The sequence below is a fragment of the Enterococcus sp. AZ089 genome (genome assembly GCF_050547225.1).
In the GTDB taxonomy this organism is placed as follows: domain Bacteria; phylum Bacillota; class Bacilli; order Lactobacillales; family Enterococcaceae; genus Enterococcus_D; species Enterococcus_D entomosocium.
Genome location: NZ_CP172954.1, coordinates 1,448,358 through 1,506,028, shown reverse-complemented (window position 1 = coordinate 1,506,028; position 57,671 = coordinate 1,448,358). Strand labels below are relative to the sequence as shown.

Annotated in this window: 52 protein-coding genes, 1 riboswitch and 1 other annotated feature (2 of these 54 cut by a window edge); of the genes, 14 read left to right on the top strand and 38 right to left on the bottom strand. The window is 43.0% G+C overall.

Translation table 11 applies throughout. The features are described 5' to 3' along the window. The 15 genes from IGJ01_RS07050 to recQ form a co-directional block, all read right to left on the bottom strand. Positions 1-158 carry the beginning of a gluconokinase gene (locus tag IGJ01_RS07050; protein ID WP_244733498.1) on the bottom strand. It extends 1,216 nt beyond the left edge of the window, so 158 of the gene's 1,374 nt are visible here — the first part of the coding sequence; the start codon lies at positions 156-158; its stop codon lies beyond the left edge, outside the window. Between the two features lie 221 nt (positions 159-379). Beyond that, positions 380-1,711: a 6-phospho-alpha-glucosidase gene (locus IGJ01_RS07045; RefSeq protein WP_035007167.1), complete on the bottom strand. Its 1,332-nt coding sequence runs from the start codon at positions 1,709-1,711 to the stop codon at positions 380-382. Next, the gene (locus IGJ01_RS07040; protein WP_008381549.1) at positions 1,711-3,339 is read right to left on the bottom strand and encodes a PTS transporter subunit EIIC; all 1,629 of its coding nucleotides are present in this window, start codon (positions 3,337-3,339) and stop codon (positions 1,711-1,713) included. The genes IGJ01_RS07045 and IGJ01_RS07040 overlap by 1 nt, the downstream gene beginning before the upstream one ends. A 164-nt stretch (positions 3,340-3,503) precedes the next feature. Further along, positions 3,504-4,082 (bottom strand): hypothetical protein, encoded by a 579-nt coding sequence (locus IGJ01_RS07035; RefSeq protein WP_008381551.1) that lies wholly within the window; start codon positions 4,080-4,082, stop codon positions 3,504-3,506. 15 nt (positions 4,083-4,097) lie between these two features. Further along, positions 4,098-5,741, bottom strand: a complete 1,644-nt coding sequence (locus IGJ01_RS07030; RefSeq protein WP_005236527.1) for a hypothetical protein — start codon at positions 5,739-5,741, stop codon at positions 4,098-4,100. 18 nt (positions 5,742-5,759) lie between these two features. Beyond that, entirely contained in the window at positions 5,760-6,635 is an 876-nt protein-coding gene (locus IGJ01_RS07025; protein ID WP_005236529.1) for a carbohydrate ABC transporter permease, read from the bottom strand. 12 nt (positions 6,636-6,647) lie between these two features. Continuing rightward, positions 6,648-7,595 carry an ABC transporter permease gene (locus tag IGJ01_RS07020; protein ID WP_005236531.1) on the bottom strand — a complete coding sequence of 316 codons (948 nt, stop codon included), beginning with the start codon at positions 7,593-7,595 and terminating at the stop codon, positions 6,648-6,650. 57 nt (positions 7,596-7,652) lie between these two features. Then, positions 7,653-8,570: an ROK family protein gene (locus tag IGJ01_RS07015; protein WP_430601555.1), complete on the bottom strand. Its 918-nt coding sequence runs from the start codon at positions 8,568-8,570 to the stop codon at positions 7,653-7,655. Positions 8,571-8,583: 13 nt separating this feature from the next. Further along, the gene (locus IGJ01_RS07010) at positions 8,584-9,585 is read right to left on the bottom strand and encodes a LacI family DNA-binding transcriptional regulator (protein WP_042890402.1); all 1,002 of its coding nucleotides are present in this window, start codon (positions 9,583-9,585) and stop codon (positions 8,584-8,586) included. A 223-nt stretch (positions 9,586-9,808) separates the two neighbouring features. Then, the gene (locus tag IGJ01_RS07005; protein WP_430601554.1) at positions 9,809-11,953 is read right to left on the bottom strand and encodes a glycoside hydrolase family 3 N-terminal domain-containing protein; all 2,145 of its coding nucleotides are present in this window, start codon (positions 11,951-11,953) and stop codon (positions 9,809-9,811) included. A gap of 303 nt (positions 11,954-12,256) precedes the next feature. Beyond that, the gene (locus IGJ01_RS07000; RefSeq protein WP_430601553.1) at positions 12,257-14,581 is read right to left on the bottom strand and encodes a WxL domain-containing protein; all 2,325 of its coding nucleotides are present in this window, start codon (positions 14,579-14,581) and stop codon (positions 12,257-12,259) included. A gap of 45 nt (positions 14,582-14,626) precedes the next feature. Continuing rightward, complete coding sequence (locus IGJ01_RS06995; protein ID WP_008381556.1) at positions 14,627-14,992, bottom strand: hypothetical protein; 366 nt, start codon at positions 14,990-14,992, stop codon at positions 14,627-14,629. Between the two features lie 544 nt (positions 14,993-15,536). Next, entirely contained in the window at positions 15,537-16,277 is a 741-nt protein-coding gene (locus tag IGJ01_RS06990; RefSeq protein ID WP_005236546.1) for a MurR/RpiR family transcriptional regulator, read from the bottom strand. 57 nt (positions 16,278-16,334) lie between these two features. Then, a complete protein-coding gene (locus IGJ01_RS06985) occupies positions 16,335-16,754 on the bottom strand; it encodes a GNAT family N-acetyltransferase (RefSeq protein WP_005236549.1) in 420 nt (139 codons plus the stop codon). Positions 16,755-16,811: 57 nt separating this feature from the next. Further along, positions 16,812-18,578: a DNA helicase RecQ gene (gene recQ, locus IGJ01_RS06980; protein WP_005236551.1), complete on the bottom strand. Its 1,767-nt coding sequence runs from the start codon at positions 18,576-18,578 to the stop codon at positions 16,812-16,814. A gap of 118 nt (positions 18,579-18,696) precedes the next feature. Between recQ and IGJ01_RS06975 the strand changes: the two genes are divergently transcribed. Further along, positions 18,697-19,812, top strand: a complete 1,116-nt coding sequence (locus tag IGJ01_RS06975) for an NAD(P)/FAD-dependent oxidoreductase (protein ID WP_420657384.1) — start codon at positions 18,697-18,699, stop codon at positions 19,810-19,812. Between the two features lie 93 nt (positions 19,813-19,905). Here IGJ01_RS06975 and IGJ01_RS06970 read toward each other — a convergent pair whose 3' ends face one another. Beyond that, complete coding sequence (locus IGJ01_RS06970; RefSeq protein WP_008381564.1) at positions 19,906-20,916, bottom strand: plasmid pRiA4b ORF-3 family protein; 1,011 nt, start codon at positions 20,914-20,916, stop codon at positions 19,906-19,908. Positions 20,917-20,981: 65 nt separating this feature from the next. Next, entirely contained in the window at positions 20,982-22,526 is a 1,545-nt protein-coding gene (locus IGJ01_RS06965) for a zinc ABC transporter substrate-binding protein AdcA (protein WP_144330963.1), read from the bottom strand. Between the two features lie 323 nt (positions 22,527-22,849). Next, a riboswitch (TPP riboswitch) is annotated at positions 22,850-22,949 on the top strand. A 94-nt stretch (positions 22,950-23,043) separates the two neighbouring features. Here IGJ01_RS06965 and IGJ01_RS06960 point away from each other — a divergent pair. From IGJ01_RS06960 to IGJ01_RS06945, 4 genes are read left to right on the top strand one after another with little or no spacing between them, the layout of a single operon-like run. Next, complete coding sequence (locus tag IGJ01_RS06960) at positions 23,044-23,667, top strand: YkoF family thiamine/hydroxymethylpyrimidine-binding protein (protein WP_086299558.1); 624 nt, start codon at positions 23,044-23,046, stop codon at positions 23,665-23,667. Then, positions 23,660-24,262: an ECF transporter S component gene (locus tag IGJ01_RS06955; protein WP_430601552.1), complete on the top strand. Its 603-nt coding sequence runs from the start codon at positions 23,660-23,662 to the stop codon at positions 24,260-24,262. Before IGJ01_RS06960 ends, IGJ01_RS06955 begins: the two co-directional genes overlap by 8 nt. After that, a complete protein-coding gene (locus IGJ01_RS06950; protein ID WP_086299560.1) occupies positions 24,259-25,671 on the top strand; it encodes an ABC transporter ATP-binding protein in 1,413 nt (470 codons plus the stop codon). Before IGJ01_RS06955 ends, IGJ01_RS06950 begins: the two co-directional genes overlap by 4 nt. Then, positions 25,598-26,278, top strand: coding sequence for an energy-coupling factor transporter transmembrane component T (locus tag IGJ01_RS06945; RefSeq protein ID WP_086372801.1), 681 nt, complete (start codon positions 25,598-25,600; stop codon positions 26,276-26,278). Before IGJ01_RS06950 ends, IGJ01_RS06945 begins: the two co-directional genes overlap by 74 nt. A 62-nt stretch (positions 26,279-26,340) precedes the next feature. Here IGJ01_RS06945 and IGJ01_RS06940 read toward each other — a convergent pair whose 3' ends face one another. Beyond that, positions 26,341-26,859: a signal peptidase I gene (locus tag IGJ01_RS06940; protein WP_016613282.1), complete on the bottom strand. Its 519-nt coding sequence runs from the start codon at positions 26,857-26,859 to the stop codon at positions 26,341-26,343. Positions 26,860-27,037: 178 nt separating this feature from the next. Here IGJ01_RS06940 and IGJ01_RS06935 point away from each other — a divergent pair, with 178 nt between their 5' ends. Next, positions 27,038-28,879 (top strand): hypothetical protein, encoded by a 1,842-nt coding sequence (locus IGJ01_RS06935; RefSeq protein ID WP_430601551.1) that lies wholly within the window; start codon positions 27,038-27,040, stop codon positions 28,877-28,879. Between the two features lie 96 nt (positions 28,880-28,975). Further along, positions 28,976-29,180, top strand: a binding site (T-box leader). Between the two features lie 41 nt (positions 29,181-29,221). Then, on the top strand, positions 29,222-30,655 hold the full coding sequence (gene proS, locus IGJ01_RS06930) for a proline--tRNA ligase (RefSeq protein ID WP_016621221.1): 1,434 nt from the start codon (positions 29,222-29,224) through the stop codon (positions 30,653-30,655). A 47-nt stretch (positions 30,656-30,702) separates the two neighbouring features. On the opposite strand, the gene IGJ01_RS06925 is transcribed toward proS, so the two are convergent. From IGJ01_RS06925 to IGJ01_RS06900, 6 genes are all read right to left on the bottom strand, one after another. After that, entirely contained in the window at positions 30,703-31,707 is a 1,005-nt protein-coding gene (locus IGJ01_RS06925) for a lipoate--protein ligase (RefSeq protein ID WP_005236575.1), read from the bottom strand. An 18-nt stretch (positions 31,708-31,725) separates the two neighbouring features. After that, positions 31,726-32,466 (bottom strand): MBL fold metallo-hydrolase, encoded by a 741-nt coding sequence (locus tag IGJ01_RS06920; protein WP_430601550.1) that lies wholly within the window; start codon positions 32,464-32,466, stop codon positions 31,726-31,728. 207 nt (positions 32,467-32,673) lie between these two features. Further along, positions 32,674-33,459, bottom strand: coding sequence for a DUF975 family protein (locus tag IGJ01_RS06915; RefSeq protein WP_253271647.1), 786 nt, complete (start codon positions 33,457-33,459; stop codon positions 32,674-32,676). Between the two features lie 9 nt (positions 33,460-33,468). Beyond that, on the bottom strand, positions 33,469-34,551 hold the full coding sequence (locus IGJ01_RS06910) for a M42 family metallopeptidase (RefSeq protein ID WP_005236602.1): 1,083 nt from the start codon (positions 34,549-34,551) through the stop codon (positions 33,469-33,471). 135 nt (positions 34,552-34,686) lie between these two features. Beyond that, positions 34,687-36,741: an FtsX-like permease family protein gene (locus IGJ01_RS06905; protein ID WP_400450161.1), complete on the bottom strand. Its 2,055-nt coding sequence runs from the start codon at positions 36,739-36,741 to the stop codon at positions 34,687-34,689. Then, on the bottom strand, positions 36,731-37,495 hold the full coding sequence (locus IGJ01_RS06900) for an ABC transporter ATP-binding protein (RefSeq protein WP_005236606.1): 765 nt from the start codon (positions 37,493-37,495) through the stop codon (positions 36,731-36,733). Before IGJ01_RS06900 ends, IGJ01_RS06905 begins: the two co-directional genes overlap by 11 nt. A 286-nt stretch (positions 37,496-37,781) precedes the next feature. Here IGJ01_RS06900 and nrdD point away from each other — a divergent pair, with 286 nt between their 5' ends. Then, positions 37,782-39,977, top strand: a complete 2,196-nt coding sequence (gene nrdD, locus IGJ01_RS06895) for an anaerobic ribonucleoside-triphosphate reductase (protein ID WP_005236607.1) — start codon at positions 37,782-37,784, stop codon at positions 39,975-39,977. 80 nt (positions 39,978-40,057) lie between these two features. Beyond that, positions 40,058-40,654, top strand: coding sequence for an anaerobic ribonucleoside-triphosphate reductase activating protein (nrdG, locus tag IGJ01_RS06890; RefSeq protein WP_005236608.1), 597 nt, complete (start codon positions 40,058-40,060; stop codon positions 40,652-40,654). A 135-nt stretch (positions 40,655-40,789) separates the two neighbouring features. On the opposite strand, the gene IGJ01_RS06885 is transcribed toward nrdG, so the two are convergent. The 13 genes from IGJ01_RS06885 to dnaX all read right to left on the bottom strand — a co-directional run bounded on the left by IGJ01_RS06885 (position 40,790) and on the right by dnaX (position 51,266). Beyond that, on the bottom strand, positions 40,790-41,446 hold the full coding sequence (locus IGJ01_RS06885) for a DNA alkylation repair protein (protein ID WP_008381592.1): 657 nt from the start codon (positions 41,444-41,446) through the stop codon (positions 40,790-40,792). A 20-nt stretch (positions 41,447-41,466) separates the two neighbouring features. Then, on the bottom strand, positions 41,467-42,591 hold the full coding sequence (gene dinB / locus IGJ01_RS06880; protein ID WP_016621225.1) for a DNA polymerase IV: 1,125 nt from the start codon (positions 42,589-42,591) through the stop codon (positions 41,467-41,469). 150 nt (positions 42,592-42,741) lie between these two features. Then, positions 42,742-43,083, bottom strand: coding sequence for a P-II family nitrogen regulator (locus IGJ01_RS06875; protein ID WP_005229830.1), 342 nt, complete (start codon positions 43,081-43,083; stop codon positions 42,742-42,744). A gap of 16 nt (positions 43,084-43,099) precedes the next feature. Beyond that, a complete protein-coding gene (locus tag IGJ01_RS06870) occupies positions 43,100-44,317 on the bottom strand; it encodes an ammonium transporter (RefSeq protein WP_005236611.1) in 1,218 nt (405 codons plus the stop codon). Positions 44,318-44,489: 172 nt separating this feature from the next. Next, entirely contained in the window at positions 44,490-45,350 is an 861-nt protein-coding gene (rsmI, locus tag IGJ01_RS06865; RefSeq protein ID WP_005236618.1) for a 16S rRNA (cytidine(1402)-2'-O)-methyltransferase, read from the bottom strand. A 74-nt stretch (positions 45,351-45,424) separates the two neighbouring features. Then, positions 45,425-45,772 carry a DNA replication initiation control protein YabA gene (locus IGJ01_RS06860; protein ID WP_077452675.1) on the bottom strand — a complete coding sequence of 116 codons (348 nt, stop codon included), beginning with the start codon at positions 45,770-45,772 and terminating at the stop codon, positions 45,425-45,427. A gap of 19 nt (positions 45,773-45,791) precedes the next feature. Then, entirely contained in the window at positions 45,792-46,592 is an 801-nt protein-coding gene (locus IGJ01_RS06855; protein ID WP_005236620.1) for a PSP1 domain-containing protein, read from the bottom strand. A gap of 29 nt (positions 46,593-46,621) precedes the next feature. Then, on the bottom strand, positions 46,622-47,554 hold the full coding sequence (gene holB, locus IGJ01_RS06850; RefSeq protein ID WP_005236622.1) for a DNA polymerase III subunit delta': 933 nt from the start codon (positions 47,552-47,554) through the stop codon (positions 46,622-46,624). A gap of 14 nt (positions 47,555-47,568) precedes the next feature. Continuing rightward, positions 47,569-47,898 carry a cyclic-di-AMP receptor gene (locus tag IGJ01_RS06845; protein ID WP_005229817.1) on the bottom strand — a complete coding sequence of 110 codons (330 nt, stop codon included), beginning with the start codon at positions 47,896-47,898 and terminating at the stop codon, positions 47,569-47,571. 32 nt (positions 47,899-47,930) lie between these two features. Further along, positions 47,931-48,578, bottom strand: coding sequence for a dTMP kinase (gene tmk, locus IGJ01_RS06840; protein WP_005229815.1), 648 nt, complete (start codon positions 48,576-48,578; stop codon positions 47,931-47,933). A gap of 20 nt (positions 48,579-48,598) precedes the next feature. Next, positions 48,599-49,195 carry a recombination mediator RecR gene (recR, locus tag IGJ01_RS06835; protein ID WP_005229813.1) on the bottom strand — a complete coding sequence of 199 codons (597 nt, stop codon included), beginning with the start codon at positions 49,193-49,195 and terminating at the stop codon, positions 48,599-48,601. Between the two features lie 14 nt (positions 49,196-49,209). Next, positions 49,210-49,524, bottom strand: a complete 315-nt coding sequence (locus IGJ01_RS06830) for a YbaB/EbfC family nucleoid-associated protein (RefSeq protein WP_005236633.1) — start codon at positions 49,522-49,524, stop codon at positions 49,210-49,212. 20 nt (positions 49,525-49,544) lie between these two features. Then, the gene (gene dnaX, locus IGJ01_RS06825; RefSeq protein WP_016621226.1) at positions 49,545-51,266 is read right to left on the bottom strand and encodes a DNA polymerase III subunit gamma/tau; all 1,722 of its coding nucleotides are present in this window, start codon (positions 51,264-51,266) and stop codon (positions 49,545-49,547) included. A 283-nt stretch (positions 51,267-51,549) separates the two neighbouring features. Between dnaX and IGJ01_RS06820 the strand changes: the two genes are divergently transcribed. The 5 genes from IGJ01_RS06820 (at position 51,550) to IGJ01_RS06800 (ending at position 56,830) form a co-directional block, all read left to right on the top strand. Further along, complete coding sequence (locus tag IGJ01_RS06820; protein ID WP_016621227.1) at positions 51,550-52,779, top strand: SPFH domain-containing protein; 1,230 nt, start codon at positions 51,550-51,552, stop codon at positions 52,777-52,779. 16 nt (positions 52,780-52,795) lie between these two features. After that, positions 52,796-53,917 carry a hypothetical protein gene (locus IGJ01_RS06815; protein ID WP_008381609.1) on the top strand — a complete coding sequence of 374 codons (1,122 nt, stop codon included), beginning with the start codon at positions 52,796-52,798 and terminating at the stop codon, positions 53,915-53,917. Continuing rightward, on the top strand, positions 53,914-54,735 hold the full coding sequence (locus tag IGJ01_RS06810; protein WP_005236637.1) for a TPM domain-containing protein: 822 nt from the start codon (positions 53,914-53,916) through the stop codon (positions 54,733-54,735). Before IGJ01_RS06815 ends, IGJ01_RS06810 begins: the two co-directional genes overlap by 4 nt. A 97-nt stretch (positions 54,736-54,832) precedes the next feature. Further along, positions 54,833-56,383 carry an ATP-binding cassette domain-containing protein gene (locus IGJ01_RS06805; protein ID WP_430601549.1) on the top strand — a complete coding sequence of 517 codons (1,551 nt, stop codon included), beginning with the start codon at positions 54,833-54,835 and terminating at the stop codon, positions 56,381-56,383. A gap of 9 nt (positions 56,384-56,392) precedes the next feature. Next, positions 56,393-56,830, top strand: coding sequence for a helix-turn-helix domain-containing protein (locus IGJ01_RS06800; RefSeq protein WP_008381614.1), 438 nt, complete (start codon positions 56,393-56,395; stop codon positions 56,828-56,830). A gap of 95 nt (positions 56,831-56,925) precedes the next feature. Here the strand turns inward: IGJ01_RS06800 and IGJ01_RS06795 are convergent, their stop codons facing one another. Next, a protein-coding gene (locus tag IGJ01_RS06795; RefSeq protein WP_086332249.1) for a pyridoxal-phosphate dependent enzyme crosses the window boundary here: on the bottom strand, positions 56,926-57,671 show its 3' portion. 223 nt of this gene lie beyond the right edge of the window; only the last 746 of its 969 coding nucleotides appear in the window; its start codon lies off the right edge, out of view — the gene reads right to left on this strand; it ends in the stop codon at positions 56,926-56,928.

Genomic DNA, 57,671 nt, shown 5'->3' with positions numbered 1-57,671 from the left:
CCACTGATTAATTGGCTACTGATCTGGGTCGCTGATTGGGTCTGTTTTAACCCATGGCTATGGGTTTTGATTGGTAATGACTGTGAGTAAATGATTTTCCGATCTTCAATGACCCCAAATTTTATGGCTGTTGTGCCGATATCAATCCCTAAAAACATCGCATTGCTCCCTCTCATCTGATTCAATTAGCTTTATTCTACCATAGTTAGTGGCATATTCTAGCATACCTGTCTGATCGTTTTGTTGAGAAGACGTTTAGTGATGATTTTCTTCAGAGAATTATCCTTCCACAGCAAAAATCAAAAAAAAGAAAGATTCTTGGAGAATCTTCCTCTTTCCAGTTAGCCAATCAGCAAATGTTTCGCAAATGTGAAACAAATCAAGACAATCCTGGCCAGTAATCACCATTTTCCGAGACCAAATCATCGAGTAACTCTTTGGCTACTTTTGCGCTAGGAATCGTTTTGGAAAGGCTTAACGCTTGCCACATTTTTTGATAGCTCTTTTCCACATATGCTTCGACCACTAATTTTTCCACAGTCACCTGTTGGAACATGAGCGCTTGTTGGAAGGCAGGAATTTTTCCTTGAGCGAGGGCTTCTGGTCCATCAGAACCGACGATACATGGCACTTCCACCATGGCATCATCCGGGAAGTTCGCAATCGCGCCGTTGTTTTCCACAATCATGACCATTCGCTCATGCGTATTAAAAGCGATGGCGCGTGCCAAATCAACGATAAAGGTTGCATGGGCATCAATCTCAAAAGCGATCCCTTCAGCAGATCCTTGTGCAGTGATCTTTTTGGCATGATCGAACACTCGTCTTTCCCGTCCTTCCATCACTTCATTGGAACGCGTATACTCCGGGTGTTCTTTCATGTGTTCGTAGACGTAATCTGGGTATAAATAATACTTCAAGTACGTATTTGGCAGATATTCTGGTGTGAGAGCCAAGAGGTCTTTGGCTTTTTTGTGGGTGTCTTGCCAACTTGGGTCTGTATGTTGAGTATCCACTTCGATCTGCGTCAAATAGCCATGTTCTGCAACATAGTCACGTATGGTTTGAATGTACTCCGTGCCTTCTTTGTCTTTGACACTAGTCCACCAGCCAAAATGATTCAAGCCAAAGTAGCGAACTTCTAGTTCCTCTGGCTGTTTGCCAATGATTTGCGACATGCGACGCAACGTGCCCACGGGCATGTCACAGATATTCAGAACTTTTGATTTAGGACGCAAGACTCGACATGCTTCAGCTACGATTGCAGCCGGATTGGAATAATTCAGCATCCAACAATCGGGGGAATACTTTTCCATGTAATCAATGATCTCCAGCATACCAGTGATGCTGCGCATCCCATAAGCGATCCCTCCTGGACCACAGGTTTCTTGACCAAAGACGCCATGACGCAAGGGAACTTTTTCATCTTTTTCCCGCATATCATACTTTCCTACTCGGATATGCGCCATACAGAAATCGATATCGCTGAAGGCTTCCTCAGGATCCGTCGTAAATGAAAATTCGATTTGCGGTGCTTGTTCTTTTAATAAGATCGCTAGGGCTTCACCGAGGATCGCTTGGCGTGCTTCATCATTGTCGTATAGTTTCAGCTTTCTTAAAGGAAAGCGTTCTTGATTATCAAGCAGCATCATAACGATTCCCGGGGTAAAGGTACTGCCGCCCCCTGCGATCACTACTGAAAAATTTTTCATCATTCAATCTCTCCTTCTCTTCCAAGATAATTTTCTAATTCTTCCCGCACTTTCGGCACAGTCAACCCGTAAACGACATGGACATTTTCACCATTTTTGATCACGCCTTTGGCTTGTGTTTCGTCTTTTAGTAGCGCTTCATCCACGAGTTCAGGATCCTTTAGTTTTAAACGTAAGCGGGTATAGCAGTTGTCGATGGTTTTGATATTGTCATCGCCACCTAGCGCTTTGGTGATGATTGCTGAGATACTTGTTTCACCAGTCGGACTAATGGCGGCTTGGTCACTCGCCATGACCCCGACACCTGCTCCAGCAAGTTGTTTTTCTTTGTACTCTTTCTTCGAATACAGTTTGGTCTCTGTCCCATCTTCTTCACGCCCGACCGTTTTCAAATTCAGTTTCGTGATCAAAAAGCGGAACAAGAAGTAATAAAGAAAGAAGAAGACGACTCCGACGATCAAGTACACTGGCCAGCGAGTTTTCTCGATCCCTAAGGGCAAGTTGTACAAAAGAAAGTCGATGAAGCCATTCGGTCCGATGGCGCGAGAACCAAAGAGATTTAACGCCACCATGCTCAAGCCGCTAAGTGCAGAATGAATGACGAACAAAACAGGTGCCACGAACATAAAAGAAAATTCGATTGGTTCAGTCACACCTGCAATAAAGGAAGTGACGACAGCTGGAATCAAAATGGCTTTGACTTTGACTTTATTTTCTGGTTTTGCCGTTTGATACATCGCCAAACAGGCACCGATCAGTCCAAACATTTTTGAGATCCCACGAGCGTCCCAAATGACACTTTGCGATAATACGCGGACTGCTGGGTCAGCAATTTCCGCAAAATAAATGTTTCGTGCCCCTTCAAAGACTTGACCGCCAACTTCTGCGACACCGCCTAATGAGGTATACAAAAACGGCGTGTAGATCAAGTGATGCAAGCCAGTTGGAATCAATAAGCGTTCCAACATACCGTACAAGAAGATGCCAAAGTTGCCCGTTTGTTGAATGATGCCGCCTAAACCGTCGATGCCAGTTTGTATTACTGGCCATATAAACGTGAAAACGATGGCTAATAACACGACGACCGGAATCAAGACAATAAAGACGAAGCGCGCGCCGCCATAAACTTGAAAGGCGTTGTTAAAGGTCGTATCGATAAAACGATTATGAATCAATGCTACGACGATCCCTAAAATGATCCCCAGAAAGACCCCCATATCCAACACTTGGATTCCTAAAACGATCGCTTGTCCTGAACCTTGAAGGGCATCGGCTGGAACCAACATCCCCCGAAGTTCCATGAATTTATTCATGGCATTCAAGAAGACGAAATAACCTAACAACGCGGTAAATCCCGCTTCAGCTTTTTTCTTATTAGCTAACCCTAGAGCAATCCCGACACAAAAAATAATGCCCAAATTGGTTAAAATCGGTAATAAGGAAGCGGATAAGATACTACCAAAACCGGTGGTTATCGGATTATCCAAAAAGGGAAACTGCTCAAGCAAGCGGACATTTGTAAACACATTCCCAACGGCAATCAATATCCCTGCGATCGGCAAAATCAAGACGGGCACAAACATTGCCTTGGAGAATTTCTGCATCGCATCCATCACTTTTTCTTTCATTGAGGAAACTCCTTTGTAATTGATTTGTAGGTTCATTATAGGAAACATTTGTTACTAATAGAATAGCAAACGTTTTCAATTCAATGCGTTTCAAAGATTGGAATGTGTTTCATCCTGTTTACTTCCTTGCTAGTGGTGAATACAAGCAACAAAAAAAGAGTGAATCAAGATTGATCCACTCTTTTTAGATGCAACACTTTTTGATAGAAATACAAGGGCCCAGACAGACAAAATAGATAGAAGATACCTGGTGCTGATTGCCATGTGAAGAAATAGCCGATCGCTGCTAGGACTAAGATTCCGATCCCTTTATGGTAGTGCATCATCGTAAAGAAAAAACTACTACGAAAAAGGTCAAACAAGTTTTGCCGATCTTGCATTTTTGATTGCATCACATACAGGTTAATGTTGTAAGACAACAAAAAAGTAAGAAAAATGATGGTCAAAAAAGAGAAAAACAATGAATTCGTCAAAGTAGCAGAACGCCACAAGCTGAGTCCGCATAAAAATGAGAAGAGATTGAAGACCCCTAGTGGCAGAGTCTTCAATAACGCGCTTTTGCTATTTTTCAAAAAGGGTTTTAGCAGTTTTGCTTCAGGATGTTCGTAAGCATCGACCACTGCTCGCAAAGCGGCTGGAAACGTGATGATCGGAAACGATACCACTAAAAACAAGAGATTCAATACCAGCATACGAAAAACGATTTCGCAAAGACGATAAAAACGACTCTCTAAAGCAAACATCACACTCACACACCTTTAGTTTAATTTTTCAATATTTTCAGCGATTTTCTCATTTCGGTAATCAACGATTGCTGACCATCCATTGTTTTCTCGTTCTTTTAGGTAGTCTTCCCAAATCTGACGGCCCGCTTCTTCCGAGTCTGCTTGAATAAAGTTGACCAACGCTTGCACTCTTGCTGTGTTGATGGAAGTGAGGTTTCTTGCTTCAGAACCGGTGCGAGGATCAATGTCTTCGATCTCAAAACGCGGCGCCAATTTGTCTTGCGACCATTCCACCATCTGCCGAATCGATGTTGCTGGTTTTTGTCCCATTTGAATGGCGTAATTGTCATTGCCAACAAACCAATAAGAACCTAAACCAATTTCCTTATCAAAGCGAGCAATATCAGAATTTCGTAACGCTTCTGTTTCTTCTGAGTACTCAACCACGCCATCCACAAGATTGTATGTTTCCCCTTCGATACCAAAGGTAGTGACCATCGTGCCATACTCACTTGCTAAATACGTCAAAAGTTCCATGGCTTTTTGGGGTTCTTTTGTCGACGTCGTGATGAAGGTTTGTGTCCATCCACCAATATTTCCGCCAGTAAAAGTGGAATCATCGCCATTCGAATTTTTCGGACCATCGACGGCAATATAGGTTTGCTCAGGATTACGGGCATTATTATCGGACATAAACTCATTGAGTCCCTTCGTATTCGTATGCAGGTAAGCAAAATAACGCCCTTGTCCTAGTTTTTCCTTCATCGTGTTGTCATTGTCTGAAAACTGGTCATTGTTGATGTATCCCTCATTGTACGCTTTTCTAAATGTCTCGATCCAAGTGATGTACTCCTCATCAGCGTCACGATCATTGAATTGACCGTCTACACTTGGTGCGATACTGAGAAAGTCTTGCAAAGTACCACCATAGGCGCCATCCCCACCATTGGAAATATCTAGTGCAGTCGAAGCAAATGGGACTAGAGCTGCACCATCATCTGCTGTCGGAAATGCTTCTTTTGCCCGTTTTAACGCATCTAAAAATCCTTCTGGCGTCGACATATCGGGTTCACCTAACGCTTCGTAAATATCTTTGCGGACAATGAAAACTTGGTCTCCCACTACATTGCCGTCCTCATAATCTTGTGCAGTCGTGGAAAAGCTCGGGTATCCATAAATGTTGCCATCTTCTAAAGTAAACCATTGAACAGATTCCGGTTTCGCTGCATGTTCTAAGAAGTAAGGGTCATATTTTTCTGCCAAAAGATTCAATGGCAAGGCAAATTTTGTCGCTTCATTTGCAGCAGACAGGTTTTTATCGAAGGTCATGATATCTGGAAGATCGCCACCAGCTAGCATCGTATTAAGGTTCTCGTCATTTCCTGAAATAAATTCGACATTGATATTCATGTCTTCTTTGATTTTTCGCGTCACAGTGTCTTTGCCCCACCCCGGCTGAGCATACCAATCAAAATTGACATACCATTTTAAGGTCGCTTCATGGTCGGTGTCTTTTTGCCAGCTTGGTGTATCTTTGTCTGCTTCAAAGCGAGCTTCTGGCAGATCTTCTACCTCAGCAGCTCCTTTTGACTCGCTGCTGGAATTACCACAGGCACCTAATACCATGACTGATGTACATACGAGACCGATCCCTAAAAATAATTTGCTTGCTTTCATTTTTTTCTCTCCTTTTGTCTATTCTTTTACTGATCCAAGAGTCATCCCTTGAATAAAGTACTTTTGTAAAAATGGGTAGATCACGACGACAGGAACCGTCGTTACCACCATGGTTGCTAATTGCAATGACTGTGAAGTTGTATTTCTGACAACATTGGTTCCGGTCGCCACTGCGGGCGATAGATTTTCCGAAACGATCCGAAATAGTAGCATTTGTAAAGGATATAAACTACGATCATCCACATAGATATTGGCGGTCATGTAGTCGTTCCACTGAAAGACGCCGTGGAATAATGCAATGGTTGCCAAAACTGGAAGGGACAATGGCAAAATGATTTTCACGAAAATAATAAAAGGATTGGCGCCATCCATCATGGCAGATTCTTCCAGCGAAAATGGAATGCTCCGGAAAAAATTCATCAAAATCACCATATCGTAAAAAGAAAATAAGACAGGAATGATGTAAACCCAAAAATTATTTAACAACCCTAATTCTTTGAATAAGAGAAAGGTTGGGATCATTCCTCCGGAAACGAACATCGTTAAAATCCCCATGTTCATGTAGATTTTCCGTCCCATTAAGTTTCTGCGACTCATCCCATAGGCGACCATCGCCGTTAATGCCGTATGCAAAACAACGCCAATCACTGTTTTTGCAACTGAGATAACAAAAGCTTTATAGATCGCAGAATCTTCAAAAACGGTGTAGTAACTTTCTAGTGAAAATTCCCGTGGCCAGAAATAGATCCCCCCTCTTGCGGCATCGGTTGCATCATTGAACGACAAAGCGACGATATTCCATAATGGCAACGCAATGATGGCTAAAAAGAATACCATGAAAATCACATTGGCGGTATTGAAGATCTTCTCATCTTTTGAAAATGTTTGTTTCATACTTTTCCTCCTCTAAAAGACTGATTCATCACTGATTTTTTTGGTCAAAAGATGACTTCCTACTACGAGGATCAAAGAAACAACCGACACAAACAGGCCAACGGCGGTCGCATAGGAGAAGTCTCCTTGTTGGATCCCCATTTTATAGACAAATGAATTAATGACTTCACTGGACTGATAATTGACAGGGTTTTGTAAGACGAGTGTCTGATCGAGGTTTGAACCCAATAACCCCCCCACTGACAAAACAAATGTCAAGGCGATAATATGACGGATCGAAGGAATCGTGATCCGCGTGATCTGCTGGAACTTCGTGGCGCCATCCATTCTAGCTGCTTCATAAAGAGCTGGATTGATCCCCGTCATAGCAGCGATGTATAAAATCGTATTCCAGCCAACTTCTTTCCAAATATCGGAAATGACTGCAATCGCCCAATATTTTTCGGGATCGGTCAAGAAGCGGATCGGTTCATCGATCAACCCAAAACCTAACAGTAGATTATTGACCAGACCGGTATCAGACAACCACGTAATAAACATGCCACCTAAGATGACCCAAGAAAGAAAGTGCGGCAAATAAGACACCGTTTGAACGACCTTCTTCAAGCGCACATGAACGATTTCATTGATCAATACCGCTAAACCAATCGCCGCTGGAAAGCCAATCAGTAGTTTAAAAAAGCTGATGCCCAATGTATTACTCATCACCGTCCAAAACATTGAATCACTAAAAAATTCTTGAAAATATTGAGTACCGACCCACTCCGCATTTGCGATCGAATCAAGAACTGAGTAATCTTTAAACGCGATAACGATCCCATACAATGGGATAAAATTAAAAATAATCATCAAGATAATACCTGGCCAAACCATCGCTTGATAAAAGCTTTGGCTTTTTAGTTTTTGCAAAAATGACCTTTTCTGTGGGGTTGCTTTTAGCATGACACCTTTTGATTCCATTTTTCCACCCTTTCTAAAACGCTTACTTTTTCACCCAAAGGAAATACATGCTTTCCTTTATTGGTTCATCAATTGATAGACCGCACCAATCATACCAGCATCATTTTTTAATTTTGCTCGTTGAATCGGTGCAATCGTGCGACCTTCTAAATAACCAATACTTTCATGGCGAGCTTTTAGCTGGCTCATGGTCTCTTCAAGCCTTGTCATGAAACCATCATTTTCACTGACCCCACCACCAACCAAAATCAGCTCGGGATCAAATGTACTGATCAAATTCAGTAAGCCCACTGATAAATCTTGGAAAAATTGAGCAATCACTTGGTTCGCTACTACTTCTCCTTGTTCTCCTCTCTGGAAGATCTCGACTGCATCTTGAGGCAGATCACTTCGCCCTTCTTGCTGAAGTGCCAGTTGATACTGATGGCAAAGACCACCCACGATGGCTGCTCGTTGATTCAAGGAAACTGACTCTAGATTTCCCTGTTCAGGCAATGTGTCGATCAGCATCCACCCAAATTCACCTGCCATGCCATGACTGCCTCGATAGAGCTGATTGTTGACGATGATCCCGCCACCAATACCAGTTCCCACAACAAGACAAAGATAGTTCTCACAAGCCTGTGCATGCCCAAGCCATTTTTCAGCAATCGCTGCAGCATTGGCATCATTTTCAACAAGGACTGGCAGCTTGACACGTTTCTCTAATTCCAACTTTAGGTTGATTCCATAAAGCGGTTTGATTGATCCTGCCGTGATCATCGTGCCATCTTTTTGGATGATGCCCGGTGCGCTAATACCGACACCTTCGATCACTGCATCTTGCTGCAGCGATTCGATCAATGCTGTGATGGATTGCAAAAATTTTTCTTTTTCATGAATGGTTGGCATCTGTCCTTTCTTCACAATTTCACCCGTTCTCAAAATCACACCATATTTGATAGCCGTTCCTCCAACATCAATTCCAATAAACATTGCTTCACCCTCATTATTCATTTACTTGTTTTGTCGATTGCTTAATACTCAATTCTCCTGGTAAAACGTAGGAGACACCACATGCATTTTCCTCAATCATTTCGATCAAGTGGTTTACTGCCGTGACCCCTTGCAATTGGATTGGATTTTTCACAGTCGTCAACCGAGGCATGAAATAGTCCAAGAGATCGATGCCATCAAAGCCAATTACGCTGAAATCATCCGGCACCCGCCACTTGGTCTCATGGATCGCCTTGACCGTTCCTATCGCACTAAGATCATTTCCCGCCAGAAACGCTGTGGGTAAATCTTTCTGCTCTAGCAAAAACTGTTGCACGCGGACTCTCGTTCGTTCTTCTTCAAAGAACCCCTGCAATTGATAGTCCGACCGTTTAGAAACCCCTGCCTCGTTTAATGCTTCTAAATACCCTCTTAAACGCTCATCACTATCATAAACACCAGTAATACCACTGATAAAGGCAATTTTTTTGTGGCCAAGTGACAAAAGATACTCGGTGGCTGCTTTCCCTTTTTCGAAAGAATCAAAGACTACACTGCCGAAGTTCTTCTCTTGAATGTTTCGATCGATAAAGACGGCTTTGATTTGTTCTCGTTCCATCGCAGCCAAATCCTGCTTCGTTAAAAAATCTTCAAATCCAATAATGCCATCAACAACACCACCTAAAATACTATTGAGGACAACGCGCTTATCTGCAGATAAAAACACGTTGACTGCATACCCATGTTTTTCTGCCTCTCTGGCAATGGCTTCAACTAGTACGCTAAAGTAGGGGCCCTTAATGCTGGTGGTGTAAAAACCAAGCATCTTGGTTTTCGTGTTTTTTAATTGTTTGCCCATCAAATTTGGGACATAATGCAACCGCTGCGCGGCAGCCATCACACGTTCTTTCGTTGCGGGCCGAACAACATCGACACCGTTTAATGCTTTAGACACGGTCGCAATCGACACGTTTGCCTCCTTTGCCACTTCCCGAATCGTGATTCGATTTGTCAAATGATTCTCCCCTCCTGAAGGATTCTTCCCAAAAATAAAAACGTTTTTATTTTTCTGAAAAAATCAACGACCACTCTAAGGTTGGCCATCCGATAAACCAACTATATATAAAAACGTTTTCACCCACAATGGTTCTAGGACTAGTTGGCGCATGTACCAGCACCTTGAAACCTGTGCCACTTTGGTACAAGTTGTACCCGAAAAAAAAAGCCTCGAAAGGCTTTTAAATCGTGAGCGTACCAATCAACTTCGCTGAGGCAGCAGCAAAGCCAAGGTATAAGGAAATCGTACCAGGATCACTTTCTGTCGAGAAATCGGAATGAACATAAGCAAAATCCTCTGGTGTAACATAGAATGAATGCTGCCTTTCTTCGGCTGCAGCAAGATGGATTTTTTGCCATTGTTTCAATTCCCTCATCGGTCGTGCTACTTCCGTAACATCGTCTCTGCTATAGAGTTGCAATGTCGTTGTATGCGGCACATCGCCCTCATTTTTCAGTGTGCAACTGATCTCAAATGGCGCTCCCTTTTCCTGAGGAATAATGATTTGGGTGTGGGTAATCGTGCATTTACTATAGCCTATCCCCGAGCCAAAAGAAAACAACGGCTCATTTTTTTCATCCATATAGCGCGAAATATATTTTTGATCACTATTCTCTTCTGTCAGTGGCCGACCTGTAGAGAGTTGAGCATAAGTCAACGGCAACTGTCCTTCTGCCCCTGGAAAACTCATAGCTAAACGTCCTTGCGGTTCAGATTCGCCCATCAACAAATCTGCCAATGCATTACCGCCTTCTGATCCAGGGAACCAGGCAATCATGATTGCTTGACAAAGAGGCTCGATGGCGGTCAAAACCATTGGTCTGCCACAGAAAAGAATCGTTGCGATCCTAGGATTGACCTGACTTACTGCTTCAATCAATGCTTCTTGCTTTCTTGATAAAGAAAGTTTGGTCAGACTTGCCGCTTCTCCCGCTTCCTCGCTGGTTTCCCCCAGAGCCAATAAAACGACCTCAGCTCCTTTAGCGACTTTACACGCCTCATCAAGAAAGGCGCTCGTCAACATTTCCCCATCAGGGTACGGTAAGACAGTTAAGTCAATTTCTTTTTGAGAAAGACCTTCCGCTAAGGAGACCGCAGCCTCTGGTTTGCCGATCCACGACCAAGCCCCCAAAAGATCCTTTGAATCTGCTTTGGGACCGATCAGCGCGACCTTTTGTTTTTTCTGCAAAGGCAACAGTGCCTGGTTTTTCAGAAGAACCGTTGTTTGCTTTGCTGCTTCTCGTGAAAGAAGACGGGTTTCCTTTAGGAGTCTAGGCGTTAAGTTTTCCGGTGCTAACCCTCTATAAGGGTCTTCAAAAAGGCCTAGCTTGTTCTTTAAATGTAGCACATGAAAAACCGCCTTATTCAACTGCTCTTTCATAGCAGGATCTGCCTGAATGATTTGCTCTAGTGCGTTCAAATAGCAATCACTCATCATATCCATTTCGACACCTGCAGTAAAAGCTTTCTGTGCGGCTTCCTTTCGATCAGCAGCTACACGATGCGCCATCAATTCCGCCACCGCTGCCCAATCTGAGATGATCAAGCCATCAAACCCAAGCTTTTCTCGCAATACTTCCTGCAACAATGGTTGATTGGCTGTGGCCGGCACACCATGGATCGTATTAAAAGAAGTCATGACCAATTCTGCACCAGCTTCAATCGCCGCCTGAAACGCGGGCAGATAATTTTGGTAGAGCTCCAGATCAGACAAATCGACAGTATGGTAATCCCGGCCGCCTTCTGCAGCGCCATAGCCGATAAAGTGTTTGACACAAGCAGCAATTCGCTGTTTATTTTCTGCAAGGGAAGCAGTTCCTTGATACCCTCGTACATAAGCAGCCGTCAACACCGCAGATAAGGTCGGATCTTCCCCATTACTTTCCAAGACCCTCCCCCAGCGCGCGTCTTTAACATGATCCGCCATCGGTGAAAACGTGACATGGACACCAGCTTCTGCCGCTTCTTTTGCTGAAGCTTTAGCAACCTCTTCCACTAACTGCGCATCAAAGGAAGATGCTAAGGCCAGTGGAATTGGGAAAATCGTTTCATACCCATGGATAACATCTGCCATAAAAACAAGAGGAATCTTTAAGCGACTTTTCTGAAGATAAGACGTTTGGATGGCATACACTTGTTCCGCAGTATGAGTGCCCAACACAGAACCAATCGAAAATAATTGGTCTTCACTCATGTGCCATTGTTGCATCGGACCGGTGATTTCTCCTCCTTGCGCAAAAAAATCTGGCGTCAGTTGGACCAACTGGCCCACTTTTTCAGCTACAGTCATTTGGTCAATCAGTTCTTTTAGTTTTACGGTTTGCACTATTATTCTCTCCAATCATTAGGCTCTCTTCTTTTGCTTATCGAACTTGCGGCATTTGCTCCTTCTTAGCAGAAGCAACATGTTGCCGATTCCTTTCATTCAGTATAATTAAAAACGTTTTCAAAAAAAGACGATCTTCATACTTTGGTGCAACTCATGGCAAAAAGGAAAAATCTTCATCATGGTACAAGGTGTACCATGAATAATGGATAACACCAAATCCCCTGATACATCCGACATTATGTCTTCTCCGATGCTAACAAAAAGAAGCTGCAATTCGCTGCAGCTTCTTTTTGTTTATTGTTAAGGAACAAATGAAAGTTCCCAAAGAATGGTTGCTGAATATCTCGTGGCCTGAGGAGTCGCACTAATTGGCACCTCAAGTTTGACACTTTGATCCATTGTTTCTCGATCGCCAAAGCGCTGGACCCAAGTGCCTCTGCCTTGGTTGGCACCTGCTTGTGCGATTATCTCCGCATTTCCAACAGTCAGTGCTGCTTGCTGTTTATGAGTAGGTGGCTCAGACACGTTTTCTCGAGTCGTTACTACATCGATATTGTCTAATAAAATTCTAGCACCAGTCAGTTGATGCCCTTCATCACTTTCAAAAGGCTCTCGTAAGGTTGCACGGAGGGTCCATCCAGAATTTTCCCGCCTCCGATCTGAAACCTGCACATAATTAGGGCGTAGATTATCATTTGGATCAGCCGGCTGAAGGAGTTTTTGCGGCAGGGCATCGTAGGTCGTCGTTTCTGACCGAATGCCAACTGTCCCAAACTGGAATTGGGAAACAAAATCCAAGCTGACAAACCCTTGTTCTGCATCAATCTCAGGCGGATTCTCAGGATTTACTTGCGTATCCGGATCAAGAGGGTCTACTGGTTGCGGAGTACTTTCCAAACCATAAACCAGCCAGTATTCTTGTTCATCTCGAGTGACTCTTGTTTCCAGCGGCTGACCGTCCCGCTCGTAAAGATATTGGTAATAAGGAATCTCCTGAGGAAGGATATCGACCGATTCATTTACGAATTCTCCTTGATAGGTTGGTTCCCTCAGTGCTACCCCTTCTTCATCTATGTGATTGATCTTGATGTTCGATGGCACGCGATCAAATAAAAAAGTAACATCTTGATGGAAAGGCTGCGGCATAATATCAAATGTACTTGGGTCAAAGTGTTCTGTGTTAAACTCAACCCCGTAATAGTCATACCCTAACTGATAGGGTTCATCGCTCTCTCGGTTCTTGGGGTCAAGGGTATGAAGGAAACGTAATGGTAGTTCTAATGTTTCAGTTGGTTGAATATCCTCCCCTGTCTCTCGATCTCGATAATTCACATGGACGGTTCCGGTACCAATGTAATAATTCATCTCTTCAAAATAAAAGGTATGGCGATCACTTCTCGCACCTGTACTACCGGATATAATAAATGCCATTGCAGAAACATCTGATGGCTGCCAATCACTGATGTCACGTTCCCAAGTCATACCTCTATAAGTAACTCGAAACCAGCGACCTTCATTATTTGGCTGATATTCAATCAAGATTGGGTCATCTGCTCCATTTCTAGCACCCGTAGTTGCTGCTCGAGCATCATTTCCCATATATGTCTCCAATAATTGTGGTGTCCTATGATAGATAAAGCCAGCAAAGGGCGCACCATTGACAGCTATAGGATCCCTCTCAACGATAAAACCATCCTCGCCAAAAGAACCTCGGGTATCATTATAGTTATTGTCTAGCTTAAAAGCAAAAGCATCCCTCAATCCTCCGATTCCAAATGCATTACCCATATGACCTGGTTTGTCCATCTCAGAATTGTGAAAACCAAAAGCCATCCCATCAGCACCAAGAGGTTTAGACCCTATATTGGCTTTACCTTTAAGCGTAAATGGTTGATCCAGACTAATTCTGTCTTTTAAGGTAACATAACCGACTGACCAAGTTGTATCTTCTGTTAGTACTAATAGCCCAGTTTCATCATTGTAAGTAGCAGTATTTTCGTGACCTTCGATAGCAAAGTGTTCTCTAAAATTGTTTTTGTTAATTGTCACTTCGACCATCTGTCCACTTCTATCATCAGCTTCTGGCTCTCTCGCTTCCGCATCCGCAGCCTGATCTGCTTCCGCAGAGTCATTCTCTTCTTCAGTCGAATCAGTGTCTTCGGCCTCCGTATGATCTAAGATCAGCAGGCGCTGTGTAGCAGTCTCGGCAACGATGATCTCATATTCTCCGATCGTATCCACAAGAATCGGTAAGACAAAAGTCGTTTGTGGGGTCTCGCTGTTCAGCTGCCACACACCTTCGTGGTCTGTTGCTCCCACCGTTAGTTCATCGTTCAAAGCTTCCAGATCAATGATTATTTCCTGAGGCAACGCGATGTCCACCGTTTCGAGGGCAACTTCTGAGTAGAAAATAAAATCTATTACGTGCTCGACCTCGCCTTGGATCAGTTCCTCCGCAAAGGAGATTTCTCCACTCACTTCATCGTCGGCCTTCTCCTCGTGTTCTTCCTCTGGTGTCCACGAAAAAATCGTCTCGGCATTCATGATTGTTAATGTTGTAATCAGTGGGAGTAAGGCAAGTAGAACCAGCAACCACTTATTTTTTTTGCGAAAAAATGAGTTCATCGCATTCACTCCTAAATGTCATTTCTCTTATTTTCCCCATGGGATCTAGCCCCACTTAGGGAATGTTGATTTCCCTTTTTTGATAAGTTGTTTTACTACGTATATGTTAAGTGCGGTGATCAGCAAGAGACTTCCAAGAATCACCCAATCCAACCGTTGAATGAAGTTTGTCTGGGGCAGCTGCCCGCCGGGTTTACCCGTGTCTTGCGGTGGACGCGGAACAGGACCGGTTGGTGGAGATGGTTCTGGTTGATCCAAAGGCTCATAAATCCCGGTAAACCCCACTGTCCCCTCCGTTTCCGTTGAACGTCTCTCCTCGCCAAAACTCGTTCTTGTAAACCCGAAAGCGAACAATAAGACCAAACATACTTTCAAAGCCCTTCCTCTAATAGATGCACCGTTGATATCCATTCTCCCTCCTCCTTGTGAGTTGTTCATTTCGAAAACGATCGTTTTTGAGACGTGTTATTTTATTAAAGCCAATCTCTTTACAAAAGCCTAAATAGTACTGTTTATATGGAATTCATTCTATCTTGATCGTAGTCGTACTTGATATCTCAAAAACCATGGTTTTCAAACATGTCATACTAATTATATCGATGTTCTACTTAGAATAAAATTCACGATATTCCTCGATCGATGAATATCCTGCATGAAGTTAAAAAAAACATACGTTTCATTCATATGTTATTGTTGCAACTATTTTAGAAACTTGCCATCTCCCTTTTATACAACAAAAAGCTCAATGATCTTAGATTACGTTATTCCTTTAATCCTCGACCCTTGAATCGACGCTTCATGTCAGGCGTCCCTCTCATTTTCTATCAACAAGACTGAACCGTAATTAGCTTGCTAAAATGCAAAAAAACAAACAGGTCCAAAAGTCATCAAAAGAAAAGTCTCTTGATCCATTAAACCTGTTTGTTTTTTTCATTTATTAAAGGAAAAATGTAGCTTATTCCCCTGCGGATAAAGAAAACTGACGAACCGTCTCCGACAACGCTTCGACTAAGAAAAGGCAAGGAATTTGCGTCGTCAAATCTTCATACTTGTTGATGCGTTTCACATCAACTGAATAGTCTAAGACATAATCGGACATTCGCCCCAGTGTGCTGTTGGCGTCACTGGTGATTGCTACAGTGGTGAAGTCAGGATTATTACGAAAGCCATTGACCACTTCAATGATCTCGGTGGTCGTTCCGGTGATTGAAAGGACCACGATCATATTGTCTGAAGTATGTTTCAGCTTCGCAAAGATTGGATAGGTATTATCCACCAAAGCATAACTGTTAAATCCGATCGTGGCAAAACGGCGGGCAGCATATTCACACATTGAACCTGACGCACCGATGCCATAAAAAATAATATTCTCACATTCCAGCATTCGTTCAGCGATTCGCCGGATTTTTCCTTCGATGTCTCGCGGGAAGCGTTCCGGATCCAAAACGGTCATACTGCTAAAAAAACTGACAGCATCTAACTCAGGTGCTTTGAACTGGGTACGAAATTCTGTAAAGCTCTCATACCCTAATTTACGGATAAAGCGCATAACAGAAGAAGCTGAGGTGTGGGATTCAAGCGCGATCTCACGGACCCGCATATAGGGAATCTTATCACTTTGGCTCGACATATAATGATAAATCGCACGATCGGTCTCTGATAACTCATTGAAATCGATTTTTCCAAAAAAAGACATAGTAAACGCTCCTATTTTCTCATTCTCCTATCAATGTACCACAAGCTAGCAAAAACATCACAACTGTTTGATAAGAAATAATTCCATCGGCTGTTCAAATCCAGGACTTGTCAAAAGTAACCCACCGGCATCTTGGTAACCAAGGTTGCGATAGAAATGCTGTGCCTGCTCGTCGACTTGCGTGGAAGTCAAACAAAGAGCATGGCCGGCTGCTTTTTGCTGTTGTTCCCAATAAGTAACCAACCGTTTCCCAAGTCCCTTGCCTTGATGCGCTTCTGCGATCACTAACATGGTACAAAAAGGAATCGTGTCCCAGAAAAAATTGTAGCGCAGTAACCCTACTGGCTGTTCGTCTGCAACTATCACATAAGCAGTTTTTTCCATTATCTTTTTGGCGAAGACTTCCTTTGGTAAGTGAGTATCCAAAGAAAACCAAAACGCTTGATCTGCAGCTATTGCCGGTCGAATCGTAATCACTGATTTTTCGTCCCTTCCTGCTGTTTTTTTGTCTTATCGTAGAGAAAATGGTCTATTTTAGTCACTTTCCGTCTTTTCGTATTCAGAAAGCAATGCTAAAAAGGCATCGCCATACTTATCCAATTTGTTTTGGCCAACCCCTTTGATCTGTAAAAAATCGATCGGCGTTTTTGGCTGAACTTCCGCCAATTCTCGCAGTGTTTTATCAGAAAAAACGACATATGGCGGCAAATTTTGTTCTTGTGCGAGATTCAATCGTAAGGTGCGCAGTTGATCGAACAGTTCATCATCAACCACTAACTGTTTGACTTTGGTTTGTTTTCTATAAACTTTTGCTTTTCCAAGCAACACATCAATCCCCGCATTGGTCACACTTAACAAAGGGTATTGCCCTTCTGACGGCAAAAGATACCCTGATGCTGTTAAATAATCGATCAGCTGATTGACTTCCTTTTGAGACCAATCTTTCATTAATCCATAAGTTGGTAACTTTTCAAAGCCCCACTGTTTGACTTTTTGGTCGCCAGAGCCCGTTAGCACTTTCCCCACCAAGGCTTTCCCGAAGCGTTCGCCCATTCGTTTCACACATGACAACACTTTTTGTGTATCCACTGTGATATCCACTTGTTCTCTTTCATCAAGGCAATTGCTGCAACGACCGCAATCGGGTCCATCTTCTCCAAAATAACGCAAAATATAGCGCTGTAAGCACAGTTGGGTATGTCCGTATTGGCTCATCTCCCGCAATTTCAAGTATTCGTTTTGGCGATAAAGAATATCTGATTCGGATTGATCGATAAAAAATTGCTGAATCTGCATGTCTTGTGGAGCATAAAGTAAGATCGCATCACTGGGTTCGCCGTCTCGTCCGGCACGCCCGGCTTCCTGATAATAAGACTCCAAATTTCCAGGTATCTGGGCATGGATCACGAAACGGACATTGCTTTTGTTGATTCCCATCCCGAATGCATTGGTCGCTACCATCACTTGCAGGCGGTCATAAAGAAATTCTTCTTGGAAAAATGAGCGCTCTTCTTCTGAAAGTCCGCCATGGTAATACCCGACGGACACGCGTTCATGTTTCAACAGGTGATAGATCCGTTCCACTTCCTTGCGGGTACTGGCGTAAATGATACCTGATTGTCCTTGGTTCATTTTCAAATACGTTGTGATGTAGGTATCTTTTTGATCCTTGACGACTTGAAAAGCCAAATTTTCCCGAGCAAACCCGGTTTTGACTTGATTTTCTGCCGGAATTGAAAGTAAGTTTTCGATGTCTTCGGCAACTTTGGGTGTAGCTGTCGCGGTAAGGGCAACGATCGTTGGCTTCTGCTCCCAGTTTTCGATCGTTTCGGCGAGTCGCAGATAGCTCGGGCGAAAATCATGTCCCCATTGGGAAATACAGTGGGCTTCATCAACGGCCAATAAAGCGATCGGCATCTGCCGCAATGAGTAGCGGAAAGATTCTGAGTCTAAGCGTTCTGGCGAAACATACAGCAGTTTGATTCGCCCTTGGCGTGCTTCTTGCAAGCGTTGATTGATCTGTGCTCCTGTCAAGGAAGAATTGATATACGCTGCTGGGATCCCCATATCAACGAGGCTATCTACTTGGTCTTTCATTAATGAAATCAAAGGGGAGATGACCAAGGTCACTCCATCCAGCAAGAGCGCTGGCAATTGATAACAAATGGATTTCCCTCCACCTGTGGGCATGATTCCCAAAACATTTTGTTGTGTTAAAATAGATTGAATAATCGTCTCTTGACCTTCACGAAACTGTGAATAGCCAAAATGTTCTTTTAAGACTGTTTGAATAGTTTGCATAATACCCTCTTTTCCATTTCCTTATTATACGCAATTAAGTACGCAAAGAAAACGGCATTAAGAGAACTTTCGCTTTTTATTCGCTTTTCAATGAAATCAAACAAAGGAGTCTTCTACTATGAAAAAAGTTATGATTATCGGCGGTGGGATCATCGGTTTGACCCTCGCCAATTATCTTGATAAAACCAAATTTGACGTGACTGTCATTGATTCCCTCATCGGTCAAGCAACATCTGCCAGCGCTGGCATCATTTCCCCTTGGCTATCCAAACGCCGCAATAAAAAATGGTACCAGTTAGCACAAGACGGAGCCGCTTTCTTCCCGAAATTGGTACGGGATTTTGCTTTAGATGAATCCATCTATGCCCCATGTGGCACTTTGGTAGTGCGACCAGAAAAGGCGCTTCAAGAACTGGCAGAATTAGCTGAAAATCGACGTAAGGCGGCACCAGGAATCGGCGAAATCGACTTACTGACGGGCTCACAAACCAAAGAGGTATTGCCATTACTAAAAGAAATGCCCTCTTTACGAATCACAGGCGGTGGCCGCTTAGATGGTCAGGCTTATCTTGCCCACTTAAAAGCAAACGCTCAGCAGCAGCAAGTGACTTTTATTGAAGAAAAAGCTGAGATCGTCAGAACCGACAACCATTGGCAAATCAAAACCAAGGATCACTTTCTTGAAACCGAGATTCTTTGCCTGACAGCTGGACCGGGATTACTAGACTTGTTATCACCTTTAGGGTATCAGGTTGATATCCGTCCGCAAAAAGGCCAGTTGCTCTCTTTTGCCACCAACCTGCCGACAAACAGTTGGCCGGTCGCCATGCTAGAAGGCGAAGGCGACTTGATTCCCTTCTCTAATGGTCAAATTTTATTAGGCGCTACTCATGAAAATGATGCTGGTTGGGATTTGACACCTACTGAAGCAGCCCAACAGCAATTGATGACAGGAATCGGTGCTTTTCTTGAAGACCCCGAAGCACTCTTTGCTGCCCCAATGACTATGCGAGTCGGCACACGCGCTTACACCTCTGATTTTGCGCCTTTCTTTGGGGAAGTGCCTGATGAAACGAATTTGTTCGCCGCCAGCGGGCTAGGTTCTTCCGGTTTAACGACGGGACCTTACATCGGTTATCTTCTAGCAAATCGGATCAATGAGGTACATGCGCAACCAACAGACTTCTCGTCCTACACCAAACCGATGACAGAGTATATCAAAAAGCGCCTTTGATAGGAAACCACTAAAAAACCACCAGAACCGTTACGGCCTGGTGGTTGTGCTGTTTGATTCTTGTAAAATTACGGACAATTTCCTAACTACTAGTTAAACATATTCTCCTGTTTCCCAATAATCGAGTAAAACTTCATTGATGATCTCACGATCCAGTGGTTCACGGATATCATCATCAAAGGCATCTTCGATCGGGACATCGCCCACAGCTTTGATACAAACCGGGACGACCGGATTCGGATGATCCTCTGCTGTCAACACTTTTTCAATCTTGATCTTATGTGTCCAATCTGCCCCCATATCATAAATATAGGTCATGGACTTACAATACTGAAAATCTTGGTCAATAGCGGACGCATCCGTTGGAACGGAATTGCCTAAGCCGATCGATTTCGAGCCGGCAATAAACAAATACAAATGTTGATTCATCCACTCAAAGGCAATCTGGATCAAAATATGTAGCTGTTCATAGGTCAGCCCTGCAGGAATAATCAAACGACGCCAAATTGGCGGACGGTATCCTTCTAAATCAATACGGACCTGATAGGCGACCGGCGTATCTGCTGCGTCATCAAAGGCCGTATGTTTTGTTGGAAATGGGACGATTTTTGGCGAGATTGCAGCAATCCGTGGGTCATCAACGGGCAATAGATCATGTTCTTCGGGATCGGTGTCTTTAATCATTGCTAACATCGCTTCTTTCTTTTCAGCTGACCAAAACTGTGGTTTGGACATCCGAGCGAAAAAGATAGGTTGTTTTTCAGCCAATACAAAGGCAATTTCTAGGTATTGCGATTTGGTAATATGCTTTTCTTTATACATGCAGTAATAAAAGTCTTCAATGGCTGTTTTGGCAAACGGAAGAAAATTTAGACTGTACGGTACTTCTTGAGGCAGCATTTCAGTATATACCCATTCAACAAAGACTTTGTCTTTTAGTTTGGTCATGCCGCCATCTGTTTCCGCGCAAAAGATCAAGTAAAAAACAGGATCTAAGTAATGCTCAAGATCGTCGTCACTAACCACACTGGGTCCGCCATACAAATCAACGTGATCCATCATCCGGTCAATCACTTTCGCTAATTTCTTCAATGTTTTTTCCAAAAAAATCTCGCTCCTTCCTATCAAGTTTACTTTGACGAAAAGAGCGAGGATTGTCAATCTTTTTTTTAATGGGAGAGCATTTCCTGTGCAATTTCTAATCCGCTTATCCCCGTTGGGTAATAGGTCGGCCAATGCTCCATTTCCTCTAGTAACGCTTCATGACTCTCGTTGCCAAAGTAGATATGGAAATGATGTGAAGCACCTGGTGCGATCATATGGTCGCTAAATTGGATATATTTGAACGCCGCATCTTCATCGGTGCTTTCAAATAAGAAGCGTACGCCACGATTACCAGCTGAGTAGTTCAAAACCTCTTTGCCAGTATACACATACTTAGCTTCTTTCTCAGTACCATCATCAAAAATAAATGTCATTGTATTGTCTGTGATCTTGATCTGAGCAACATCCGTTTGATACCCTGTCGTATAATACTCTTTGTATTCGTCAGCTGTCATTTTCTTGTCCATTTTTGCTTTATAATCAAACACTTGATCCAATGTTCCGTCTTGTAAAAATGGGTAAACGGATTGCCAGTATCCTGCCCAGTCAGATAAAGGACGGTCTTGTACATCGGCATCCTCAAAGTAGCCGTTATAAACTGTTTTTTCTTTTTCGGCTTCAGCCATTTCTTTGTCATTTGCTACATCGGTGGTTTTTCTCAAGGCATCGCGGTTTTGCTCCATAATTGAAATGTAGTCTTCCCCGTTATCCATCTGCTCTTGGGTCAAGCCTTCTAATGGGTTCAAAACAGCTAATTCAACTCCTGCTTCTGACGCTAACGTCCGGGCAATGCTGTCTTTGGCATTTTCTTCAAAATAGATCGTCTGAATACCTGTTTCTTGAACGAACTCTTTTAGTTCTGCGATCCGTGAAGCGGAAGGCTCTTCACTTGGTGAAAGACCGGAGATCGGAACTTGGGTCAATCCGTATTCTAAAGCTAAATAACCAAAAGCGGCGTGCTGCGTTACAAAATGATTTTGCGCCGGATTGCTAAATGCTTCTTCATACGATTCATGAAGATCTTGTAATTGTGCTAAATAATTTGCCGCATTTTCAGCAAAGGCTGTCGCTTTCGCTGGATAAGCCTCACTCAGCTGGTCACGGATCGCCTCTACTTGTTTCATGGCTAAGCTTGGGGCTAACCAGACATGGGGATCTAATTCATGAGAATGACCATCATCGCCGTGGTCATGATCGTGATCGTGGTCGTGGTCATCGTCACCGGGTAACAGGACCATTCCTTCTGTGGCTTTAACCACTGTCACATCCCCGTCATTTAACGTGGCTTCAATCGAAGGAACCCACATTTCCATGTTCTCATTGTTGTAGACGAAAACATCCGCATCTTGGATCTTTGCCATATCTTTTGCAGAAGGTTCATAATCGTGGGAATCAGTGCCTGCGGGCATCAATAATTCAACCTCCCCTTCATCCCCTACAACTTGACGAGCAAAATCATACATCGGATAAAACGTAGCCATGACCTGGATTTGTTCATTATCAGAAGCAGCGTTGCCTGATTGTTCAGTTGCATCAGAGCCTCCTTGTCCACAGGCCGCCAAAGCTAGGGCTACTGTTGATAACATCGTTATTTTAAAAAACTTCTTCATTTTCAAAATACACTCCTTTTTATTTTTCCATATTTCCTTTTCCTCGGCAAAACACTGATAAATCAATTACGATTTACAAAAACAAAACGTAACGTTTACGTTTTACCATCGGTTTTCTACTTTACACAACTATTTACTCCTTGTCAACAGCTTTTCAAGATGTTTTTTTATATGTAAAAACTTTCATATGTACCACTGCTGATATCATTATTAACTTACTGAATGGATCGGTTGATTCGGCAACAATCGGCAAATGACGAAAATCGCTATCTATTGTCCTTTGTCGCCTCCTGTGCTACACTCGAGGGGTAATTGAATACAAGATTATCCACTAGGGGCGCTTTATGCTGAGATAGACGTATGTCTGGTCCCTTAGAACCTGATTTGGTTAGTACCAACGTAGGGAAGTGGCAGCGCATGATTTTTCGCGTTCCCATTTTTTCTGTCTACGTGTGGATAGAAAAAGGAGGAACGCTTTTTTTGTAGACAGAAAAACCATCGAGAGGAGAAGAGAAAAATGACAAATGAACCAATCGCCTGTGCGGCAGATGGGATCGATATCACGGGGTGCCGAGTTAGCTTGTACCCAATGAAAGACCATTTCGCGCAACAAATTTTAACAAGTATCGAAAAAACGAATACGAGCGCTGTTTGGCAGCAGACCGATCTGTTCAGTACCCTTTTTCGAGGGGAAGCGCCTAGTGTCATAGACGCAGCAGAGGCGCTATTTATCAACGCCTACGAATCAAAGACACACCTCGTGGGTGAGTTTACTTTTTCCAAAGGCTGTCCCGGAGACACTGCGGGTGACACATTCTTGAATGGCGAACAGGCGCAACCCAATAAAGGAAAGAACCTAGCGAATGGTGACTTTTTGGTTGATTGCAAATATTCGTTTTACGTATTTGGCGAAAATCATTATATGGAAGAAATCGCCACGATCGTCCAGCTGGCAGAGACTCATGGCTTGAGCCCTCGTTCTGCTCACTATGTGACGATGCTGACCGGATCAGCAAGCCAACTCTTTGCTTATTTTGAAGCCGCATTAGCTTATGCCCATGACCATCTCCCCCACTATGTTCTGGAAGCGACTGTTTCGGTCAACAGCCCTTCAAAAAAGGAGGCGATGCCACGTGACTAAGTGGGCTTTGAAAGATGTCATCATGGTAGGAATTGCTTCGTTGATTTTTGGCGTGATCTATCTTTGGGCTGTCCATTTCGGATTGTTGTTAGGTACGCTTCTAACGCCCTTTGGTTTATCTGTCTTAGCCAATGAGTTTATCTTTGGTGTTTGGTTCATGGCGGCAGCTTTTGCCGGATATGTGCTACGTAAGCCGGGAGCAGCTACGATCACTGAAATGATTGCGGCTCTTTTAGAAGTGTTTATGGGAAATTTTTATGGACCTATCATTTTTATTAGCGGTTTTGTACAGGGGATCGGAACAGAAGCCGGTTTTGCATTAGGCCGCTACCGACGATACGGGTGGTTCCCTTTAGTTACTGGAGCCGTGGGCGCCACGATCACGAGTTTTCTTTGGGGAATCATTCGGTCAAATTTCATTAACCTACAATGGCAGTTGCTGTTGGCGATCTTTCTTATTCGCTTGTTTTCTTCGTTATTCTTTTCAGCCTTTTTAGTGAAGATCGTCTGTGACCACTTGACACGGATGGGGGTCCTCAACAGTTACCCCATCGCTGAAGATCAAACGGTCATCGTCAAACGGAAAACCGCATGAGCCTGTCGGTAAAAAACGGCAGTTTTTTGGTGGATCAAAAGCGACTTGAATTGACTCTGTCTTTGGCCCCTGGTGAAACAAAAGGGATTTATGGTGCTTCAGGAACAGGAAAAAGCACCCTTTTCCATCTCTTAGCGGGACTAAATGAGAAGGGGTTTGATGGAGGGACGTATACGATTGACGGCCAAACGATGAACCAGCTTTCCATCCGGGAAAGAAGCACGTCCGTCAGCTTATTGTTTCAAAATCCTGATATGCAATTTTGCATGGCAACACCGCGAGAAGAGTTGCTTTTCTGTTTAGAGAATCAATGTATTTCCCAAAAAGACATGCCAAACAAAGTGGCTGAAGCTTTGGCATTTTGCGAGATTACCCACCTTGCTGATCAACCTTTCACGACCTTGTCTGGTGGTGAAAAACAGCTAGCCGCATTGGCTTGTTGTCTGATATTAAAAAGTCGTTACTTGCTTTTGGACGAACCCTTTGCCAATTTGGATTCGGACACAAGTCAAAAAGTCATACGAAAACTGCAGCAAATCCAACACAAAAATGCTCTTGGTATTTTATTGATCGATCATCAAATCAAAGAGACCGCTAACTGGGTCGATGAGTGGCTGCTGATTGAAGAGGAATTCAGAACGATCAATCAAGCAGCGCTCCGCCAACTTGATCAGCACCTTCGCAAGTCGCTGCCGCTTGTGAACATTAAATCGACTTCTAACGAAAAACGGCTTTCATTTCAAAATTTCCGATTACCCATCCGAAACCATGAAATTGTTTTCCCAGATCTTGCCTTTGATAAGGGCTCACTGATTGGAATCACTGGACGTAGCGGCAGCGGCAAGTCTTCGTTTTTAAAAGCTATTTTACAGCAGCAGGCCTATAAAGGGGATATTCTTTTGGCAGGTAAACCAATCAAGAAGTATCCGTCACCTTTTCGCTCCATCAGTTGGATCATGCAAAATCCGCAAGACCAATTTTTGGCAGCTACCGTTGCGCAAGAGCTTAGCCAAGGAAGCGCCCCGACCGAGAGCGACAAACTACTCGAAAAATTGCGTCTGCAAAACAAGAGTGCCCAGTCGCCTTTTCTACTGAGTCAAGGACAGCAACGGCGCTTGGCTGTTGCCTCCTTACTGCAGCGCCCGGTCGACCTACTGCTAGTAGACGAGCCGACATATGGTCAAGATGTCACACAAGCTTGGCAGATCATGGAGCTATTAGCTGCTAAAGCAACCACTGGCACGTTAGTTTTGATCGTTAGTCACGATGTCTTATTGTTGCAACAGTTTTGCTCGCAAATCATTGATTTCAATTGCTATCAAAAGGAGGTCGCAGATGCGTACACTCAATCCCACAGTCAAGTTATTCGCCATTTTAGGACTCGCCTTAGTGGTTTCTTTTCAAAATAATTTCAGATTGAATTTATTGCTCTCTGTCCTATTCTTCGTTATTACTGTAAAAGAGCGCTCCTTGAAAAAAAGTCTTTTGCTCTTTTCTGCATTAACACTGGCAGCTGTAGGGGTCTTTTTCACTGGTCTCCTTTACTATCAAGACCATCAAGGCGACCCCTCCTCAACGACAGCTATTCACTATGGGCTTGACATGGCGAGCCGTATCTACTGCTTCGGTATTCTGGGCAGTTCCTTCAGTGTGACGACCACGATCAATGAATTGATTTATTCGCTGCAGCAACAGCTGCATCTACCTGCCGTTTTTGCGTACGGTCTGCTCGCTGCGTTTCAAATTGCTCCGATCATTCCAGCAGAGTATCAAAACATCCGCAATAGCATGCGTTCCAGAGGAATCTCAGTCAATTCGTTTTCTTTCAAAATGTTGATTCCTTTACTCGTCAAATCCATTCGCTGGTCCGAACTTTTGGCGACGGCAATGCTTTCAAGAGGTTTCGACGGTGAAGGAAAGCGAACTTATGCCAAGACATTTCGAATCACTTTTATGGATACGCTGTTTTTATCCTTATGTTTGATGGTGGGACTTGGCGGAACACTCATCCTATAAAGGGGAAAGAGACAAAAAGACAAAGAAACGTAAGGGTTTCTTTGTCTTTTTTCATTGATTTATTAAGAAGTGATCGTCTTTTTTACTGAGCCAGATTTGATTTGGTAAAACGTAACAAACATCGTCGTTGCTAATATATACAAGGCGAAAAGAAGATACATGTTTTTAAACAGCTGGATCGTCGTTTGGTTCAACCAGGCCCCTACTTTGGGAATATAAAATATCGGCTGGCCAATCAATTGACTTTTTTGAATTTCGTTTGGTTCCATCTGATTTTGATTGTCGCCAATGGTGTAGAGCACCGATTGATTTTCCCCAACCGCAACGATTCGCCGCGTCCGCATCTGTCTACCTTGATCAACATAATACGTTACTTCGTTGCCAACCACTAAATTATCTTCAGAAGCTTTTTTTACAAAAAGGAGTGTCCCTTCAGAATATGTCGGTTCCATTGCATCACTAGCAACAATAGCCATTGTGAAACCAAACGCATGTGGGATCACCACAATTAGTACAGACAGCAGCATGAACATCAGTACAAAAAGTGAGAGCATGATACTTTGTTTTGGAAAAAGCTTCATTTTCTATTCTCCTTCTAAACCTCAGTTTCTTTTATGATTCTATAACATAACTCTAATTTTTTCAAATATTTAAAAACGTTTCATTGAATTTTTATACGAAGATTACTCGATTATTATTTGACTTTATTTAATTATTTATATTATGCTAAAGGCGATTAAAAAACAGAGGAGAAAAAGTATGCCTTTTTTAAATAACAAGTTTTTTTTAAAGCGTTGGATTCCCTTCATCCTTCTGGTCCTATTTTTACTGGGAAGTATTGTCTTTTTTCTCGTTCTTTTTTTATTCCCAACTTCTGATATCCATGCAGTGGAGAAAAAGGAAGACTGGATTTTCTATGCTGAGGACAATCCCGAATCTACTTTTATTAGCCGTTATGTGAAACATTTACCTAGTGTAAAAGCCAATGATCGTTTTGTGATGAAGCGAAAAATGACCAACGATTATAAATACCCTACAATGTTACTAGTTGGCGATCATCAACACATGACTGTCTATCTCGATGATCAAGAAATTTACACCAACGATGAGCCCAATGATCCACTGACTCTCAATCATCCAGGCAAAACATTGTCTTTTATCACCTTGCCTGAGGATTATGTTGGTAAAACCTTGAAAATATACGTGACTAGTCCTTTTGACACCTATTCTGGCTTCCCAGCAGAAGTCTTTTTTGGCCCTGCAAATGCACTGATCGGCTATGTCTTCAGTCTGTCAATTTTAAATATTTACATTCTTTTATTTACTGGTTTTATTTGTATCATCAATTTATTTTATGTCTTAGTTTCTTTTATCAATCAACGAAGGCTGAAAATATCTTCTCTCTTATTCAGCGGCTTTGCCTTAACAGCAGGCTTGGAAGCGGGCTTCAGCGATATGCTTGGTGGACTACTGTTTCCCCCGATCGTCAACTCCGTAATGTTAAATATTCTTTCTATTATTACACCAATGTTCTTGATCGGCTTTTACTGTACAAATATGCATTTTATTCGTAAGTACTACCAGAAATGGTTATACTTCCACTATTCATTCGGTCTATTAGCGATACTTTTCGCACTTTTCCAAGCACAAAGTTTGCCCGTCATCATGAATTATATGTTCTTGTTGAATATTACCAGTACCTTCATTACTTCTTTTGCAGCAATCTATGAAGCATTGAAAAAAAATCCTTTTTATGTCATTTGTGCGCCTTGGATCGTGATTGCGGCTATTGGTCATTGTTTCTTGTATATTCAGGATATTTTAGTTTTGCCACAATCTGATATTAATTGGCGTTCGATCATCTTTTTCTTATTAATTATCATTTTTACTTGCTACGGCTTCCTTGAACTCTTTTTTGCCAGCGAGGGTAAAAATAAGCAGATCGATACGGCAGACATCAAAGTGCGTTTATATGAGAACCAACAAGCGATCAGCCCTGAACAAACGTTAAAATGGCAGCAAGTTTTACGGACCATCAAACAAAGAACCCATACGGTCAAGGATATGTTAGAAGATCAGCAGTTGGCAGCGGCCTATGAAGGCCTTAGTGAGATTGAAGAACAGATCAAGCAGCAGTTAACGAGTCCTTCCGTTGAAAAAGAATCACTCACGACGATGCTGCTTGCTAATTATAAACACACAGCTGCTCAAAAAAGGATCACCTTTGCCTGTGATGGCATCATAGAACCACTGGAACAATTGGCGGAAAATGATCGTCTATCCTTGATCGCTCATTGCCTAGAGTACGCCATCCGATACTCTTGTGCGGTCACTGATCCTCAAAAGCGAAGACTCGCGTTGAGGGTGAATGACACGAACGGCCAGTTGCATATCGACTGCCAAATGCCGCTTCTCTCAAATGAAGAAGCAGAAAAACTACAGAACAATGAAACCAAACGACAGGCGATGCAGGCTGACATGCAAATGCTAGAACAACTTTGTTTAGCCTACCAAGGAAGTATCCGGATTGAAGAAACTGACGGGCTTCACCTCTTGCATTTGACACTTAGGGCGAAAATAGATCCGCTGTCTTTCGACTGACCGTCTTGCTACATTAGTTTTAAAGGAGCGATTTTAAGAAAAAGCGAAAAAACTCTTGCTTTTTTCGCTTTTTCGCTTTAGCATGATAAAGAACAGCAACAAGCATTGGAATAGTAGTTTTATGATGGTCTTAGAGAGTCGATGGCAGCTGAAAAATCGACACCCACTGATAAAATGAACCTACCCAATGGCAATGACCGCAAAACGGTCGGTGGAAAGGCCTTATCCTTTACGAGTTGGATTATCCCGATAGATAATCAACAAAGGTGGTACCGCGAAATCCAAGCATTTCGTCCTTTTTTAGGACGAGATGCTTTTTTATTTTTTTAAGGAGGAAAAAGAATGACACAAAAAAATGATTTTACAGAATGGTATATCCAAACGATCCAAAAAGCCGAATTGATGGCTTACTCCCCAGTGAAAGGCTCCATTATTTTCCGTCCTGACGGCTTCGAACTTTGGGAGCATATCCAAGAAGAGTTCAATCGATTCTTGAAAAAAGAGGGCATTCGCAATGCGTACTTCCCAATGCTGATTCCGCAAAATTTCTTTATGAAAGAAGCCGATCATATTGAAGGTTTTGCGCCTGAATTGCCATGGGTCACAGAAGTCGGCAATGAAAAATTGGAAGAACCTTTGGCCTTGCGTCCAACCTCAGAAACCATGATTGGCTCTGCCTTTTCTGATTGGATCAACTCCTACCGTGACCTGCCTTATGAAATCAATCAATGGGCAAACGTCTTTCGTTGGGAAAAGAAAACATTGCCTTTCTTGCGTACCTCAGAGTTTTTATGGCAAGAAGGCCATACCGCTCATGAAAACGAAGAAGATGCACGTCAACGCACCATGAAAATCTTGGATGAATATGCCCGCCTTTGCGAAGAATTCCTAGCGATCCCTGTTTATCGCGGACAAAAAACCCCTTCCGAGCGTTTTGCTGGAGCAGTTGATACTTATTCGATCGAAGCGATGATGAAAGACGGCAAAGCAGTCCAAGCAGGAACCAGCCACTACATGGGGACAAAATTTGCTGAAGCATTTGATATTACGTATTTAACGAAAGAAAACAAGCATGTCCATGCCCACACAACCTCTTGGGGTGTCTCTACCCGCTTGTTGGGGGCCTTGATCATGACCCATGGCGATGAAAATGGGTTAGTTTTCCCACCAACCATTGCACCAACCCAAGTTGTGTTGTTACCAGTCGGTCCATGGAAAAAGAATCCAGCCATCTTAGAAAAATTAGAAGAACTGTATGCCAACTTTAAAGCCAAGGGCATTCGTGTTCGATTGGATGATTCTGATAACTCACCTGGCTATAAGTTCAATGAATGGGAACTAAAAGGCGCTTGCTTGCGAATCGAATGTGGCCCAAGAGATTTAGAAGCTGGCAAAGTGATGGTCAAAGTCCGCGACTTGGCTGACAAGCAAACAGTCGCCCTTGAGCACTTGGAAGCCTTCGTTGATCAAGAACTGCAAGCAATGACCCCACGCTTATTGGCAGCTGCGAAGGAACGTAACAAAGATAATGAGTACACCAACATCGATACATTGGATGAACTAAAAGCCCATATCGAAACGTGCAAACAAGAAGACAAAGTGACTGGCTTTGTTTTGATCGGTTGGGACGGCTCGGAAGAAACGGAAGCGAAAATCAAAGAAGAAACCGGCTTTACTACCCGAAACATTCCGTTTGAAGCACCAATGGAAAAAACAGTCGATATCGTCAGTGGCAAACCTGCCAAGCATACCGTTTGGATCGCCCGCGCATACTAATAGAAAAAACGAAGCAGCCAGATTGAAAAGGCTGCTTCGTTTTTTGATTAATAAATCAATGAAAGAAAATCTTCAGGCGTGATGTTGCCAAAATATTTTTTAACATCAATGTTGGCGATGACTTGTGCCAAATCTTCCTTGGCATAACGAGTTCCGATCAGGGCTTGTTCGACATCTGCAATGTCCCCTAGTCCGAAAAAGTCGCCAAAGATTTTGGCATCCGTGATTTTTCCTTCTGCCACATTCAAACGAACTTCGATGGAGCCGATTGGGAAGCGATGACGGCGTTCAATATCAAAAGCTGGAGATTTACCGTAATTCCAATCCCAGTTGCGATAATACTTATCGGAAATCTCATTGATCTTGACCCAATCCTCTTCAGTCAGTTCATAGGTTTTGACTTCTTCCACGGAATCGACACCAAAAATCTTCAATAAGATTTCTTGACGGAACTCTTCAGTCGTCATGTCTTGCTTCTCTTTTGGCAAGAATGGTTTGATATTTGTCACTCTTGAGCGGATCGATTTGATGCCTTTTGATTCGATTTTGTCTTTGCGGACTTTCAAGGCGTTGACCACTTCATTGATGTCACTGTCAAACATGATCGTCCCATGAGCAAACATCCGGCCATTCGTTGCGTACATCGCATTCCCAGAAAACTTCATGTCATTGATCACAAGATCGTTGCGCCCTTTTAGTTGCGCCCCTTCAACCCCCATCTCATGCAAGGCTTGGACGATTGGTTTGGTCAGTTTTTCAAAATCTCTGAAAGAATTGCCATCGTCAGGCATAATAAAGCTGAAATTCAAGTTTCCGAAATCATGATAGACTGCACCGCCGCCGCTGAAACGACGAACGACATGAATCCCATGTTCATCCACATATTCCTTATTGATCTCTTCGATCGTATTTTGATTGCGTCCAATGATAATCGATGGTTCATTAATGTAAAAAAGTAAGATGGGTTCATCCACTTTCATTTCTTGAAGAAGAAAAATCTCGATGGCTAAATTGATGCGTGGGTCGTTCAGTTCATTCGGTACAAAAAGCATACTATTTGTTCCTCCTAATTAGATGATTTCTACTATTTTTTGAACAGCCGCCAACTCAACAGGGATTCCATTGGCAGCTAGTGCAGCCTCTTCTCGTAACTGTTCTAAGTCACCATGTTGCGGCAAATGCGTCAACATTAATTTTTTCACCTGCGCTGCATGGGCGATCTCCCCTGCTTCTTTTGAAGTAAAATGAGCCTTGTGCCGCTCATTTCCTGCAAAAAGATAGGTATCTGCCAAGAATAAGTCAGCCCCTTCAGCAAACGCAACGAAAGATTCTAAATAGCCAGAGTCTCCAGTAAAAACAAAGACCTTGCCCGTGCTTTTCTCAACAAATCGCATGGCATAGCAAGTGACTGGATGGATCGTTTTCATAAAGGTAATGGTGAAAGGGCCCAATTCCAACGACTCAGACTGAAGGTAATCAAATCCTTGGGTCACTCCCGGCATCGTCAGACTTTCAAAATGAACCCTGTCCTCCCCATGACCGTAGATCGGCAAAACCTGCCGTTCTTCGTTTTCGGGATATAATTGCCAATAGTATTGTAATACCCCCAGATCCGCAATATGATCGTGATGGTAATGTGTCAAAATCACTGCATCTAAGTCTAAGGGATCAAGGATCTTTTCTAATTGGACCAAGGTGGTACTTCCCGCATCAAGCAGCAAATGAAAGCCATCTGACTCTACTAAATAGCCAGTAGTCCCTTCACCATTATACGGATAGGCACCTAAACAACCTAAGACAGTTATTTTCACATGTGTTTCCTCCTCTTTGGCTCCAGCTGATTTTCTACTTCTTTTATGCTATCACATCTCAGCTGATTTGACTAAAATCTGACCATTTTTTTTGCGAAAAAGGATCAAGAAAATGAGAAAAAAACGACGTCTATTGATGAATCCCTTGAATGAGTGTTCAACTCTATCCTTAAGGAACCATTTCAATGGTACGTCGTCTTTTTTTGCTTATCTGATCAGCGCTCGTTGTTCATTGATCAATTCTTCATAGAATGCTGCGTTGACCGCATACGCATAGGCGTTTGCCCACAACATCCCGATCAAAAGCGCCAAGAAACCCAGAATAAACCAACCAATCAGTGATAACTGCAGCCAAATGTATTGCCCCAGATGCGGTCGCAAGAGAGCAAAGGCTACTTTGATAGACTGAAGAACCCCTAATTCCGGCTGATCATAGCGTAGATAGATTGCTAATTGGATCACACCAGTAACGACTTGCGACAAAAAGAAGAACAAGATGATGGAGAGAATCGTCCCAATAACAAAAGCGATCGAACCGTTAAACATCGATACATCAATAGAAATTCCCCGATTAAAATTGAATACCAAGCCCAAATATTGATTAAGGCCTGATAAGACAAATTGCGGCAAGAAAATCGCAAAACTCAAAAGATAATTTAAAAGCGCGCTCACTAAATTTAGTAGCAAAAACGGTACATACAGACGCTTATCAAAGACGAGAAAAATATCCGCCACCTGGATTCCTCTGCCACGAACCAGATAGAGTGCCATAATACTCAATGCTACTGAAAAAGCAAAGAAGACAAAATTGTCCAAGATCAGATCGATCCAGCTCTCTGCATTGTTTGCACCAAAAGAAGTCCCAATACTACTAAAAAGCGAGCTGACCACCGCTTGTACCGCAACCGTTGCTAAAATACTTAAGACGAACGTTCCCCAGAATCCGCGCAAGGAGTTTTTAGCCGTCTCTCGAATCATTGTATTTGATCTCATAGACTCACCTTAATAACTGCGCAATGCTTTAACGGTCTTATCGTCTAAGCGGCGAACCACTTCCGTTACAAGCTTGACTGTATTGAAGTAGTCATCCTCATGAATGACAGAAGTATGAGAATGCAGGTAACGAACTGGCACAGTAATAGCGATCGAAGGAACCCCATCACGAGTCAAATGCATTTGACCAGCATCGGTTCCCCCACCAGTGATCACGGTATATTGGAAAGGAATTTCCATCTCTTCGGCGACATCGATCACAAAATCCAATAATTTCTTGTGAGGAATCATGGAAGCATCGAAAATCAAGACTTGTGGGCCTTTGCCTAACACAGAATCCGCTTCTTTTGGTGTCATTCCAGGTGTGTCCCCAGCGGTACCAGTATCTAGTGCGATAGCGATATCAGGATTCACTAAGTGAGTGCTTGTTCGCGCACCTCGTAGTCCAACTTCTTCCATCACGTCACTGCCGGCAAACAAGCAGTTTGGATGTCCTTCGGCTGCCAAGGTTTCTAATACCCGTAGTGATACCGCCGTACCGATTCGATTGTCCCATGCTTTGGCTAGCAAAAATTTGCTGTCGTTCATCCGTTTGTATTGGATATAGGGGGTGATCATGTCTCCAGGACGGATGCCCCAGCCTTTGGCTTCCTCTTCGCTTGACGCGCCGATATCGATGAACATATCTTTGATATCGTAAGGTTTGTTTCGAGTCTCTGGACTCAACACATGGGGTGGTTTTGAGCCGACGACACCGTGGATCAATTTGCCATCATTGGTTTTGATCTCCACTTGCTGTGCCAGCATCACTTGCCCCCACCAGCCACCAAGGGTTTGAAATTCGATAAAGCCTTTTTCCGTAATTTTCGTTACCATAAAGCCGACTTCATCCATATGTCCCGAAATAAAAATTTTCGGACCGCCGCCATCACCAACATGTTTGGCAATGACACTTCCTAAACCATCAAAAAAGATATCTTCAGCAAAGTCTTTGGCATATTCTTTAAAGACTTCACGCACTTCCTCCTCATTCCCAGGAACCCCACGTGCAGTCGTTAGGTCTATTAAAAGCTGTTCTTCTTTTTTCTCCATCTTGCTTCCTCCTTTGTCTCATTGATTATGATTATACCATTCTCTTAATCTGGTGCCAGAGGGAAATACAAAAAGATTGGTTAAACGAAAAAAAACGATCCTAGTTTCCTAGAATCGTTTTATCGTATAAATAGATCAAGTTTCAATAATCCGCAGACACAGCTTGACGGTAATCAAATAGGCAAACAGATAGACGACTGCTGCCACTGCTGCAAACAAATGAGCAACCCAATACCCGGGACTATCGATGATCTGTGTGAAAGTATTGATGGCAAATACCGCATGCAAAATCGCCAATAAGGTGCCAGGCATAAAAATCCAAATGTTTTGCCAGTACACCAACTTGCGCACTTCATTACGGGTGTAGCCTAATTTTGTCAATAGTCGGTAATTGTACTTTTCCCGCTCCGTGTTAGAAAATTGCCGAACGATCAAACTACTAGACGTGGTGATCAAAACGATCACCCCAACAAATAGCGATACGAACAAAATGATTCCTGCTTGTCGTCGCACCCCGCGCATTGTTGTAAAGCGATTGGCTAACGTTAGCCGATATGCGGTCGTCTGACCACTATCACTACTTGAATCCCGAGCGGTCTCTGGATAAAAGCGTACGTTTTTTTGGTCGTCGCTAAATTCATAGGTCAATGGATGCGCCCACTCGATTGGCAGCTCTTCATCCAACAACTGTGTCAGCGCGTCTGTTTGCACATTTTCGGTCTGTAAATAAGCAATGGTATAGGTGAATCCTTTGATTTGTTGGTACGCCTCATCTTGAATGACAAGGACATTGGGTAAAGAATAGCGTAAAGCACTATCACCAAAATAATCTTGTTCGGCTTGAATGAGTTTAAAATTATGCTGACTGCCGACTTTGACTTCATCGCGATATGTGATAAATGAACGAGTTACGTCGTATTGACTGTCAAAAAGTACAGCTTGCTTATCAGTACTCAGTCGAATCTCAGGAGCACCCGGAACCAGTTTTCGCAGACGCTGATAATCCGAAAGTGCCACCAGATTCACCATCATATTTTCGACACTTTCATCTTGCAATTCTCCTAGGTAGCGTGTCTGCACCGTCATATTGGTCATTTTGTAGGGAATTGCTTGTTCCGCTCTAATTGGCACATCCGACTTTTCTAAAAGGGTACGCAAGGCCCCTGCCTGCTCTCCTGACACCTGAAAGGAAGTTGGATAGATACGGTTCGTTGCTTGGTAATTCAAAGAGATGACCCCCATTGTTCCCCCTATCAATGAAATCGCGATTGCAGTGATAATCGTCAAAAGGGCGTAGCTTTTCCACGTCCTTTGCAAGTAAGCACGCACGTTATTGTAAGCAATCAACTTCGCCCCTTTGATAAGGCGTTTTTTTGGTTTACTCAAAAAATACAACAGTGCTGGCAAGGAACAATCAAAAAAGAGATAGGTTGCCGTTATACAGCAAAATAGAATCAGTAAAGGGATCCATAGAATCGCTGAAAAATCTTGCGTATACGTGATATAGTTGGTCCATGTTTCCCTTAGGGTCAATGACAGATAATACCCTACCCCAAGTAAAATCAGACCTAGGACCCCCATCAATGTACGAAACGGAGTCATTTTCATTTTTTTGATCGGTAAGCGGTATTCGGTCTTGATCAATTCACTCATTGGGGTACGCCAAACAAAAAGGATCACTTGAATACTCAATATAATCATTGCGGCGATAAAGACAAAGACCGTCGAAAAAATCGATTGCGGTGAATTAAAGAAATGACTGGTCAAATTTAGGCCCATCGCCCGAATCAAAATCATTGAGAAGAATTTTGAAAAAATAATTCCCATAAAGATACCGGTCACTAGAGAAAAAAAATTTAGTAAAAACGTTTCCCGTAGCAACAGCCAAGCAAGACGACCTTGTCGCAACCCCAAAAGCTGGTAAACACTGATTTCTTTTTGTCGCTGACTAAGAAAAAAATGATTGGCACTCAGCATAAAAAACAAGACAACAAATGCGACCACACTGCTGCCAAATCCTAATACCCCTTCAATGCGGATGTCTTGCTGGACCCGTTGATTCAGCAGACGATCATTCATCAAGGCGTTAAAGGAATAAAAAATCATCACGGCGGTCATCATACAAATAAAATACACCATATAATTGCGAAACTGCCGCAAAAAACTCCGCCAGCCGATTTTAAACAACATGGCGCGGACCGCCTCCAATCGTAGCCTGCATATCGATGATTTTTTCGAAAAATTCCTGACGGCTGCCTTTTTTGACAACTTCCGCAAAGAAGACACCATCGCGAATGAACAGAATCCGATTGCAGTAGCTGGCGGTGAAAGGATCATGGGTGACCATCAAGATCGTTGTTTTCTCTTGTTGATTGATTTGTGCTAAATACCGTAATAATTCTGTCGCCGCTTTTGAATCAAGGGCGCCAGTGGGTTCATCAGCAAAAAGGACCGCCGGACGACTGATGATTGCTCGAGCAGCAGCGACCCGCTGTTTTTGCCCTACAGACAATTCTTCTGGGTAGCGATCCAACAAGTGCTCGATCCCTAACAAATTGGCCGTCTCCTCGATACGTACTTGGGTTTCCTTCACGGGCAAGCGATCAATCGCTAAAGGCAGCAAAATATTGTCTCTGGCTGTCAATGTCTCTAAAAGATTAAAATCTTGAAAGATGAAGCCAATCTGCTGACGGCGAAAATCGCTGAGGGCTTTTTCCGACATTCGGGTAATGTCTTTGCCATCGATATAGATCGAGCCTAAGCTAGGTCGCATGATTGAAGACAAAAGATTCATCAAGGTCGTTTTCCCAGCACCGCTTGGCCCCATGACCCCAACAAATTCTCCTTGATCCACTGCAAAAGAAAGGTTATCTAATACTTTGGTTTGATTGAAACGGGTGCCGTAACTTTTTGTCAGATGCTTCACATCGATCATATTTTTCACACAGAACCCTCCTTTAAAAAAATTCTCTCCTTATGGTAGCATACTTTATCATTGAATACTTCTGCTTCAAAACAGAGAAAAAATAAATTTAAAAAAGTTTTTATTCATTATGTGAAACATGGAACAACCAAATCCTTAATCTTATCAAGTTTTCTCGGAAATACCTAAATGAATATACACCATATATTGTGTATATCCAAAACACAAACCCTTTACGACTACTATATATAGTTGCTCATTTCTACAATTTGTTTTATTATATTGTGGAAGATAAGGAGTGGTAGAAATGATGAACATTAAGAGAAATCCTGAGCAAGGGTTGGAAAGACAGTCCGCTTTGCGTCAGTTAAAAATCGTAAAACGTGATGGACGGCTTGTCGATTTTGATGATCAAAAAATTTATGATGCGTTAGTGAAAGCTCTGAGAAAAATCAACGGTGAGCTTTCTCCCATCGACCACGAAAAAATCACCGAGATCGTTGACAGTGTCGATCACGAGATCGCGGAACGTTTTCGTACAAATGTAAAAATCTATGAGATCCAAAATATCGTCGAGCATATCTTGTTAGCAAAGAACGAGTATGCCTTGGCTGAAGAATATATCAACTACCGGACCCATCGTGATTTCGAACGCAGCAAAGCAACAGACATCAACTTTACGATCAATAAATTGATGAATAAAGATCAATCGGTCGTCAATGAAAATGCCAATAAGGATAGTAACGTGTTCAACACACAACGTGATTTGACCGCTGGGATCGTAGGAAAATCGATTGGTTTGAAAATGCTGCCTCCTCACGTGGCAAATGCCCACCAAAAAGGCGACATTCATTACCATGACTTGGATTATCATCCATATACCCCAATGACTAACTGCTGCCTAATCGATTTTAAAGGCATGCTAAATAATGGATTTAAAATTGGGAACGCCGAAGTGGAATCGCCAAAATCGATCCAAACGGCCACCGCTCAAATCTCACAAATCATTGCAAATGTAGCATCGAGTCAATATGGTGGCTGTTCTGCTGATCGAACAGATGAATTATTGGCTCCTTTTGCTGAGTTGAATTACCAAAAACATTTAAAAGATGCCGAAGAATGGATTGAGACACCCGAACGTCGGGAAGCTTACGCGAAGAGCAAAACCCGCAAAGATATCTACGATGCAATGCAAAGTCTAGAATACGAAATCAATACGTTATTCACCTCTAACGGACAAACGCCGTTTACTTCCCTTGGCTTTGGTTTAGGAACCAACTGGTTCGAACGGGAAATTCAACGAGCGATTCTCCAAATTCGCATCAACGGGTTAGGCAGTGAAAAGCGTACCGCTATTTTCCCAAAATTGATTTTTAGTATTCGCCGTGGGGTCAACTTGGCCCCTACCGATCCGAACTATGATATTAAAGAACTGGCTTTAGAATGTGCCACTAAACGGATGTACCCGGATATTTTGAATTATGATAAATTGGTTGAATTGACTGGGAGCTTTAAAGTGCCGATGGGCTGTCGTTCTTTCTTGCAAGGCTGGAAAAACGAACGTGGTGAAGAAATCAATGTCGGTCGGATGAATCTAGGTGTCGTGACATTGAATATTCCACGGATCGCCTTAGAAGCAAATGGCGATCAAGAAAAATTCTGGTCACTGCTGGAGGACCGTCTGCAAATCGTTAAAGATGCCCTTGTCTATCGAGTGGAACGCTGTAAAGAAGCGAGTCCCGCCAATGCGCCGATCCTTTATATGTATGGGGCTTTCGGTGAACGTTTGGATCGCAAAGACAATGTCAACGAATTATTCAAAAACAAACGTGCCACTGTTTCGCTTGGTTACATTGGTTTATACGAAGCTGCTTCGGCTTTTTACGGTGGAACTTGGGAACAAGACCCAGAAGCAAAGGCCTTTACGATGGCGATCGTGAAAGAATTGAAAGCTCATGCCGATGCCTGGGGCGATGAATACGGCTATCATTTCAGTGTGTACTCGACCCCTAGTGAAAGCTTGACCGATCGTTTCTGTCGCTTAGATACCGAAAAATTCGGTGAAGTTGAAAATATTACCGACAAAGAATATTATACCAATAGCTTCCACTATGATGTGCGGAAAAATCCGACACCATTTGAGAAACTTGATTTTGAAAAGGACTATCCAAAATACTGTTCTGGTGGCTTTATTCATTACTGTGAATATCCAGTCTTGCAGCAAAATCCAAAAGCGTTAGAAGCGGTTTGGGATTACGCATATGATCGGGTCGCTTATCTTGGAACAAATACCCCTATCGATCACTGTTACGAGTGCGGATATGAAGGAGACTTTAATCCAACCGAACGAGGCTTTGAATGTCCACAATGTGGCAATCACGATCCAAAAAGTTGTGATGTTGTCAAAAGAACCTGCGGGTATCTTGGAAATCCTCAAGCTCGCCCGATGGTCAACGGTCGTCACAAAGAAATCTCTGCTCGGGTCAAACATTTGCAAGAATAATCATAAAAGGAGTGTTAGATTTCTTCTACACTCCTTTTATCCAACAACCCCTGTAATTCACAATAGAAAGAAGTTTTCGTATGAGAAATCCTAAGCCCCAAGAATGGAAAGCAAACGAGTACAGTCAAAATTATATTGCTGATTACAAAGCCTTCAACTTTGTGGACGGTGAAGGCATCCGAAATAGTTTATATGTGAGCGGCTGCCTGTTTGCTTGTGAAGGCTGTTTCAACAAAGCCGTCCAAAACTTTCGCTACGGCACACCTTTTACCCAAGAGCTAGAGGATCGAATCATTGAGGATCTGCGACATGACTATGTTCAAGGACTGACCCTCCTAGGCGGCGAACCTTTCTTGAACACGACGGTCTGTCTGAAAGTTGTTGATCGCGTTCGCGCCGAATTTGGTCATAGCAAGGACATTTGGAGCTGGTCAGGCTACACTTACGAAGAACTGCTCTTGGAGACCCCTGACAAACTAGAACTTTTATCCAAAATTGATATTTTGGTGGACGGCCGTTTTGAACTCAGCAAGCGAAACCTAAACTTGCAGTTTCGTGGTAGCAGCAATCAACGAATCATTGATCTTGCTGCATCTCGAGAACAAGGAAAAGCGGTTATCTGGGCAAAGTGCAAAGATGCTGAAGCAAGTTACGAACAAATCAAAAAACAAATTTAACGACTCAAAACACCGTGCATCTTGAGATGACCCCAAAAGTTAGACCAAAAAATCGAACTTTTGGGGTCACCACATCTTCCTTCAAAGATGATGCACGGTGTTTTTTTGTTATATAAAAATCAGTGACCAAGCTTTTTAAAGGTACTTACTTGCTTCACGAACCGTCAAAGGCGCCAGACTTTTTTGATGGCGTAGAAGAAAATCTTGGACCCACAGAGGATTCGTCTTGGCATAGTCTCGCAAGCTCCAGCCAATGGCTTTGTTGATAAAGAATTCAGAACTCCCCAAATTGTTGACAAGGATCTCTTCAAGTAATGGTCGATCCATCTGTTCTTTTTGCAACAATTGGTGAAGAATCGCCACTCGCCGTAGCCAAAGATTATCCTCAAGACTCCAACGAAGCATCTCAGCCTTTAACGCTGGCAGTCGGCGAACAAGCTTTCTGACGACCTCACTTAGTGCGTCCACGCTATCCCACCAAGATTTCGTTATGACTAACTGTTCAATTTTTCCTAGATCAACGGCTGATAAAAAGGGCTCCAGCGCCACTAAATAATCAATCGCAAGGTACTGGTGTTCCCGATAGCTGCTTTGCCAACATTGATCGATAAATTCCCAATCGATTCGTTTCATTTGTTTTGCTACTTTAAAGGCTGCTTTTTCCTGCTGACGGCGCAACGGTGTAGGGATGCCTAAAAACTCAAACTGATGCCGCATATAGGCGGCCATTTTTTCCCTTCGTTCTTCATCAGCCAAAGCAATCATCGTTTCATATACTTGATAGATCGTCATATTGGTCCTCCTTTTTAGGTCTACTGATCGTCAGATGTTTGCCATAAAGGCAGTACGATATTTTCATAGGTCAGAGGATCGAGATTTGTGACGGTGATTCCCAAAAGACGAATGCCTTTTTCAAGACCTAAAATCTCTTCCCAAATGAGACTGGCTTCCGAAAATAACTGTTCTTTTTTATGAACGTAAATCGGCAAAGTCACTCGTTTAGTGATCGTAGAGTAATCACTGTAACGGACTTTCAACACGACTGTTTTGCCATGTTTCTGTGTGCGCTTTAGTGATCTCTCAACTTCTTCTGCGATGGCGCGTAATTGACTTAAGACTTGTTCTTCACTCGTTAATGGATTGCCGTATGTATGCTCCTTACCGACTGATTTTCGTTCTCTGGTCACACTGACTGGTGAATCATGGATTCCTCTAACTTTGCGATACAAAGAATACCCCATTTTGCCAAATTCGCGGATCAACGCCATCTCACTCCAAGTGTATAGATCTGCTCCTGTAAAAATGCCTAACTCATGCATCCTGGGGACAGTTTTCTTCCCGATCCCATGAAATTTATCGATGGGTAGTTGTTGTAAAAAGGCCACTGCCTCATCCGGCATCACCACTGTTAACCCTCGTGGTTTATGATAATCCGAGGACAATTTTGCCAAAAATTTGTTGTAACTGACGCCTGCCGAACAAGTCAAATGGGTCTCATGCCAGATGTCTCGCTGAATCAGACGAGCGATCTTAATTGCTGAAGGACAGTTGATTTTGTTAACTGTGACGTCCAGATACGCTTCATCAATTGAAACTGGTTCGATGATGTCGGTGTATCGGTGAAAAATTTCTCTGACTTGCTGGGACACTTCACGATACTTTTGATGATTCCCCGGTTTAAAAATCGCTTGCGGACAAAGCTCGTAGGCTTTTTGTGCGCTCATTGCCGAATGGATGCCATATTGTCGCGCCAGATAATTCGCTGTCGTGACCACTCCTCGGCCGCCGGTATCACTTGGGTGACGGGCAATGACAAGGGGATGCTTGGCCAGCTCAGGATCATCCCGTTCTTCCACCGAAGCAAAAAAAGCATCCATATCAATATGAATAATTTTGCGGCTCGTATCATTTTTTAAGGGAAATTGCAGTTCCGACATCGTTGCTCACCTCGCTTCTTATTATAAACGAACAGAAGTTCCCTATCAAGCAAGGAATCAAGACAAAGACGCAAAAAGGACCAATTTTCATTGGCCCTTCCCTATACGTTCGCTACTTTTGCTGCACGGTTCATGACCCAAGAAGTTCTGCTATAAGGCAGCTTCTCCTCGTTCATTGGTGCGAATCCGAATCGCTTCTTCCAAAGGGTAGACGAATATTTTGCCATCACCGACTTCATCTGTCCGACAGATCGATACAATCAGCTCAATCACGGCATCGACTTTTTCATCTGCCAAAACAAAGCGGACATTTACTTTCGGTAAAAGAGTCGTGATCACTTCTTGGCCACGAATAAACTCTTTTAACCCTTTTTGATTGCCACACCCGAGAACTTGACTGACCGTCATCCCACTGATCAGATCCGATTGATCCAAAGCGGCTTTTAGCTCCTCTAATTTTTCTTGGCGAATAATCGCTTCAACTTTTTTCATGACTGCTCCTCCACTCTTAAGAATCTAACCCCATAAAGGTAGGATAGGCCGTTTCATCATGTTCGATCCGATCCATCCCCACCGCTTCTTCTTGCTGAGATACGCGAATCGGCATCACCCATTTAATCAAGGTAATTATGACAAAGGATAGGATACCAGCGAACAAAATCGTAAATACGATACTTTCGGCTTGTGCGATAAAAAGATCAACACCGCCATAAAGCAATCCTGAATGTCCACCAACAGCGGGATCGGCAAAGATCCCGGTCATCAAACCACCGAAGATTCCGCCTACCCCGTGACAACCAAAGGCATCCAATGCATCATCTAACCCTAATCGATGTTTGATGACGGAAATAAAGAAGTAACAAAACGGACTGACTAAAGCGCCAATGATAAAGGAAGACCAAAGGGAGACAAACCCCGCCCCTGGTGTGATGGCAACTAAGCCCACCACTGCACCTGTACAAGCACCGACGATTGTCGGTTTTCCCACGACGATTTTTTCGATCAGCATCCAAGAAAGCATCGCACTGGCTGCTGCTGTATTCGTGGTCATTAGGGCGTGGATCGCTAGACCATCAGCTGCTAACGCAGAGCCAGCATTAAAGCCAAACCAGCCAAACCATAAAAGACCGGCACCTAGTACAACAAAGGGAATATTATGAGGACGATATTCGGTTTGATGAAATTCTCGTCGCTTACCGACAACGATCGCTAAGACTAGCCCACTGATTCCCGAACTGATGTGAACGACATTGCCTCCTGCAAAGTCGATCGAGCCGATCGCATCTAAGAAGCCACCGCCCCACACCATATGCGCCATTGGAAAATACACGAAAACCAGCCAGAAGCCAATAAATAGAAAAATAGCAGAGAACCGCATTCTTCCAACGACTGATCCAGTGATAATCGCCGTTGTGATCAAAGCAAACATCATTTGAAAGGCAGCAAACAACCCTTCTGGAATTCCCTCTCCTTCTGACATCGAAACATGATTGAAAAAGACTTTGTCTAAATTGCCAATAAATGATCCTGTCCCGCTAAAGGATAATGTATACCCTAGAGCGACCCAGAGGACGGACGCCAAGCCCATCGTACAAATCACCATCATCATGGTATTGAGGATGTTTTTGCGTCGTTCCAATCCTCCATAAAAAAATGCCAATGCTGGAGTCATTAGAAAAACCATACCGCTACAAATTAAAATAAATGCAATATTTCCTGTATCCATTTTACACGCCTCCCTTTCTATATGTTAGCTATCCTAACACCATATTTTCGAATAATCTAGATTTTTCTGAGAAAAACATGAATTTTCTGAAAATAGCTGACTTTATATGTTAGGTAATATCACATAAGTGAGCGTGTGGTACAAAAAAATACCGAGAGAAGTCTCGGTATGATTACTCTTCTATTTGGTGATACGCTTGATAGACAAGCTGTTTCTTTACTTGATTACGTTTAGCCACTTCTTTGATTGCTTCTTTTGAGGACATTTCGGCCTCTTCCATCAAGGCAGCTACTTGTTCTGCGTAACTTCCTTCATAAACAATTTCATGTATTTCAGAAGAGCCTTCCACCAACAGACAGCATTCTCCTTTGATTGGCTGCTGCTCTAAATAGTCGATCAATTCAGAAAAGGTCCCTCGCAAGTATTCTTCATGGATTTTTGTCAATTCTCGGCAAATGACTGCCTGACGTTCACCAAATACCTCTAGCATTGTTTCAATCGTCGCTGCGATTCGATAGGGTGACTCATAAAAAATCATCGTTGCTTTCTGGGTCGCTAATTCACTCAAGGCTTGTTTTTGTTCTTTTTTCTTACGAGGTAAAAAGCCATAAAAAAGATTTGGTTGCGGCGATAAGCCTGAAGCAATCAACGCTGTCAAACCTGCCGTAGGTCCCGGAAGCGCAATCACCGCGATTCCTTCAGCTAGACAGGCCTTGACTAATTCATGCCCCGGATCACTGATGGAGGGCATACCAGCATCGCTGCATTGGGCAATGGTTTTGCCCATCTGCAGCTGTTCTACCAAATGCGGAACTCGCTCTTTATAATTGTGTTCATGTAAGCTTTTTTGCGGTGTCGAGATCTCAAAATGATTCAACAATTTCTGGGTATTGCGAGTATCTTCACTTGCAATCAGGTCCGCTTCTTTTAAAATTTTGACACAACGGACCGTCATATCTTCCAAGTTCCCGATCGGTGTCGGAACAAGATACAGTTTTCCAGTGTCTTGTTTATAACTTTGTTGCTTTTGCATGTACTGCTCCTTTCGAAAAAAAGACCAGTGGAAACTGATCTTTTTTCTAACGAACCTATTAGACTGTCAGTCAGTTATTTGCCGCTTTCACGATAGATCACTTCTAGACAAAATGCACAAGGTTCATCATGTTCTCTGCGAGAACCGTATAAGTCATAACAAACATGAAATCCTTCTTCGTAAATCTTTTCTAAATTCATTCGTGATTTAGAAAGTTCTTGTTTGACCGATTCAGCGGGTGCATCTGCCACTTGGTTCAACTCACGAATGTGTTCACGTAAGCGTTGATTTTCCAATTCTAATGTCGTATTTTTTTCGACGATTTCTTGCAAAGACTGCTTCATTTCCGCTAGATTATTTAAGGAATTTTGCAACTCCGATTCTAACTGATTCAATCCGTCATATATTGATCGTTTGTCCATGCTCATTATGGTCACCTACTTATTTTGTCACTAGTTCTTCATAATCATATTCGATTGGTGTTTGCCGATCATGCAAACGGACTTTGATCACTCGGCTCAACAGATCCAGCCCAACCACACGTCCTTTGCCATCTGGCGTTTCAACTTCCTTGCCGCGATCCGGCAATTCTTTTTTCGCCCGCTCATATTCTTCACTTTCATACTTAAGACAGCACATCAAACGACCGCATAATCCTGAGATTTTCGCAGGATTCAAGGAAAGTCCTTGATCTTTAGCCATCTTGATGGATACAGGGATAAAATCCCCTAAAAACGTCGCACAGCATAGTTTGCGACCACAGGGCCCAACTCCGCCTAGTGCCTTCGCTTCATCCCTGACACCGATTTGGCGCAGTTCAATCCGGGTATGAAATTCACTTGCCAAGTCTTTGACTAATTCGCGAAAGTCAACACGGCTTTCTGCAGTAAACGAAAAAATCAGTTTTGTCCGCTCAAAGGTATAGGCTACTCGAATCAGTTTCATTGGCAACTGATGTGCGCGGATTTTTTCTTTTCCAATTTTTAACGCTTCATCTGCCGCCTTTTGATTGGCTGCTGCCTGTTCCAAATCTTTCTTCGTCGCCCGACGTAAGATAGGTTTGACTACCTGAGGCAAATCGCTCTCATTCATTTCTCTGCTTTTGGTGACGACTGTGGCAAGACATTTAGCATCTTGTGATTCCACGATGACTTGGTCATTTATAGTATAGGTCTGTTTTTTCGGTGTGTAAAAATAAATCTGGCCTACGTCATGATAACGCACTCCGACAACTTCGATCATCTCTGGTCTCCTTTTCCGGCTGCTGCGTTTTATCCATAGATGATTTTCACGGAAAATTGTTCTGCCACACCTTGGAAAGACACATTGGCTTGCAACTTTTTTTGTGCTTGCAATGCGGCTTCAATGGCACGATTGATCTCTTTTCCCCATAAACCTTGCCCCAACAATCGATCCCGCTCCTCTTGAAAGTAAAATAACAAGAGCAAAAAGATTTCTGATTGCTGATTTTTTTCTTTTGCTAGACCCAATAATTTTTTCTGAACAAAAATAAATGCTTGCGGGTCTTTCTTCAAAAGGTAATTCACCCAACGCTTAACAGCATCCTTAGTTTCATTAAACCATTCATCTTGCGAGATTTCAACTGCTTTATGATAACTATTGGTCAAGTGGCTTAGAAGTCGGCTTGTCTCTTTAGAAAGTCCCTCTTCTTGTAACTTTTCTTGCAGTTTTTCTTTTGACAAAGGAGAGAAATGAATGATCTGACAGCGAGACTGGATGGTTGGCAAAATACGACCAAGGCTCTCCGTTTCTAAGATCGCCAGAAAGTTTCCCACTGGTTCTTCTAAAAACTTTAGTAAACTGTTGGCAGCGCTGTTGTTCATTTTGTCAGCTTGAGACAAAATAAAGATTTTCAAACGGCTTTCAAAGCCGCTTTTTGAGAACTCCTCTTGCAGCTGTCGAATCTGGTCGACTTTGATCATCTGCCCATCAGGTTCAATTTGGATAACGTCAGGATGCTCTCCTTGGGCGATCCGTAGACAATTGCTGCATGCACCACATGGCGCTTCTTCTTGTACATTGGCACAAAAAAGGCGTTTTGCGAGCCATAGACTTAGTTCATGCTTGCCAGTCCCCTTGTCCCCTTCAAAAAGATAAGCATGAGCAATGCGCCCATGCTTGATACTTTTTTTTAGTTGGGCAAAAACAAGAGGCTGGTATTCTTGTAGAAATAACTCCTCCATGAAATGCTCCTTTTTTAATATTGATGGAATCCGTCAACTGGCAGCACGAATACGGTGGCGCCACCGACTTCGACTTCGACTGGATAAGGAACTTGACCATCTAAGGATATATCTAGTGACATCGGTGTCGAGACATATTGCTTTCTTGATTGACAGGTTTTTTTAATCAATTCTAACGCATCTTGCACACGGTCATCTTCAATACCAATGATAAACGTACTATTACCAGCCTTTAAAAAACCACCCGTTGATGACAATTTTGTAGCACGGATATTGGCATCAATAAACTCATTTGCCAAACGATTACTGTCTTTGTCTTGTACGATTGCCATAATTAATTTCATGGGACCATCTCCTTTGTGTTATCCAACCTACCCTAGATTGATTTGAAGTAAGCAGGATACGATTCAACGATTGCTGAATAGCTGGATTCAACAACTTCTTGTAACCCCATTCTAGCATCAATCTTATGAATGCGTACAGGATTTTCTTCCGCTAGCTTTAGATACGCATGACGAACCCGTTGATGAAACTCCAATCCTTCCGAATCTAGTCGGTCATATTGATGTGCACGATTTTCTTGGATGCGACGCAAGCCAGTATCAGAGTCAACATCTAGATACAAGGTAAAATCAGGGGTCGTTCCTTCCGTCGCAAACTCGTTGATCCGTGCGATCTCAGGAATCCCGATGCGACGTCCAGCTCCTTGATAGGCAAGCGAACTGTCAACAAAGCGGTCACAGATCACGATGTGTCCGGCGTTCAATGCCGGCAGGACAACCTCAATCAAGTGTTGGCGGCGTGCCGCTGCATAAAGTAAAGCTTCGGTCCGCTCATCCATTTCTTCATTTCGCGGATCTAAAATAATTTTACGAATTTTTTCAGCGATTTTAACTCCGCCAGGTTCTCTTGTTTTAACGATTTTTCTTGTTGCTTCAAGCTGTAACCGAGGATACAATTCTTCGATCACACTGGTTTTTCCAGCACCATCCGGTCCTTCGATGGTTATAAACAATCCATTCACCCTAATTGCCTCCAATATCTTTATAATTCTCGGCGACCTTCTACTGCTTTTAGCAAGGTCACTTCATCCGCGTATTCAATATCGCTGCCCACAGATAAGCCATGAGCCAAACGCGTGACTTTAATACCGGCAGGCTTGATCAAACGCGACATATACATCGCCGTCGCTTCGCCTTCCGTGGTCGCATTGGTCGCAATAATCACTTCTTTGACCTGATCATCATGCAGCCGCTGTATCAGGGATGCAATGTTGATATCTTCTGGACCTGTCCCTTCCATCGGGGATAACACGCCATGCAGCACATGATAAAGTCCATGATACTCGCGGACTTTTTCTAATGCCATGACATCTTTAGGCTCTTCAACTACTAAAATCGTTTCTTTGTCTCTTGTGGGATCACTGCAGATTTCACAAGGATCTTCTTCCGTTATATTTCCGCAAATACTGCAAAAGTGCAAATCTCGTTTAACACTAAGCAACGATTTAGCAAACTCATTGACGACTTCTTCTTTCATATCAATCGTATAAAATGCCAAACGTGTTGCGGTTTTTTGTCCAATTCCCGGCAGTTTCATGTAACTGTCGATCAATCGGGCGATCGGTTCAGGATATTGCACCGTCATTTCTCCTTTTATAGACCCGGAATGTTTCTTGTATATTTGCCCATTGTTTGTTCCGATTCTTTTTCAATTTTCTTTAATCCGTCATTGATGGCTAAAATGATCATATCTTGCAGCATTTCCACATCGTCAGCATCAACGATTGCTTCATTGATAGCAATGTCTTGTAACGTCTTATCGCCAGTAAAGGTCGCTTTGACATAGCCATTTGTCGATTCGCCGATAAATTCTTTGCTGTTTAGTGCTTCTTGTTCTTTCATCATTTCTTTTTGCATTTTTTGCATTTGTTTCATCATGCCTTGCATATTTCCCATGCCTCGCATCATTATTCATCACTCCATATTCATTAATTTTCTTCAATGCTGGTTAATTCACCAAATAACTCTTGCGCTTTTGTTACTAAGTCGTCATTTTCTGGTTCGACAGGAGCGGCTTCGGTCTCTTCTTGCTCTACTTCAATTTCTGACTCTTCCGTTGCTTGACCGCCAGCCAAAAACTCTTGTCGTAGCGTCGGCCAACTTTCTTTTGTAATAAAGACAGCCTGTGGGGCGTAGTCTTTGATCATACGGGACAATTGATTATGGATCATCAATTGAAACTCTTGGTCGTTACTTGCTCGCTGACATAAGATCTCATAGTCAAAAGCGATCACGACGCCCGATTCGCTGGCAGCTTTTGCTTCACTGGAGTGCAGCATAGCTCTTTGCGTCACGGAAAGAGACATCAAAAGATCGTCCCAAACATTACGAACATTTGCCAAGTCTTTCTTCGTTGCACTTTTCAGCACTTGGAACACGCGTTCCTTTGGTAAACGGAACGTAGTGGTCGCCTTGGTTTTCTTCACTGGCGCGGTGGTTTCAGCAACGGCACCTGTCGGTCGATTCTCTTGCAGTCGTTGCACCTCTGCCTGAAGTTTTTGCAGTGCTTGACGTAACTGCGCCACTTCTTGACTATTGTCAGCTGAATTGCTGGCAACAGCAGCACTTTCTGGATCATTGGCTAATTTGACCACAGCCACTTCCAAATAGATCGTAGGATTGTTCGTAAATCGTACTTCATTTTGCGTATCGTTTAAGACCGTGATCCAGTGATAGATTTTTGCTGGCGGGGTAATTTTTGCCAGTGTTTGAAACGCTTCAGTCAACTGCAGAGACTTTTCAGATAGCAGCTGCGGCGCTTGTTGATACATCAGCAAGTCTCGACAATAAACCAACAAGTTTTCCAATAAACGGCGGGCTTCTTTACCAGAGGCTAATAACTCCCGCAAGGTCGCTAACGCATCGGCAACTTCTTTTTCCCCACAAGCCTGCATCAGACGGTCCATCATTTCATAGGACAAGCTGCCCGTCACTTCTAAAGCATCTTGGGTCGTTACGGTTCCATCACTAAAAGCGATCGCCTGGTCGGTGATACTCAAGGCATCCCGCATACCGCCTTCTGCGGCTCGCGCAATGATCTGTAAAGCTTCTGCTTCGTAATTGATCTCGCTAGTAGTAAGGACCGTTTCCAAATGACCCACGATGTCTTGCGTATTGATCCGTTTGAAATCAAATCGTTGGGTTCGGGAAATAATCGTTGCTGGAATCTTATGGGGCTCTGTTGTTGCCAAAATAAAGACAACATTTTTCCGTGGTTCTTCCAATGTTTTTAGTAATGCATTAAATGCGCCTGTTGACAGCATGTGCACTTCATCAATGATATAAACTTTGTATTCTGCTTGGGTCGGTGCATAGTTCGCACGATCACGAATAAAGCGAATTTCTTCTACACCGTTGTTACTTGCCGCATCGATTTCGATCACGTCTTCTTGCGTTCCTGCTGTGATTGAGCGACACATGTCACACTCATTGCAAGGCTCGCCATTGACTTGGTTCGGACAATTGATGGCTTTGGCAAAAATTTTCGCTGCACTTGTTTTCCCGGTTCCTCGAGGGCCCGTAAACAAGTAAGCATGCGAGATTTGATTTTGATCGATTGCATTTTTTAAGGTTTGGGTAATTGCTTTTTGTCCGACAACATCATCAAAACGCTGAGAACGCCAAACACGATATAATGCTTGATAGGCCATAGTTTTCCACACTCATTTCAAAATTCGCTACCTTCTATTATACGTAATATCAGCTAAAAAAACCACCGTTTGCGTGGTGGAATCTTAAAAGAAATGGAAATTTAATTCGAAGAGCCATTCCGCGCGCTTTCACTCACTATATCCTTTTATTCCTCCCTATTTTCAAGAAAAAAGACCATTCCTCTTCTCCAACTTTAGACTGATAACGTAAATCTCACCTCCTATGGTATAATGAATCTACGTTCATCTATTGTGATGAAAACAATTTAAAGGAGGACTGAAAATGGGTATTATCAAAGCGGCAACAAGCGCAATTGGCGGCGGATTAGCAGATCAATGGCTAGAGGTGATCGAGCCTGACAATATGAGCGATTCGACAGTAATGACAAAAGGTGTCAAAGTGCGGCGTAATGACAAACGCGGTTCTAACAGAAAAGGCACGGAAGATGTCATCACTGATGGGTCAGTGATCCATGTCTATCCGAATATGATGATGTTATTGGTTGATGGCGGGCGAATCATCGATTATACCGCTGAAGAAGGCTACTATACCGTCAAAAATGAATTAGCGCCTTCGATGTTGAATGGTTCATTGAAAGATGCGATTTCTGAAACCTTCGACCGCTTTAAGTTTGGCGGCGTTACACCACAAAAACAACAAGTTTTTTATATCAATCTTCAAGAAATCAAAGGAATTCGCTTCGGTACTTCATCGCCTTTGAACTATTTTGACAACTTTTATAACGCAGAGCTATTCTTACGGGCGCACGGAAACTATTCCTTACGAATTACCGATCCAATTTTGTTCTATACGAATGCGATCCCAAAAAACAAAAGTCAAGTCGATATCAACGACATCAATGAGCAGTACTTAGCTGAATTTTTGACCGCCCTACAAACCGCGATCAACAAAATGTCCGCTGATGGCGAACGAATTTCTTACGTTCCATCTAAGAGCATGGAATTAAGCAAATATATGGGAACAGTTCTTGATGACAGCTGGCGAGAACTCCGCGGCATGGAAATCGTTTCTGTTGCCGTAGCGAGCATCTCTTATACGGATGATTCCGTAAAACTGATCAACATGCGGAACCAAGGGGCAATGTTAGGCGACCCTTCGATTCGTGAAGGCTATGTTCAAGGTTCGGTTGCTCGTGGTATGGAATCTGCCGGTAGCAATGCCGCTGGGGCTACGACTGGGTTTGTTGGCATGGGCATGGGGATGAACGCTGGCGGCGGTTATTTGAACCAAGCGTCTCAAAACAACCAGCAGCAGATGCAGCAGCAACAGGCTTCCGCACAAAACAGCGCAGATCATTGGGACTGTCCACAATGCGGCACCTCTAATACTGGTAAATTCTGCAGCAATTGCGGGACGCCAAAACCAACGAGCGATGGACCAAGCCTGAAAATGAAATGCAGCGATTGTGGTGAAGTGATCGATTTAGCCAACGGCATTCCAAAATTCTGTCCGAATTGCGGCAAACCTTTCAAAGGTGTCCCAGTAGACTAATTGAGGAGGATTGCTGATGGATGTTATCACACATAAGTGCCCCAATTGTGGGGGCGCTTTAACCTTTGAACCTGGTGATCAAAAATTTCATTGTCCATTTTGTCTGAGTATTTTTACTGAAGACGAAGTCACTGCCTTTGAAGAAAAGCAAAAAGAAGCGCAGATGGCCGATACTCCTGTCTCAGATCCTTCTGCAGCGACCGAGACTGAACCGTCCCTTCAAGAAGAAGTTAGAGAGCAAGCCGATGCACAAGCGGGGCAGATGGACCTTTTCACCTGCCCCAGCTGCGGTGCTGAAATCGTGACGGATGCGACTACAGCCGCAACCTATTGCTACTTTTGCCATAACCCGGTCGTTTTGTCGGGACGGCTTTCAGGAGAATTTTTACCTAACAAAGTCCTCCCTTTTGCCATCGAAAAGGAAGAAGCAACTGCGAAATTCTTAGAATGGGCGCAAAAGAAAAAATTTGTGCCACGGGATTTCTTCGATCAAGCACAAGTAGAGAAATTGACTGGTGTGTACTTCCCTTATTGGGTCGTCGATGCTGAGATGAATGGCTCGCTTTCAGGTATGGGTACCTCTTTGCGTATTTGGCGCGTTGGTGATATTGAATATACTGAGCACAAACAATACGATGTCTTGCGACGAGGAAAAATCAAGGTGAATGAATTGCTCAAGCATGCGCTGTCAAAAAACGTTCAGCAAAAAATGGTGACTGGCGTTCAGCCGTTTCCCCTTGAAAAAGCTGTTAATTTTCGCAGTCAATATTTAGCCGGCTTCCAAGCAGAAAAAAGAGACATTGAATACATTGATCTTTCTGACGAAGTCAAAAACGAATTATCGGGTTATGCTGAAAATCTGCTAGCAGGTACCGTCAATGGCTATACTAGTTTTAAACGCAACAATCGTTCCATCAATCTAACAAAAGAAGAAAACAACTACGTTTTGCTTCCTGTATGGCTAGTGACCTATCGAGCCGATGATGAAAACAAGAGTGCCTTTTATTATGCGATGAATGGGCAAACCGGAAAAGTCAGCGGTGTTTTACCGATTAGTTACAAGCGCTTGGGAATCGTCAGTGGCGCAATTTTCGCGGCAACGACCATCCTCGCATTGATTGGAGCGTATTTCTTATGAAAAAACTATCTTATTTGTTGTTACTGCTGGTTGGTTTTTTCTTAACCGCCCTGCCCGCCTTCGCAGCCGAAGAGACAGTCGCAGACCACGCTGGACTCTTTACCGAACAAGAGATCCAGAAGTTGAACGAAGAAGCAGAAGCGCTGAATGCAAAGATCAAAGGCGAAGTTTTTATTCAAACAACAAACAGCAATACGGGAGATATCGAGTTGTACACTGATCGATATCTTTCAAGACGGATCGGCAACGACAACAACGGTTCGGCATTGGTGATCGATATGGCGCAACGGAAATTTCACGTTTCGACTTCCGGAAATATGATCGATTATCTTACCGATTCACGTCTAGATAAGCTACTTGATGCGGTATTTGACCAGATGGCAGAGGGAAATTATTATCAAGCTGCATTGGTCTATCTGCAAAAAGCAGAGGGTTTTGTGGAAGCAGGTGTTCCTGCCGATCATTATCGTATCGATCGTGATACCGGAAAAATTACTTATTACAAAGTGATAACGCCACTAGAAATTGCTATTTGCTTAGCGATCGCGGCAGTGATCAGTATCGCTTTTTTCATCATTGTTAAATCCCGTTACCAATTAAAAATGGGCGGCTACAAATTTAACTATCTAGAAAAATCAAGTATTGATCTGACCCAAAAAGAAGATCGCTTAGTCAATTCCTTTGTCACAACCAGACGCATCCCCCGTCCTTCGAATAATGGTGGAGGCGGTGGTGGCGGTTTTTCTGGCGGCGGCGGTGGCAGTACGACCCACTCTTCTGGTGGCGGAACATTCGGCGGCGGCGGACGCAGCTTTTAATTTTTCAAGAGTTCCTTTAATCAGGAACTCTTTTTTTGTTGACAATTTTCATAAAAACATCTACTATTTAGGAAAATATAGGAAATGAGTTGATTTTATGTTTGAAATTATTAGAAACAATAAACTTTTTATCAGTTTGAGTAGTTTGCTAGTTTTTTTGACTGTCCTGACAAACCTCGCTTTCCCTTTACTTCTACAAGAAGATCACGCACTGCGCTTTGATCATCTCGTCGGCTTATTAGCGTTCATATTAAGTATCACTTATTGCGCGCAATTCTTATTGATTGTGATGAAAGAGCGCTATGCAGCTTCGATGAATGTTCGCCATCTCTTAGAATTGTTAAAAAAAATGAAAAGGAAGAGTTATGTAGAACTCTCTGAAAAGGAGCCCACTTATCTATTAAACCGCATCTTTGGCGTTGTTGATTCCTTATACTTGTTTATTTGCGGTAGTTTTAGCGAAGCCATTCGCTGCTTTTTCTTATTGCTGATCCCACTTTTTTTGTGTTTCCAATTGCATTATTTACTGGGTTTCATTTTACTATCGCTATTTCCCATCAATGTTTTTGGGTTTCGATGGATCAATCACCAGTTGAGTATTAAGATGAAAAATATGCAAGAAGCATTTGCTCTTAGCAATAAGGAAATGTTAACAACATTGTCCCATATTGATACAATGAAGCAATGGAGTGACGCTGTTCTTGAGCAGCTGTTTTCCTCTCGATTGACATCGATGTATCAAACATTAGCAAACACCAATACTTTTGCCCAAACGACTAGTTTAGTCCTTAATGCGATCAATCAGATCGCCCAGATCGGCGTCTATTTGTTTATGATTCAAGGAATATTACAAGATGAACTGCCAACCTCTGCGTTGATTTTGATTGGCGTGCTATTACCCATTTACTTTTCTGCATTAAGTGGTTTAACGAAAATCAATCTTGATACAGCTACTCTGAGGACCAATCAACGTTTTGTTAACGAAGAATTGGCTGCTCCCGATGACCGCTGGAACCAAACGTGTGAAGCTACTCTGAGTCTTACTTTCGACCACCCTGTCGTATCCATTGGCAACCACAGCTTTTCCTTTCCCATTGAAGAAACCTTGAAACCTGGTGAACATATTTACTTGGCTGGCGCTTCAGGAAAAGGAAAATCAACGTTTTTAAAGGCAATTGCTGGCCTTTATCCATCAGAAGGAATTTCGCTTTCAACGAAGAGTAAACGCATCAAGCCAAGAAACCCTGAAACAGATAAAACCCTCTACCTTGCTCAAGACCCTACGATTCTCTCTCGGACAATTGAAGAAAATCTTGTATGGGGAAGAAAAATGACGGGAGAAGAAAAAACAATTATCGAAACCTCTGGTATTTTAGCGCCCATTTTTCAACAGCGCTCATGGACTAGCAGGCTTACGGAAAATGGTGCCGACTTGTCTGGAGGAGAAAAGCAAAGAATCGCTCTAGCTCGCATATTATTAAGTGATGCCGAAATCATTCTTTTAGACGAAGCTACCAGCAGCCTTGATGATAAAGCTGCCGAAAAGATTATGAAGTGTTTAAAAAAACATGCAGAAAAACGCATGATCATCTATACTAGTCATAAGAAAGAGGAGCAACGCTTTTGTGATCGTACAATCGCTTTGTAGGAGGAACCGATGAAAGATTATTATACCGTTGAAGAAGTCGCTGAAAAACTGGGCGTAACGACTCGAACCATCCGAAATTATCAAAAGACCAACCAACTTAAAGGGACAAAAATTGGCGGGCAGTGGCGCTTTTCTTACAAAGATGTGGCTTCGTTGATGGGCGAACCATTTGAAGATCCCCTGCTTTCTTTTGCTTCAATACGTTCAGAAAAACAGATACCCGAAAGCTTACTTGCCATCGATTTCTTTATTGAATCAGAGGAATTGCTACAACAGCAAAAAAAAATCGTTATTGATGAGTTCAATGCACTTTACTCAGGGGAAAGTCGGCGTTTTTACTTTGAAAAAATCAACCCAACGATGGCACGATTTACATTGGTCGGACCGTTGAAATATGTAACAACCTTTGGACAGTGGATCGAAACAATACTTTCTCTCCCAAAGTAATCATCTGAGCGCCTGCTTTGAATTTAAAAGAAGAGACCCAATTAGGAGAATGTCTAATCAGGTCTCTTCTTTCTTTTTTGGAAGGCTTGTTGCACTCAGATGATTTCCTTAAACACAGAGAAATCAATATTGCCGCCGGAGACCAATGCCACAGTTTTCTTTCCTCGAAGCAAATGATCGATCTGTCCGCTTAAAATCGCCGCCGTACTTAATGCACCAGCCCCTTCTGCGATGACTTTTTCCTTCAATGCTAAGTAATGGATCGCTTGTTCGATATCGGATTCTTCAACTAAGACCGTTTCATCGATACGGGTCTTTAAAACATCATAGGTCAGTTCCCCTGCCAAAGCAACATCACAGCCATCAGCGATCGTTCTACTGCGGCGATTGGCTACTAGCTTTTGCTGCCAAAGTGAGGCGATCATGCCATAAACGCCATAGGATTGAACGCCGATGATTTTGACTTCTGGACGAAGTTCTTTTAAGGCTAAAGCAATCCCAGCAATCAACCCACCACCGCCGATGGGAATAATGACATTATCAACATCTGGAAGATCCTCCAACAGTTCGATCGCAATCGTTCCTTGCCCCTCCATTACTGCACGATCATCAAAGGGAGAGACAAATACTTCGCCACTATCTTTCATGGCGTCTAGTGTCAGTTGTTTGGTTTCATCAAACGTCTCTCCTGCTAAAACGACTTGTGCGCCATAACTTCTTGTCGCCTCTATTTTTGTTTTGGCAGCCGTTAATGGCATAAAGATTCGGACATTGATCCCCAGTAACGATCCGGCGAGAGCAACACCTTGCGCATGATTTCCTGCAGAACAGGCAATGACAC

Bases quoted from the DNA above. Each gene is read 5' to 3' on its own strand.
- IGJ01_RS07045 (WP_035007167.1), bottom strand. From the start codon at position 1,711: ATGAAAAATTTTTCAGTAGTGATCGCAGGGGGCGGCAGTACCTTTACC.
- IGJ01_RS07040 (WP_008381549.1), bottom strand. From the start codon at position 3,339: ATGAAAGAAAAAGTGATGGATGCGATGCAGAAATTCTCCAAGGCAATG.
- IGJ01_RS07035 (WP_008381551.1), bottom strand. From the start codon at position 4,082: ATGTTTGCTTTAGAGAGTCGTTTTTATCGTCTTTGCGAAATCGTTTTT.
- IGJ01_RS07030 (WP_005236527.1), bottom strand. From the start codon at position 5,741: ATGAAAGCAAGCAAATTATTTTTAGGGATCGGTCTCGTATGTACATCA.
- IGJ01_RS07025 (WP_005236529.1), bottom strand. From the start codon at position 6,635: ATGAAACAAACATTTTCAAAAGATGAGAAGATCTTCAATACCGCCAAT.
- IGJ01_RS07020 (WP_005236531.1), bottom strand. From the start codon at position 7,595: ATGGAATCAAAAGGTGTCATGCTAAAAGCAACCCCACAGAAAAGGTCA.
- IGJ01_RS07015 (WP_430601555.1), bottom strand. From the start codon at position 8,570: ATGTTTATTGGAATTGATGTTGGAGGAACGGCTATCAAATATGGTGTG.
- IGJ01_RS07000 (WP_430601553.1), bottom strand. From the start codon at position 14,581: ATGAACTCATTTTTTCGCAAAAAAAATAAGTGGTTGCTGGTTCTACTT.
- IGJ01_RS06995 (WP_008381556.1), bottom strand. From the start codon at position 14,992: ATGGATATCAACGGTGCATCTATTAGAGGAAGGGCTTTGAAAGTATGT.
- IGJ01_RS06990 (WP_005236546.1), bottom strand. From the start codon at position 16,277: ATGTCTTTTTTTGGAAAAATCGATTTCAATGAGTTATCAGAGACCGAT.
- recQ (WP_005236551.1), bottom strand. From the start codon at position 18,578: ATGCAAACTATTCAAACAGTCTTAAAAGAACATTTTGGCTATTCACAG.
- IGJ01_RS06975 (WP_420657384.1), top strand. From the start codon at position 18,697: ATGAAAAAAGTTATGATTATCGGCGGTGGGATCATCGGTTTGACCCTC.
- IGJ01_RS06965 (WP_144330963.1), bottom strand. From the start codon at position 22,526: ATGAAGAAGTTTTTTAAAATAACGATGTTATCAACAGTAGCCCTAGCT.
- IGJ01_RS06960 (WP_086299558.1), top strand. From the start codon at position 23,044: ATGACAAATGAACCAATCGCCTGTGCGGCAGATGGGATCGATATCACG.
- IGJ01_RS06950 (WP_086299560.1), top strand. From the start codon at position 24,259: ATGAGCCTGTCGGTAAAAAACGGCAGTTTTTTGGTGGATCAAAAGCGA.
- IGJ01_RS06945 (WP_086372801.1), top strand. From the start codon at position 25,598: ATGCGTACACTCAATCCCACAGTCAAGTTATTCGCCATTTTAGGACTC.
- IGJ01_RS06940 (WP_016613282.1), bottom strand. From the start codon at position 26,859: ATGAAGCTTTTTCCAAAACAAAGTATCATGCTCTCACTTTTTGTACTG.
- IGJ01_RS06935 (WP_430601551.1), top strand. From the start codon at position 27,038: ATGCCTTTTTTAAATAACAAGTTTTTTTTAAAGCGTTGGATTCCCTTC.
- proS (WP_016621221.1), top strand. From the start codon at position 29,222: ATGACACAAAAAAATGATTTTACAGAATGGTATATCCAAACGATCCAA.
- IGJ01_RS06925 (WP_005236575.1), bottom strand. From the start codon at position 31,707: ATGCTTTTTGTACCGAATGAACTGAACGACCCACGCATCAATTTAGCC.
- IGJ01_RS06915 (WP_253271647.1), bottom strand. From the start codon at position 33,459: ATGAGATCAAATACAATGATTCGAGAGACGGCTAAAAACTCCTTGCGC.
- IGJ01_RS06910 (WP_005236602.1), bottom strand. From the start codon at position 34,551: ATGGAGAAAAAAGAAGAACAGCTTTTAATAGACCTAACGACTGCACGT.
- IGJ01_RS06905 (WP_400450161.1), bottom strand. From the start codon at position 36,741: ATGTTGTTTAAAATCGGCTGGCGGAGTTTTTTGCGGCAGTTTCGCAAT.
- nrdD (WP_005236607.1), top strand. From the start codon at position 37,782: ATGATGAACATTAAGAGAAATCCTGAGCAAGGGTTGGAAAGACAGTCC.
- nrdG (WP_005236608.1), top strand. From the start codon at position 40,058: ATGAGAAATCCTAAGCCCCAAGAATGGAAAGCAAACGAGTACAGTCAA.
- IGJ01_RS06885 (WP_008381592.1), bottom strand. From the start codon at position 41,446: ATGACGATCTATCAAGTATATGAAACGATGATTGCTTTGGCTGATGAA.
- dinB (WP_016621225.1), bottom strand. From the start codon at position 42,591: ATGTCGGAACTGCAATTTCCCTTAAAAAATGATACGAGCCGCAAAATT.
- IGJ01_RS06875 (WP_005229830.1), bottom strand. From the start codon at position 43,083: ATGAAAAAAGTTGAAGCGATTATTCGCCAAGAAAAATTAGAGGAGCTA.
- IGJ01_RS06870 (WP_005236611.1), bottom strand. From the start codon at position 44,317: ATGGATACAGGAAATATTGCATTTATTTTAATTTGTAGCGGTATGGTT.
- rsmI (WP_005236618.1), bottom strand. From the start codon at position 45,350: ATGCAAAAGCAACAAAGTTATAAACAAGACACTGGAAAACTGTATCTT.
- IGJ01_RS06860 (WP_077452675.1), bottom strand. From the start codon at position 45,772: ATGGACAAACGATCAATATATGACGGATTGAATCAGTTAGAATCGGAG.
- IGJ01_RS06855 (WP_005236620.1), bottom strand. From the start codon at position 46,592: ATGATCGAAGTTGTCGGAGTGCGTTATCATGACGTAGGCCAGATTTAT.
- holB (WP_005236622.1), bottom strand. From the start codon at position 47,554: ATGGAGGAGTTATTTCTACAAGAATACCAGCCTCTTGTTTTTGCCCAA.
- IGJ01_RS06845 (WP_005229817.1), bottom strand. From the start codon at position 47,898: ATGAAATTAATTATGGCAATCGTACAAGACAAAGACAGTAATCGTTTG.
- IGJ01_RS06830 (WP_005236633.1), bottom strand. From the start codon at position 49,524: ATGATGCGAGGCATGGGAAATATGCAAGGCATGATGAAACAAATGCAA.
- dnaX (WP_016621226.1), bottom strand. From the start codon at position 51,266: ATGGCCTATCAAGCATTATATCGTGTTTGGCGTTCTCAGCGTTTTGAT.
- IGJ01_RS06820 (WP_016621227.1), top strand. From the start codon at position 51,550: ATGGGTATTATCAAAGCGGCAACAAGCGCAATTGGCGGCGGATTAGCA.
- IGJ01_RS06815 (WP_008381609.1), top strand. From the start codon at position 52,796: ATGGATGTTATCACACATAAGTGCCCCAATTGTGGGGGCGCTTTAACC.
- IGJ01_RS06810 (WP_005236637.1), top strand. From the start codon at position 53,914: ATGAAAAAACTATCTTATTTGTTGTTACTGCTGGTTGGTTTTTTCTTA.
- IGJ01_RS06805 (WP_430601549.1), top strand. From the start codon at position 54,833: ATGTTTGAAATTATTAGAAACAATAAACTTTTTATCAGTTTGAGTAGT.
- IGJ01_RS06800 (WP_008381614.1), top strand. From the start codon at position 56,393: ATGAAAGATTATTATACCGTTGAAGAAGTCGCTGAAAAACTGGGCGTA.